Raw genomic sequence first — 57,671 nt, forward strand, 5'->3', positions numbered from 1 at the left:
CTACAGATTCTTCTATGCACCGTGCATCCTTTTCTAACTATGGAGATTATGTAGACGTCATGGCTCCAGGTGCAAGTATTGCCAGTACGTACCCAGGGAATCAATATGCTGCACTGTCGGGCACTTCAATGGCCAGTCCCCATGTATCAGCACTTGCTGCCCTGATTCGATCCGTTAACCCCGATCTGACCAACAAAGAGGTTATGGATTTAATGAGAAGCAGCGTAATTGACTTGGGCACACCAGGGCATGACAAATATTTCGGGTATGGTCAAATTGATGTGTATAAAGCGTTGAAAGCAGCACAACGTCCATATGTTCCTTTGCAATTCTATCCACAGCATTTAAGTGACAAGTTAAAATCTATTTTGAAGAAACTGGAAACGTAAGATTCCTTATTGGAAAAAAGCAGCCATGTTGCTCCATGGCTGCTTTTTTGGGCTTTATTAACGCTTGGAACTGCTGCGAACAGGACGCTTGCTATGACTGCGAGTATGACAGCAAGGTTCTCCAGGATCCTTTATACTCACCGGAAATACGTGATGTGGTACAGGTACAATGTGCGTCTGATTAACAATCTCAATTGGATGAACCACAGGCACGACTTGTGGGAAAAATTGATGATTTACAAATTGGATCGGCGGGCACACGATCGGGTCGTAAGGGCAATGACTCATAATGTGCAACTCCTTTCGGTGAATTAGTACAGCATATTAAGAAGGCATGTGCTGTGCTTGGATGTTTACCCCCTAATACAAATATCCCTTATAAAATAGGCTTCCGTTCAACAATGACCGAATGATCAAGCAGTTCGCCCAACAAACGGCACAGTTTGTGAAGACCTGTTATAAGTGTTTCCTTGTCCACATACGAAAAAGAAATACGGATATGATTACTGTCCATACCACCTGCATAGCACACTGCACCAGGTAAAAAGGAAACGCCTTCTCGATCAGCCAGCCGCTCCAATTCTGGAATATCAACATTAGGAGGAAGCTTAATCCACACATTTAAGCCGCCTTCGGGAGCATACCAGCTAACCTCTGGCGGAGCATAGCGCTGGAGCGTATACAATGCGACTGTCAACCGATCCCGCATTTGTTCCCGCAACCAGACAAGATGTCGATCAAGACGGTTCCTGATAAAGGGCAATAGCGCTTTTTGCGTTAATAGAGGGCTCCCCAAATCCGTAGTAGACTTGGCAGCCACCAAACGATCCATTACACTGCCAGTGGCCGCTACACAAGCTATACGGCAGCCGGGAGCAACGGTTTTGCTAAAGCTTTTGATATATATCACATGTCCGGATTGATCATGTGCCTTGATAGAGAGTGGCGGCTTTGTTTTATAGTAGAGGTCAGAAAATGGATCATCCTCAACAATGAGGCAATGATAACTTTGAGCTAGATCCAATAATTGTGTGCGTCTGGCCGTCGTTAAAGTTACTCCGGTAGGATTATGAAAGGTGGGTATCGTGTAGATCAGTTTTGGGGGATGAGTATCACAAAGACGCGTGAGGATATCGATCCGCATGCCCTGCTCATCCATCGGAATCATAATTACTTTGGCACCACGACTGGTAAATACATCAATGGCCCCCGTATATGTAGGAGCCTCCATGTAGACAACATCTCCAGAACCAACAAAAGTACGTGCCACCAGGTCAATGCCCTGTTGGGCACCACTGGTCACGAGCAGCTGTTCTGCAACAGTGCATAGGCCACGTTCGTTCAGGTGATCTACAAACACTTCCCTCAGCGCTAAATCACCTTCAAAAGTACCGTATGCTGCCATTGCATCAGGATTTCCAGAGGATAGACGTTGAGTATCAGCGATGATTTCGCGTGTAGGAAGAAGCTCCGGTTGAATTGCTGCTATATGAAAAGAATAGGGAACCTGTCTGCTATGGTTAAAGTTTCTCCATAACTGTGCGCGTGGCAAATAATCGATCAGCGACATTTGCCATGACAAATCCTGCGCTCCCTCACGTTGAACAGCTACCGAAGGCTCTGCTACATAGCAACCTTTTCCCTGTGTACAGGTAACCAGATTAATAGACTCCAGCTCAGCATATGCCTTGCTTACAGTTACGGGACTTACCGCAAGCAAACTGGACAAATGACGGACAGAGGGAAGCTTTGTGCCCTGAGGCAACAGTCCAGACTGGATGCGATCTGCTAATGTTTTGGCAATCTGTAAATATAATTTAACACTGCTATTGCGGCTGAGATCAATATGCATCGGAACCGTCCCCTCCAAAAATCAACTGTTACATTTAGACGTTTACTGTTATACTTCATTATCGATATAATACAACAAATTTCATAGTACAGTATAGAACACAGGAGATGATTGGATTGGAACACAAATTTTCGGGTATGGCTCGTACTCAGGGCTCGTCCATGGTAAGGGACATTTTAAAGCTGACACAGGGAACAGATGTGTTATCTCTGGCAGGCGGCCTTCCTGCCGATGCCTTTTTCCCCATCGAAGCTGTTGCTAAAGCCTATGAGCAGGTATTTCGCCTCGGCGGTACTACCGCTCTTCAATACGGCCTAACCGAGGGCTACATTCCTCTACGGGAACGTCTTGCAGCAATCATGTCATCCCAAGGCATCTCCGTCACCAGAGATAACATCATCATGACGACGGGCTCACAGCAGACCATTGATCTGGTTTCGCGTGTATTGCTCGATCCGCAGGATACTGTATTGGTGGAGTCCCCTACTTATTTGGCAGCTCTTCAGGTATTTAATTCCTATGGTGCCAACATTGTAAGTGTAGATACAGACTCTAACGGTATGCGATTAGAAGATCTTGAAGCCAAGATCAAAAAACATCAGCCTAAATTCGTGTATGTCATCCCAACCTTCTCCAACCCGGCAGGAAGTGTTTGGAGTATGGAACGAAGAACAGGCGTTGTTGAAATATGCCGTAAATACGGCACTTTGATTTTTGAAGATGATCCTTACGGACGTCTTAAATTTGACGAAAACCTTAACTTTCCATCCCTTTTCTCAATCGATCAACAGCTAGGTGGAGACGGTCATGTGATGTACACTTCTACATTCTCCAAAACCGTCGCTCCTGGTGTTCGATCTGGTTGGCTGGTAGCTAATCAAGCGATTGTCGTTAAAGTCGCCAATGCCAAACAATCTGCCGATCTGCACTCCAGCAGTATTGATCAACGTGCTTTGAATGAGTTATTGGACTTTTTTGACTTGGACGGACATATTCGTACTGTGTCTGCTGAGTACCATACTCGTATGCTACGTCTCACGTCGCTGATGAAAGAACGCCAATGGGAAGGAATCACCTGGAATGATGCACTTGGCGGTATGTTTATGTGGGTTACTTTACCCGAGGGATTCCGTTCTGATCGGTTGCTGCAACTCGCAATTCAGGAAGGAGTGGCATTTGTGCCTGGACAAGTCTTCTATGCTGACCTAAGTGGCAGCAACCATATGCGAATCAACTTCACGCATACGGATCCTTCCTTGCTTCCAAAAGCAGTTGACCGATTGGATCGGGCACTGAAGATGTACACAGAGGAAAGTGTTGTAAACAGCGTGCGATGATGGAGTTGGCAGGACACGTACGTGAGGCCGCTTCACGAATCATTTGATTTTACGATCGCTGTTCCCTCTGATTCGTTTGGAATTTGAATAGCATGTTGGAATCTGGGACAAAGATGTACGCCTCGCCTCTGTAGATTCAAATGCGTTTGCTACGCTGACTACGTGCCTCATTCTCGAACGGTTTTACGGTAGAGAAGTAAAAATTAGGATGAAAGCCCACAGTAATTATGCTGGGGGCTTCATTCTAAGAATGCACTATATCTGCGTAAGTACGGTATGTTAAAAAGGGTGTGCCATCATTCCCACAGGAATATGACACACCCTTTTTAATTCAATAAATACATTTGGATTAAAGGCTTTCATGCAAACAGGTCATTTACAAAAGTTAAATTCATACTTTTTAAGGTGTTGCAGTGGGGAAAGTTTTCCGTAAGCCGGGTTCTGTGCTATTCGTGGTACAGACGGGAACTACCCTCCCACTACAAGCGACAATCATCTATCTAGGCCGAACATTGCTATCCAGCTCCAGCGACCAACCTAGACACGCCTCGGGCTAAGGCTGCTTCGCGAAGAAGCTGTGTCCCATTAGGTCTTGCTCCAGATGGGGTTTACCAGGAACGAAGTCACCAGCGTTCCTCGGGGTCTCTTACACCTCGGTTCCATCCTTGCCTGTGCCGCAAGCGGCCATCGGCGGTCCATTTCTGTGGCACTATCCTTCAACTCGCGCTGACTGGACGTTATCCAGCATCCTGCCCTATGGAGCCCGGACTTTCCTCTCGCGGCTTACGCCACCAGCGATTGTCTGTCAAACTTTCCGAACAACATTACATAGTATACAGGGAACGCGCGCATGATACAACCCTGAAAATATTGTAAAACGTATAGATCTCTGTTTACTTGCCCAAATAAAACGGATGTACCTTTCTCTGCAATGAATCATCCGCCACATAATAAGCAGACCTTCCCACGTATAGCGGGATAGAAAGCTTACTAAAATCAGGAACGTCCTCATCTAGGAACAGTTCATCATCTCGGTAGGTCTGCTGTATTTCACCGACGATCCAATCATGATCTCCATAGGTATGAATATCCACGACTTTACACTCATAAGCAAGATAAGCCTCCAGCAATATAGGCACATTGACTGAAATTCCATCCTCATATGCAATGCCAAACTGCTGAAACTTATCTACATCTTTACCACTAAAGGTACCTACAGCCTGAATCCATTCCGATCTGTGCGCAGGCAGAAACTGAATACCAAAGCCTCCGCTTTTCTCGATCAGTCCGTGAGAATATGTTTCCTTCCTCAGTGAAATGCCATACATGCCCGGTGATGATCCGATATAGGTATGCCAGCCTGAGGCCATTACATTATTTTCCCCCTCATAGCGGGAAGTAACAACAGCGACCATGCCTGGATAGGCATGAATTGCAGAATCAGCTATCAGCGTCCGCATAGAACCTCTCCCTACGAAAAAAATAATAGAGCATCTTCATTTTCTCATAGATGTTGAGATTTTACAAAAATTGAAAAGGTTCGGTTTCTACCTGAGATACATGTACTTCCGTTGAATAACGACCTTCTACCAAGCGTTTGCGCATCCATTCTGCGGTTTTAGGCTTCATAATCTTTTCAGCATTATGTCCAGGGTCAATAATAGCAATCCCCGCCATCAGGGCATCGTGAGCCGTGTGATAGTCAATATCCCCTGTGACCAATACATCAGCGCCTTTGAAAAGCGACTTATTCACATAGCGGCTGCCTGAGCCCCCAAGCACGGCTGCCTTTTTGATCATACGGTCCAAGTCGCCCACCACACGTACATGCTCCACGTTGAGGCCATTTTTCACAACATCGACAAACTCCCGTAGCGTGCGAGTTTCCTTAAGCTTGCCCACCCGTCCCAAACCAAAGGAACGGCCCTGCAAATCCATGTGATACAGGTCATAAGCCACCTCTTCATAAGGATGAGCCTTCAGCATCGCTTGAATGACTTTGTTGCGTACAGCCTGCGGTACAATGGTTTCAATACGAACCTCTTCACTACGTTCCATTTTACCCTGCTCACCCAAAAACGGCTGTGTGCCTTCACCCGGCACAAAAGTTCCATAGCCGTCAATGTTAAAGCTGCAATGGCTGTAGTTGCCGATATGTCCAGCTCCCGCCCCCAGTATGGCATCCAGTACCCGTTGATGATGTGTTTTGGGTACGAAAACAACAAGCTTGAATAATTGCTCGGTGTGAACATCCTCAAGCGTACCTTCACTTTGAATACCCAGTGCTTCTGCCATCCAGTCATTCATGCCGTCCTCAGCTGTATCCAGATTCGTATGACTGATGTAGACAGCAATATCATTCTTGATCAGTTTTTCATACAATCTACCCGCAGGCTGATCTGTGTTCAAAGCTTTAAGTGGGCGGAATATAATCGCATGATGCGCAATAATGAGGTCAGCTTTTATGCGGAGTGCCTCTTCGACAACCTCATCATTAACATCTAGGGCTACTAATATGCTTTTGATTTCCTTTTGCAGACTACCCAGCTGAAGCCCGATTCTATCGTCCGGAACTGCCAAGTATTTCGGAGCCAGCTGCTCCATATAGCTAATTACTGTCTGTCCTTTGGCAAACATGCAAGTACCTCCTCTAGCTGTTCAATTTGCTTGCGCAATTGCTCCCGCTTATGCTGTGCGGATTCCTGATCTGATCGTGCCACTTGTGCCAGCACATCCTCAAGCTTGCGAATCTCCAATTTCCATTTATAAAAAAAGATTTCATTCGGTGCTTTGACCAATAGTGGTCCGAGTTGCATCAACAAATCCGGTGTCAGTACCAGCGAACTATCGGGAATTTTCCATGGTTGATACAGCGCATCCTGTTTCAGTGGGCTTACCGAATCAGGTACTGCCGTCAGAATCTCATATATTTTCCCGTCTTCTTCCATAATATGTTCACTTGTTAGTACCCATTGATGTTCGATGAGCCAACGGCGTAAGATATCCTCTCCTACGTTAGGCTGTAGAACAAGTTGTTTCACTGAAACAAGCTTGTCTTTCCCTTGCTCTAAAATGGTAGCGATCAAGGCACCACCCATCCCGGCTATCGTAATAACATCAACTTCATCGACCTTAATTACAGCCAAGCCATCTCCCTTTCTAACCGCAATGCGATCCGTGAGACCTGCTTCGGCCACCTGCTTTTGAGCCGCACGCAACGGTCCATCATTGACTTCACCCGCCACAGCTTGCGGTACTCTGCCACTACGCACTGCGGCCACGGGGAGTAGTCCATGATCCGAGCCAATATCCGCAAGTCTGCTCCCGGCAGGTATTTGTTCCATAATATATTGTAATCGTTGAGAAAGTTTCATAACGTCACCCACGTAATCCATTTTTTTCGAGTCCAAAATAAAATTCCAACAACAAATGCCAACTTCAGTATGCTGTAAAACACCACATCTCCCGCCGCTTGATGGCGCAGGATAAACGTGTCTGCTTCAGCCATGAATGCTAGTGTCATGCCTATAGCGAAATAAACCAAAGCGAGACGCGGAAAGCGGCGATGTACCCACCAGCTTAACCAGATCAACAATACTGCGTGCAAAATCCAAAATGCCTCAAGCATCACTAAAGTTGCTGTAGGCCAGAAGCGGCCTATAAGGATCGCGTACACTAAAAGTAGCCCAGCAATGCCACAGTAATGAAGTAAGCTGTTGCGCAAAGTTAATCCCACAAGACACCATACCACACCGCATAGGCCTACGAGCAAAAGAAACCAAACCTTAGCTTCACCTTGATGGAGCTGAATGATCCATACACCCGAACCCAACATAATCGCACTGCCTAAAGTGCTCAACATCGCGCTCATACTCTTTTCAGAAGACCGCCAAAATGCGGCCACTCCATAGCAAATCGTAGTAACTGCACTCGCCGAGAATATTTGCATTGCCAACGGAAAAGCGGTAAAATAAAAACCGATCAAACAAATGCAGGAAATAATGACAAAACCAAGAAGCCAGGCGATCCCATGCCCGTGTCTAAGATATGTAAGCAGCCCGGTGTTGTTACGGTTCTGGCTCTGCGTCGGATCTTCGTCCTCCCGATACAGGTTAGACAAAAAATCGCAATATTGCTCAGGGAGCAGCCGACTTCGCCGCCAATGCTCAATTTCATGTAACAGTATTGCCCGCTTTTTCTCCTGGTCCAAGCTTCTTCCCCTCCACCAAGACTGCCATGAGATAAAAAAAGACCTCCTGCGCGCTTCAAGCCGCAGAAGGTCCGCAATGTAACGCTTCTATTCGAGGAAATCCTTCAGTCGCTTACTGCGGCTTGGATGGCGCAACTTACGTAGCGCTTTGGCCTCAATCTGACGAATACGTTCACGTGTAACACCGAACACTTTACCCACTTCTTCAAGGGTTCTGGTTCTTCCGTCGTCCAAACCAAAGCGGAGACGCAAAACATTCTCTTCCCGTTCGGTTAACGTATCCAGTACATCCTCGAGCTGTTCCTTCAGAAGTTCATAGGCAGCCGCATCTGCAGGCGCCAACGCTTCTTGATCCTCAATGAAATCCCCCAGATGTGAGTCATCCTCTTCACCAATTGGTGTTTCCAATGAAACCGGTTCTTGGGCAATTTTCATAATTTCCCGTACTTTTTCCACGCTCAACTCCATTTCGGCAGCCACTTCCTCGGGCGTAGGTTCGCGCCCCAGCTCTTGCAACAGTTGACGCGATACGCGAATCAGCTTGTTGATCGTTTCCACCATATGCACCGGAATACGAATCGTTCTCGCCTGATCGGCTATCGCGCGCGTAATGGCCTGACGAATCCACCAGGTTGCATAGGTACTGAATTTAAAGCCTTTTTCGTAATCAAATTTTTCTACTGCCTTAATCAAACCCATATTACCTTCCTGAATCAGATCCAGGAAAAGCATTCCGCGACCAACATAACGTTTGGCAATACTTACAACCAGACGCAAGTTCGCTTCTGCCAACCGGCGCTTAGCTTCTTCATCGCCGTTATTGATCCGTTTGGCAAGCTCCACCTCATCATCAGCAGAAAGCAACGGTACACGACCGATTTCTTTCAAGTACATCCGGACTGGGTCATTAATTTTAATACCGGGAGGCAGGCTCAGATCGTCATCGAAATTAAAATCATCCCCATCATTGTTTTCCGGGTCGTCATTTTGACGCAATCTGGTAACTTCTTCGTCGTTGTCATTCACAACCTCAATCCCCAAGTCACCCAGCTGCTCATAAAACTCATCCATTTGCTCGGGGTCCTGATCAAACGGCGATAGTTTTTCCATGATATCTTTGTAGTTCAGAGAAGAACTTTTTTTACCCAACTCAATCAGTTGATCTTTAACCTGATCCAGTGTTAGTTCCGTCTCCAGTTCAGTATGCTGATCATTCGCCATCTTTCGACTCCCTCCTCCCTAGAAACATCCGACCTCTGTGTGTTCATTGTCTCTCTAGGGCTATAATCTCACTTGCAATTTGTGCTGCGCGCAGAAAGTCACCTAAGCGCTCAGCGGCTCTCATTTCTTCCCTCTTCAAATCCAGTTGCTCCTGCAATGGAAATTTTCGCACTTGATGAATATAATCATCCAAAATGTGCGGTGCCCATACGCCTGGAGCATCCATCATCATGATCGAACTTACGTTCTTCTCCAGTCGGTCGTCTTGCAAAGATGAAATAAAACGGCTTGTATCCGGTAACTTCCCTTGCGCGTAATAGGCATATAGATAAGCAGCAATTGCTGCATGATCCTCAATATTAAAGGCGTCGCCCAGATGCTTTTCTACATACTCTGCAGCTTCTAAATCCTGCATCATCCAGTGAAGCAGTCTGCGTTCAGCCACATGGTAAGCCGGCAACAGATTAGGTGTGGAGACCTGCCCTTTTTTATGCCTACCATTATTCCACCCATTTTCGTTATTATCCCCAAAGTTCTGTTTTTTTTGCAGGGATTGACGCAGTAAATTGCATTCTTGCTTCAAGGTTTCAAAATCCACCTTGACTTCGGCTGACACTTCGCGCAGATACACTTCCCGCTCGGTCGGGGATGACAGAGGTGCAATGACATTTAATGCTTCGCGGGAATACGCGATTCTTCCTTCTTCCTCTTGCAGTATATGGTTTTTTTTCAGATATATAAGCTTAAATTTCACCGTTGAAACGGCACTTTCGATAATTTGGCGCTGGAATCGTTCGCCGCCGTATTGCCGGATAAAATCATCCGGGTCCATACCGTCACTGACCAGCGCTACTTTCACGTGAAGCCCCGCATTTTCCAACAGCGGAAAATTTTTAAGCGCAGCAGCTTGTCCTGCCCGGTCACCATCATAACAAATAATGACCTCGTCGCACAGTCCTTTTAACATCGTAGCATGGTGCTCTGTTAGAGCAGTGCCCATGGCGGCCACCCCATTTTGTACGCCAGCTTCCCATGCCGAGATGACATCACCGTAGCCTTCAAAAAGAACACTTTGGCGAAGCTTGCGAATTGAGGTTTTAGCATGATGGAGATTGTACAGCGTTCGGCTCTTATTGAATAGCTTGGTCTCCGGTGAATTCAAATACTTCGGCTGTCCCTCACCAAGTATACGGCCTGCAAAGGCAATGACTTTTCCGTTGCGATTCCAAATGGGAAACATGATACGATCTCTGAATCGATCCACATATCCATCACCCTCATGCCGGGGAGAAATAAGCCCTCCCTTTTCCATCTCCACGGGATCAAAAGAACGCTTATCCAGAAACTGAACGATCGTATCCCATCGGTTGGGTGCATAGCCAATTTGAAATTGATCAATGATCTTGTCACTGAATCCTCGTGAGCGCAAGTATTCCATAGCTGGTTTGCCGTGCTCCGTATTTTTAAGCAAAAAATGGTACATCTTAGAAGTTAACTCATACGCTTGCAACAGCCTGTCCAACTCAGGATGCTGATGCGATGAATCACGTCCCTGCCATTCGCCGAGCGGGATATGACTTTCTTCTGCCATTGTCCTGACAGCTTCGGGAAAGGATAGTCCTTCGATTTCCATCATAAACTTGATGGCATTGCCTCCCGCGCCGCAGCCGTAGCAGTAAAAAATCTGACGATCCGGTGTCACGGTGAATGAAGGGGTTTTTTCGGAATGAAAAGGACAGAGGCCTTTCATATATTTCCCCTGCTTGGTCAAATGCACGTACTTGCTTACCGTATCTACAATATCATGATGTTGTAAAACTGACTCAATGATATCGTCCGGTATGTTACCTTGTCCGGCACTCATATTAACCACCTTCATCTCTTTAGCACGTAAATATAATTCGATACCGTTACTCATTCTCCTGCAAGCGAAGTAAAAGTTTTGTCAGTTTATGTTGAAAAACTTCACGATCCTCTAATGAAAACGGTTTAGGGCCTTTTCCATAACGTCCCTTTTTCCGTTCTTTGGCAGAAGTATGACGTCGGTCAAGCATGAAATCTATCGAATCGTTTCGATACATAGCTCCGCGAAAAGACATCACTTCACAACCTTTTGCCAAGGCAAGTGCAGCAAGACCATAATCATTGGTGGTTACAATATCTCCGCGGCGGATATGATTGGCAATATAGAGATCGGCACTTTGGTCGCTTCGGTCTACTTTAACGACGCTTACACCTTTGCTGCCCTGAATGAGATGATCATATGAAGATACCATAATAACCTCAATATGAAAACGGGAAGCTATCTCCGCAATTTCACTTTTAACAGGACAAGCGTCCCCGTCAACAACGATCCTCACACCCAGTAAAGTTCCGGTTCCCCCCATAAGCATCCCCCATCCGCATTCGAGTAAAATACGGAACGGCTGCAAGATTACTCTTACACCGTTCCGTATATTTATACCCATTTTTTCAAGTTGTTCATACTACCACAACTGACGTTTAAACTACAAGCTTGGAAAAATCGGCAAAACACTTCAGTTCTGAGTCAATAACAGCCAGCAATGCCAAACGATTATTACGAACAGCGTCATCCTCAGCCATAACCATAACGGAATCAAAGAACGCCGTTACCGCAGGGGTAATGGATGAAGCTAGCGCTAACGCCCGTGTCGCATCACCTTCCTGTAAAGCTACGCTGTAAGATTCATAAGCGCTATACCATGCTTCGTAAAGCGTTTTTTCGCCTTGTTCCGTAAACTCACCCGTATTAACTGATTTATGCACTGCTTTAGCAGCCAGATTACCTACACGATTAAAGGACTCAACTGTTGCTTTGAATACCTCACCTGTTTGTACGGCAGTCATTAACGCAGCTCCACGGTTAACAACGGAAGCAACGTCGTCATATCCAGCTGCAAGCACAGCATCCACAACGTCATAACGAAGTGTCTCAGACAATAGTTTCTTCACGCGTAATCCAAAAAACTCATGTAATTCTTTACGTATTTCATCCGCGGAACGTTTCATATTTCCAAGATTGCCGTGCACATCGAGCGCGATATTGAACACATCAGACAACGTAGCTGAAAGCTTACGATCCAACAAAATCTGCACAATACCTGCTGCCTGGCGACGAAGCGCGTAAGGGTCCTGTGAACCTGTTGGAATAATACCGATGGAGAAGCAGCCTGTAATAGTATCTATCTTGTCTGCGATACTTACAATCGCTCCAGCATTCGTTGAAGGAACCGTTTCTCCTGCATAACGCGGCTGGTAATGCTCAAACACCGCTCTTGCCACTTCTTCCTTCTCTCCAGCCTTACGAGCATAATCCTCACCCATCACACCTTGCAGTTCCGGGAACTCATATACCATTTGTGTTACCAGGTCAAATTTACAAATATCCGCTGCTCGACTAACCGATTCCTGTGTATCTGGAGAAACGCGAAGCTTCTCTGCCAGAGCATCAGCAATACGGCGGATCCGGCGCACTTTGTCTCCAACCGTTCCCAGCTCTTCGTGGAAGATGATACTTTCCAGTTTGGAGAGTGCATCCTTAATTTCCAGCTTCTGATCTTCTTCATAAAAGAATTTGGCATCAGACAGCCGCGCACGCAATACTTTTTCATTCCCTTTAGCAATGACTTCCAGCGATTGACTTCCTCCGTTACGTACCGTAACAAAATATGGCAGTAGCTCTCCTGTGCGATCCAGCACTGGAAAATAGCGTTGATGTTCACGCATGGAAGTAATGAGTACATCCTTCGGAATGTTCAGGAACGCAGGATCAAAACCTCCGAACAGTACTGTTGGGGTTTCCACCAAATACAGCACTTCTTCCAGCAAATCATCTTTTACCGCAATCGTCCAATCTTTTTCGGCAGCCAGCGCTTCAATCTGCTTCACGATAAGCGATTGACGTTCCTCAATGTCCACAATGACATGCTGCTTGCGAAGCACTTCAACATAGTCGGCTGGACTTTCTACTACGGCATCCTGTCCCAGGAAACGATGCCCTCTTGTCACATTTCCTGACTGCACGCCGGCAATCTCCAAATTAACAATATCGTTACCAAACAAGGCAATCAACCAGCGGATCGGACGAACAAATTTAAAGTCATAACTCGCCCAGCGCATAAATTTAGGGAATGTCATGGCATGTAAAATGTGCAATAAACCTTCGGACAGTACATCCGCCGTTGGAACACCTATGCTGCTCTTAGTTGCGTAAATATATTCCACGCCTCCAAGCTCCTTGAACGTGAACTGTTCAGGATCAACACCTTGGCTGCGAGCAAAGCCCAGTGCAGCCTTGCTCCAGTTACCAGCTTCGTCTAGTGCGATTTTGCGGGAAGGACCTTTAACCTCTTCGTTAATATCTTCTTGCTTCTCCGCTACTTCCTTCACAAGTACCGCCAAACGGCGAGGTGTAGCATAAGCCTCTACAGCACCATAAGCAATACGCGAGCTGTCAAGCCACGCCGTCATACGCTGCTTCAACTGCTGAATCGCATTCGGGATAAAACGTGCAGGGACTTCTTCCAATCCGATCTCAAACAATAAATCCTTAGACATTTGCCGCACCTCCTTTCTTCAACAGCGGGAAGCCCAGCTTCTCGCGCTCCTCCAGATAGGTCGCAGCCACCTGACGCGCCAAATTACGCACTCGTATAATAAACCCAGTCCGTTCCGTCACACTGATCGCTCCGCGAGCGTCCAGCAAGTTGAACGCATGAGAACATTTCAGCACATAATCATAGGCTGGAAATACAAGATGCTGCGCCATCGCTTTATTTGCCTCTTCTTCGTACATATTGAAAAGAGTAAAGAGCATTTTGACGTCAGATACTTCGAACGTATACTTGGAATGCTCAAATTCAGGCTGGTGGAAGACATCACCGTACGTGATTCCGTTGACCCACTCCAAATCGAACACATTCTCCTTGTCCTGGATGTAGGAAGCAAGACGCTCCATACCGTACGTGATTTCTACGGCAACCGGACTGGCATCAATACCGCCCACTTGCTGGAAATAGGTAAACTGGGTAATTTCCATACCGTCCAGCCATACTTCCCAACCTAAGCCCCACGCTCCCAACGTCGGTGCTTCCCAGTTGTCTTCAACGAAACGAATATCATGCTCCAGAGGGTTAATGCCTAAACGGCTCAAACTCTCCAAATACAATTCCTGAATGTTATCCGGCGAAGGCTTCAAAACTACTTGGAACTGATGATGCTGATACAGGCGATTTGGGTTCTCACCATAACGTCCGTCTGACGGACGACGAGAAGGCTCAACATAAGCTACATTCCACGGCTCAGGTCCGATCGAACGTAAATACGTCATCGGGTTCATCGTGCCTGCCCCTTTTTCCGTGTCATACGGCTGTACAATAATACAGTTGTGTTCAGCCCAAAATTGTTGCAGCGTTAAAATCATCTGCTGAAAATTCATTGGTACACGCTCCCTTTCCAATTCCCTCAAATGTTGGTGATTTCTTCTCATTTAAGCTCGTATGTACAGGGCTATTTTATCTCAAGAGCCTTGTTAGAGACAGCAAAAAGCCCCCGCCTCTACGCCTGTACAGACGTAGGGACGAGAGCTGACTCCCGCGGTTCCACCCTACTTGATTGCGATCCTATATCACCAATCAGATCGTAATCCTCTTTTCCGTGTCCAATCAGACGCTCCCGAGTGCCTTGTTCACGAAGAATTCCCGCTGGGCTTACACCGTCCCCAACTCGCTAATAACAGAGAATACATCCCGCTACTTTCTCGTTCAATGCATCTGCTCCCGAAGGAGATATATAGTAGGATATTACACGGTTTCAGCAATACAGTCAAGAGAATAGGGCGTTTCACATATCGTACTTGTCGAGCTGATCCAAAAAATTGCGGGATTTTAGCTTGACCTCCAACTGCATATCCATGAACTGACGCATGACATGTTTGATCTCCAGCTTAGTGGAGTCCTTCACGTCAATGTTGCCGAGCCGATTCAAATCCATTCTGGCGAACAAGCGCAGCAACTTCAGTGTACGTGGAGTCACGCTTAATGCAGCTGGATCAAAATGCTTGTAGCTCCGACACAAAACTCCGCCCAGCCTCGGACTGACGAACATATCCTCATCAGCACATTGTTGACCACTTGAAATACATGCATCAAGCTGAGGAGCATATCCGGCCGCCTGCAATATTTTAAATTCATAAATACTCATGACGATCAGCGGATCTTTGCCACTCTCCAGCGCCTCCAAACATGCTTTTAGCTGCTTAAACCAGAACGCACCTGTTTCCTCATCCTGTAACACCCGATCGAGTAATTCACAAGCATAAGAAGCGTAAGCAGCCTTAGTAATATCCTCGCGTAATGTATGGTGGGATTGGATGATTTCACCGGCATTCAACGTGCCTAAGCCTGTGTTTCGAAAAAAAACGAATTCACCGTACGTAAACGGCTGCGTTAAAGCAGCGTGACGGCTTTTGGACTTTTTTGCACCTCTGACCAGCACGCCTGCTTTACCTCCGCTTTCGGTGCAAAGCGTAATAATTTTGTTCCCCTCACCGTAATCCATGCTGCGGATGACGATTCCTTCCACCCTGTAAAGCATGCCTCTTCCCCCAAACATTCGCGAAGAAGCCAGTGGCTTGTACTATTCACGGGCTTCTTCATGCTCGTCCGACTCTCCTTCATCCGTATCTTGCTCCCTTGTCAAGGCGCTCTCCCGGTATAACAGATACGCACCGACATCTCCAGTCATCGCAAAATACTTCCACGAAAAATCTCGCAATCGTATTCATCCTCTCTTCGGAAATGACGTTTGCATCTCAAAATTAGGATGATGCGAAGAGAAGGGAAGTATGCGATGAAATAAATGGATTGCGTTAAAAAAGGCTGCTGTATGTAGAATGGAATACGCTTCGCAAATGATTTGATCTTACGATCGCTGTTACCCCCGAATTTATTTGAATGTAAAACATACAAAGGGTTAAATTCGGGGGTAAAGGCGAACGCTATCGCTTCTTCAGATTCAAATCCTTCGCTCCGCTACATCGTGCATACAAGGCCTTTTTTAAAGCACACCTATTTCATCGCTGGAAGAAAAGGATAAAAAGAGCAAGAAGTTAAGCGCCGCACATACGCGGCGCTTTAAATGATCAGGAGACTATTACTATCTCAGCCAAGAGATCGGGACGGCTTTTTTATGATGCTTACTACAACTATACATATTTATTTAATATCAATTTTTAACCTCAATAAACCCTTGAACTAAAGTGACGTAGAATCGAGTTCTGTTTTTAAGCGTCGCGATGAAAGCCAAGGTCACGAAGGACGCGTTCCTGGTTGCGCCAGTCTTTTTTGACCTTAACCCAAAGTTCCAGGAAAATCTTGGAGCCTAACAGGTTTTGGATATCCTGGCGTGCCTGTTTGCCCACTTCTTTGAGCATGGCTCCCTGTTTGCCGATAATAATCCCCTTCTGGGAGTCACGTTCTACAAAAATAACAGCCATAATATGCACTACACCATTATCCTGCACTTTCATATCTTCAATCATAACCGCAATAGAATGGGGTACTTCCTCACGTGTCATATGCAGAATTTTTTCACGCACCAGCTCGGCAATGACAAACTGTTCTGGATGATCGGTAATTTGATCATCCGGATAATATTGCGGACCTTCTGGTAAGTATTTTTGCACCTGCTCCAGCAGGGTGTTTACATTGTTGCCCATTTTGGCCGAGATGGGTACGATTTCTGCAAAGTCGTACAACTTGCGATACTGCTCAATCAGGGGTAACAATGCTTCTGGCTCAATACGATCAATTTTATTCAGCACCAAAATAACTGGCGTTTTTACTTGTTTAAGCTGTTCCGTAATAAAACGGTCGCCACCGCCTAGACCTTCAGCAGCGTCAATAAGAAAAAGTACCGCTTCTACTTCACCCAACGTATTAAAAGCAGTCTGATTCATGTAATCGCCTAATTTTGACTGACGCTTATGAATCCCGGGTGTATCCAAAAATACAATTTGCGTGTCCTCTGTAGTAAATACGCCGTGAATTTTGTTGCGTGTAGTTTGTGGCTTGTCTGACATAATGGCGATCTTCTGCCCAATGACGTGGTTCATCAGTGTTGATTTTCCGACATTAGGTCTGCCAACAATTGCGACAAAGCCTGATTTAAAGTGTTTCTTAGCCATTTCATTTCCTCCAGCGCGATTAAGCACCTATTTTATTTGGGTTTTTCCATTAAAACAGCGAACTAATTAACGTCAACATAGGCCTATAAAACACAAATATACCAATAATTACAGCAAAAACCGCTGCCAGGAGCACGGCTCCGGCGGCGGTGTCTTTAGCCGCTTTGGCCAGCGGATGAATATCAGGTGAGATGAGATCCACCGCTGCTTCAACAGCGGTGTTGAACAGTTCGGCTACAATGACTATAGCGATAGCCACGCAGACGAATAACCAGTCGAGCCGGGAGATGTGCAGAGTTAAGCCTGCTACAATGACAAGGAGCGCCACGGCCACATGTATCCGCATATTTACTTGCGTACGCAGAGCGTACATCACGCCTTCTGCCGCATAGCGAAAAGTCATTCTCCAAGGCTGACGTCTCATTACCTTGTCAACCCCGCTTGAGCCAGTACAGCTTCCTGTTTGCCCATCATTTCAGCTTCACTCACATCATCCTGATGATCATAGCCTAACAGATGAAGAAAGCCGTGAACAAACAAAAAACCGATTTCACGCTCAATCGAATGTCCGTATTCTTCACTCTGAGCTTGCGCTGTTTGTACAGAGATTATAATATCCCCCAAAACATCAGGTACATCATTCAATGAATTTTCATCATTCGGTTCGTAAATAATTTCAAGCTCTTCATCCAGTGTTTCCTTCATAGCAAAAGACAACACATCGGTGGGACGATCAATTCCCCGATAGTCCCTGTTCAACTCATGAATTTGCTCATCATTAACGAAGGTAAGGGCTACCTCACCGTCAGTGACTCCTTCCACTTTGCCTGCCTCCTCTAATAAGGTGTTCAGCAGCGTAATCAAGGATTCGTTAATTACCATATCGTTTTGTTCATTATTCCAAGCTAATTGAAGGCCCATGCCAACCGCTCCTTTTAATTCTAGTGCTCTAACCGTACTTCATGCACAAGTTATATTAAGCTTTTCCGTTTTCAGACTTGGGCCTTTCCTCCGGATACTCAATACGGGAATGAAAAATCCCCATTACTGTTTCCTTGAGGGTTTGAGCCACGATATCAAGCTCCCGCATGGTCAGCTCGCAGTCGTTGAATTGGTGATCATCAAGACGGCTCTTAATAATTTTCTCAATCATGGATTCCACTTGTTCCACTGTCGGCTTCCGTAAGGAACGAACTGCTGCCTCCACGCTATCAGCAATTCCCACCACAGCAGACTCTTTAGACTGAGCCTTCGGTCCCGGATAACGGAAATCATCCTCCGTGAAGTCAGGCTCCACCCCCCGCTCTTCAGCTTCGCGCAACGCCTTGTGATAAAAATAGTGTAAGAATGTCGTTCCGTGGTGCTGCTCGGCAATGTCGCGAATGGGCTTGGGTAGCTTGTAATCCAATTGCATTTCCACGCCGTCACGAGCATGGGCGATAATGATGGATTTGCTCAGCTTGGGCTCTATTCTATCATGTGGATTTTCCAACCCATTTTGATTTTCAATGAAGTACGAAGGCCTCTTGGTTTTACCAATATCATGATAATACGAACCAACCCGGCACAACAAGCCGTTTGCCCCTATAGCCTCCGCTGCGGCCTCTGACAGATTACCCACCATTACACTATGATGATACGTTCCCGGTGTCTCCGTAAGCAGCTTGCGGAGCAATGGATGATTGGGATTTGACAGCTCAACAAGCTTCAGTGCCGACAAGATACCAAAGGTAGACTCAAAAAATGGCATTAGCCCAATAACAAGTATTGCTGTTATCAGACCACCTGCAAAAGCAAAAGCTACCCCATAGAGCGTCGTCGTTTGAGTCCAATTCCCTTGGTCAATCAGTGCCAGAGAAAAAACAGACAGGGCACCGAACAGGCATACCATAATCGCCCCTTTGAACAGTGTTGAACGCTGGCTGGCTCGATGAGTAGAGAAAATCGCTGCCAGACAGACCACAATAGCAAAAAATCCAAAATTAAAGTCGAAAATTTGTCCCTGACGGACATTCAAAATAACACTTGCCAATATACTGAATATAACGGCACATACGAAAGCCAACGACATATCAAGCAACAGCGTTACGAGCATAGCTCCAAGCGCGATAGGCGCCAGATAGCCGAGATAGGAACGTTCATTGTTCTGCAGTATGGAAATTAACATCATTGCTCCAACTGTTATCACAAAGATTAATACTAGCATGAGCAACTGCGCATTATTATACTTGAAGTTTCGTGTTCGTGATTGAAATTGACGAATATACATAAACAGGCCCAATGCCAGCATCATAGACAACATCAGCAGTCCAAATTGTGGCCAATAATTGATTTTATCCTTGAGCAATTCATTTTCATCAAGCAGTGTATAGATTTCCTGGGTAATAATCTCACCCTTCTTGACGAGTACTTCACCCTGTTTAATGTAAACTGTCGGTGTATCTTCACGAGCCTGTACCTTTGCGTCCTTCGTAGCTGTATCATCATAAAACTTGTTGGCGGTAATCACAAGCCTTGCAAGTTCCTGAACAACCTCCCGTGAAGTACGCTTAGTAAGCGAGCTTGTACTAACCCGCTCAGCTACTTTCGCTCGGGCTGTCTGAGCATCCGTAATTTGATCATTCATCAACCCTGTCACAATCTCACGGGCAACAGGCCGCATTTCAGCAATATCCTCAGATGTAAGGCGCGGAATTTTAATGAATGTCTCCTCTGGAATTCGGTACGTTTGCTCTTTCGTTTTTTCCAGCACTTCATCCAGCAACTTATCTGGGTAGGCATCCGCATTACGGCTGTTATTCACAAAATTTTGTACAAATTCCCGTGCACGTTGCGGAATCTCATCCTTATAAATCGAAATCTTATCTGCTCTGGAGACCTGGTCATCCTGATTGAGCCGTTCAATTCGATCCAAAATACCAGTAATCAGGTTATCGTTGCGAACGGGCACAATGGTATACATGGGCTGCACACGTTCAGCTGATTCCTCTTGAGCCTTCAAAGTCGCCTTACTGTTAGGAAGCTGCATCGGGGCGACAATTTCCTTTTCACTCGGTTGATTTACCCGAATATCATAACGCTCGGGAAGCAGCTTGGACGCAAAGCCTACATAAAAAAGAACCACCAAAAATAAAAACAGAAGATAGCGTGTCACCACGCTATACTTCCATCCATTCATTCTATGCTGGAACGTTTTCCCTTTAGATAATTCCTTCGAGGTCATCTAAAACAATCCCTCTCCATCATCTTTTTCAAGGCAGCTACACTGCTCATTTTATACTTTTTCTGGTCGTACACGGCATACTCGTGATTGAATGACTATCCTTGATTTTCGGCAACTCGGTCATAAGCAACAATAATTTTCTGTACCAGGGAATGACGGACAACATCCTCTTCTGCAAACTGGACAAAGCCTATTTCCTCAATCCCTTGTAAAATCGCATTCGCTTCAATCAGACCGGATTTTTTGCCACGAGGCAAATCAATTTGCGTAACATCGCCGGTAATGACCATTTTGGAGCCAAAGCCAAGTCGAGTCAAAAACATTTTCATTTGCTCGGGTGTAGTGTTTTGCGCTTCGTCCAAAATAATAAAAGAGTCATCCAGCGTACGTCCCCGCATATAAGCCAAAGGTGCAATTTCTATTAATCCGCGCTCCAGTGCCTTTGCAGTCTGCTCTGGGCCCATCACATCGTATAGGGCATCATACAATGGGCGTAAATACGGATCAACCTTTTCCTGTAAATCCCCTGGTAAAAAACCTAAATTTTCACCTGCTTCCACCGCAGGACGAGTCAGTACAATGCGCTTGACTGAACCTTCCTTCAGGGCAGCTACGGCCAGCACTACAGCCAGATAGGTTTTACCAGTACCCGCCGGGCCAATTCCAAATACAATATCGCGTTTCTTAATCGTGGTTACATAGTGCTTTTGTCCAATCGTTTTGACGCGAATCGGTTTACCCCGGAACGTCGTCGTAATTTCACCCTTGAACAAATCGAGCAGCTGATCAGCGCGCAAATCTTTTGCCAGTTCAATCGCATAATGGACATCCCTTTCGGTCAGTATATACCCATTGCGAATTAACTGGAGTAATACGTCGAACAATTGTTCGAGCACTTCCACCTCGTGAGCATTACCAAAAACATTAACTTCTGCCTCACGAGATGCTATTTTTGCGGGAATAGCTGCTTCGATTAATTTCAAAAAGGAATCCTGCGGGCCAAATAACGCCTGTCCTTCTCCCGCATTGTTCAATGCAATTTGTATGCTGCGTTGTTGTTCTGCCAAATAGCCTCATTCTCCTTGGTTATGAACTAACGGAAGTTCTTCCGCAATATCCTGCTCCACTTCAAAAAGCACTTTCATATAAACTTTACCATTCTCTCTCTTCTCATGCAAAATTTTTTGGCTCATTATTTTCGTTCCTTTGCCGTATTTAGCTAAAATATCAGCTCGCGCGCCTTCTAAACCTGACATTTTCGCTTCTGCTTCCGTAAGCTTCTGCTCCTGTATCTTTGTCTCCCTCACACTTTCGGTCATCCAACCCACCGGAAGTTTGTAGGAACGCCATGTTAGCGGATCATGTTCAACTGTTGTTTTATGTGTAGAATAAGGTATTTTCCCATATCCCCACAATTGTATCGCACGGTTGCCTAGGACCAGATACAAGCGGTCATGACTGATACCTGTATACGTGCTGCTGCGTTGCACCGTGGGACTGCTAATTTCGTATTCATGCCATACAAGACCCTTAACCTCTCCTTTGGCTACGACCTGCTGTTGGTTCTCCTCATCTCCAAGCGTTCCAGAGATGAGGATGGCTCCTTTTTTGACACGCGTATTTTTATGCACGACAGGACGACCCTGCTCGGCAAAAATTTCAGTAACTACCGCATCTGCCTTACTAATGATATGACGAGGGCTGTAGAGCGGCGCAGGGGTAGGCTGTGAAGCTTCAACAACCTGAATCGTCACCAAAGTACCCTGCTTTTCCACACCGATCCAGGATGCCTCTGGAAGCTTCTGCATGAGCGCACGTGAAAGCTTGTCTTGACTGGATAGACGAAAGCTCCATTGAAATGGATACAGGCCCTCCTGTCGAGCGGCTTTGAGAACAGATTCCGTCGATAGCTTATCATTCCCCTTTACTTCAATGTCCCAGATAAGCGAAGACATCAGCAGAAGACCTATCCAGAACAAAGCCAATCCAGCCAGGAAAAATTTACGTTTGGCAAGTCGTACAGCAGTAAAGGGAAGCCCTTGCCGCTTCAGAACATGCATTTTACAGCCTGTCCTTCTCAAAAGCGGGCGTAGGAGGAAGACGTGCGGCAGCAGAAGGTTCATTTCTGCATGTCTAGTACCCATCGGCCGCACGTTCCACACAGGTATATGGTGATCGGTGAGTAAATTAATGAAAGCTTCCACACTTTCGCCCTTGATAGCAAGGGTAACCGTACCACGCAGCTTTGCTAAAGCAGGATGTTTCACGAGCCTTCCTCCGTTCCTTCCATTTGGATATCCGTTATATGTCCCTCCACACTTACCTGCTCTGGCAGAATAGACGTAATGACTAGATCATGGCCCGACACCCTCAGCCTGCCTTGCGCAAGTGCAAGTACGAGCTGATCCGGCGTGAAATCCACCACGCCCCGGTGATTCTCCACATAAAGCTGACGGCTGCCGATGAGGGTTAACCGCGGCAGGTCAAATAGAATGTCCTGCGGAAGCTCCAGCGTCTCGCTGGCCCACTTTCGCAGTTTGCGGCTCATCCTGCTCATACGGCGAAATCTCCCTTCCTGTCATCAAAATATTTGTTATCCAACGGCTTAGAGTTGTTTTGATGACAGCACGCTGCTATTTTTTCATCTTCTGTTATTGCCATCCGGTACCCATAGATGTTTCAAGGCAGCTACGCTGCTGGCTTTCCATCTTATATTCTTATGATCAGTGAACACCATTACACCAGTGCCACAGATATCTGTACTGTACATTTTATGATCCAGTCGCGGCATTTATGAGGCTAAACTTACAATTCGTAGTAGCTACTATATTGCAGAGGAAAAAGATGTGTCCTTTCAAAATTCACAACAAAAAAGACAACCTCATTTTCATATTGAAAACAAAGGTTGTCTTTTTTGAATTTCATTAAATGACACGGTTATTTTTCGCTATCTCGATTTAAAAGAGAGTTTTTTCTAGAGTATAAGAAGTAAACAGCCATACCAATGACAAGCCAAATAATAAAGCGAATAAATGTCTGGCCATTCAAATTAAGAATGAGCACCCCACATGAAACGATAGCCAGGATCGGGATATACGGAACTCCAGGACATCGGAAGGCCCTTGGCAAGTCAGGTTGTGTTTTTCTCATAACGATAACGGCGACCGAAATCAGAATAAATGCTGACAAGGTTCCAATGTTCACCAAACTTGCTAACTCATCCAGCGGAATCAGTCCACCCATTAATGCAGATAAAGTGCCGAAAAACAACGTGTTAATGTAGGGCGTTTTGTATTTGGAATGAACCTTGGATAATACTTTGGGGACTAAGCCGTCACGTGACATAGCAAACATAATACGAGTTTGACCATAGAGCATTACCAGCATGACCGTTGTCATCCCTAAGATGGCTCCTATATCTACAATACCTGCAACCCAGTTCTGGCCCGCAACCTGCAATACCAATGACACGGGGTGAGAGATACCTTCAAATTGCATAAACGGTACTATACCAGTCATAATCGCGCTAACAATGACATACAAAAACGTACAAATAATGAGTGAGAAAATAATGCCTCGCGGTAAATCAGTAGTGGGATTTTTAGTTTCTTCAGCCGCCGATGAAACAGCATCAAAACCAATAAAAGAAAAAAACACAAGAGCTGCGGCTCCAAACACCCCACTGAACCCAAACGGCATAAACGGTGTCCAGTTATCTGGCTTCACATATTTAAAAGCAACGATGATAAATAATAAAATAACAACAATTTTTATGATTACCATGATGTTGTTTATCCGTTTTGATTCTTTTATCCCTAAATAAAGCAAGAACGTGATACCCATCAAAATTAAAAAAGCTGGGAGATTAAAATAAGTAGTTTGGTCTTTCAAAGCCCCCGGTGCAGCAGTGAATTCAAGCGGAATGTGAAGGCCAATTCCGTTCAAAAATGATACAAAGTAACCCGACCAACCTGCGGAAACGGCGCTGGCTGCCAGCATGTATTCCAAAATTAAATCCCATCCAATAATAAAGGCCAATAGCTCCCCCATCGTAGCATATGTAAAAGTGTAAACAGAACCGGATACTGGAACGGTGGATGCAAACTCCGCATAAGCCAATGCTGCGAATAAACACGCGAGTCCCGCAATCACAAAAGAAAGAACTAAGCCTGGACCAGCCGTAACTGCTCCTGTACCTGTCAACACAAAAATTCCCGTTCCGATAATGGCTCCAATTCCAAGCATCGTTAAATCAAACGCACCCAGCTCCCTTTTGAGTGCTTTTTCCCCTCGCGTAGCGGCAATCAACTGATCAATGCTCTTCTTTCTAAACAAGCTATTTCCCATCGATCCCATCCTCCTAAAAATTAATTTTTCCATTTTTATAACCTTGTTGTATCACCTCGATATAAATAAAATTTTAGGTAAAATTGGATTGAATTTCATAAGTATCTATCATTGAGAACATTATATATAAAAAAGAAAAAATGAAAACTGCTTTCGGAAAGCTCCATTCATATTGTTACATCTGATCATTTTTCAGGAATATATTTTCATAAATGAGGCGCTAAATTAGACAAAATGCCACCATTTTAGATGACAACAAATGTGAGAAAGCTAGAGCACACAAGGGATTATCACATTCGTTGTCAGGTAATTAGAGCATTTGTCGTTAATTCACTTTTTATTCCGAGCATGGTTATGTATTCCTAAAGCATCACAAAAAAAGATCCGCCACAGCCAAAGCCGTGACGGATCCACTATCATTTTAACGTCTTCCTCCACCCATGTAGCGCTTGGAACGTGGAGGACCTAATATTTCTGCCCAAATCACACCTCTGCGCAGATCAGCCGTATCCACCGTATTACGGTCTTGCGAAGCTATCTCTGGCGCATCTGTAATTTCCCCTGACTCCCTCGCATTGGATATACGATCGAGACGGGCTAAAACCATTTTTCGTTCTTCTTCCATAGCACGGATCCGATCCTCTAGAGTCGAACCGTTATCTAATGAATCCCGGTTCATTCGTTCTTCCGTTTCCGGCCGATCGCCCATTTCTTCTATGCGACGAGCTTCCATAACCGTCCGTCGTTCATTAGGAAATTGACGTTGCAGCTCTCCAGCAATATCCTGCTGACGTTGCTCTTGCCCATGTTCCATTGTGAAGGGTCCGGATGACGTCGAGGGCCCACGAGAACCATGATCACCACCAAAGGTAGGCATACCTTTTCGCGGCGGTGATTTCCGCCCTGTACCTTGGATGCTTTTCCCCAAAAAAGACACCAAAGCAAAGCCAATCACGATCAGGATATACAAATGTTCAAAGATCCAGCTGATAAAGTTCATTACTCACCACCTAGCTGCCGTAATTCATCGGCTATGTCCCGTTATTAATCCCGGTTTTTGTTGTCATTCCCCGAGTTCTCATTCGGTTTGCCTAAGGAGCCACGCATTTGCGTATCCGCCTCAATATTTTTCAAATTCATATAGTCCATGACACCAAGCTTCCCGCCGCGTAGCGCTTCAGCCATTGCCAGCGGTACTTCGGATTCGGATTCCACCACGCGTGCTCTCATTTCTACAACACGTGCCTTCATTTCCTGCTCCTGCGCTACAGCCATCGCACGCCGCTCTTCCGCTTTTGCCTGCGCAATACGTTTGTCGGCTTCCGCCTGCTCTGTTTGCAGAAAAGCACCGATATTTTTACCTACATCAACGTCCGCAATATCAATGGACAGGATTTCAAATGCTGTCCCGGCATCCAAACCTTTGGACAATACGGTTCTTGAAATTGAATCCGGGTTCTCCAGCACGTCCTTATGCGAGTTACTGGAACCTACGGTCGTAACAATACCTTCACCGACCCGTGCAATAATCGTTTCTTCTCCAGCCCCCCCAACAAGTCGATCAATGTTGGCACGCACCGTAACACGAGCTTTAACCTTCACTTCAATACCATCCTTGGCGACCGCAGCAACAATAGGTGTCTCAATAACACGCGGATTAACGCTCATTTGGACCGCTTGCAGAACATCCCGTCCAGCAAGATCAATCGCTGCCGCACGTTCAAACTCAAGCGGAATGTTAGCACGCTGCGCAGCAATCAACGCATTGATCACTCGGTCTACATTCCCTCCTGCGAGAAAGTGGCTTTCCAGCTGGTTGATGTTCAAGCCCAGACCCGCCTTGGTTGCCTTAATGAGCGGATTGACAATTCGGCTTGGCGTGACGCGCCGTAAGCGCATAGCTACCAGCGTAATGATGCCAATGCGCACACCCGAAGCCAATGCTGAAATCCACAGCATCACCGGGAAGAAACTAAAAAATACGCTCAATACAATAATCACTACAACGGCAATCAGCAAAACGCTGACAATACCCGATTCGAACACTCGCATCATCCTCCATTAATCTAATTCTTTGTTATTTGCTTGTTTAGACGCTAGTGTCTGCCTTGACCACAATTCGCCCGCCTTCTACTTTGGATACTATAATCGGCATATCTGTAGCAATAAACTCGCCGTTCGTTACAACATCGACTCGCTCATCAGCGATCAGCACCGTTCCGGCTGGACGAAGTGGAGTCAGACTGACACCCCTTTGACCTAATAGCATTTCCCGGTTCACAACTGAAGAAAAACCTTGTTCAGCCGTTAAACTTTCTTTAAGTATAAAACGGTTCCATATCCCTCGGTCCTTGAATACAACCGCGATGATCGCTACCACGGCAACCGCAGCTGCAAAGGCAATGCCCAAAGATATAAACGCATGCTGCATGTTGTATGCTGCACGAACAACTCCGGCGACAAGGCTGACGGAACCCAGAATGCCCAAAATACCAAAACTCGGGATGAACATTTCAAGTATAAGCAGAGCCAGACCGATAATAAACAACAACCACGTCTCCGAACCTGCAAAACCAGCGATATAATTGCCGAAAAAATACAAACCAAATCCGAGTATGCCCAAAATTCCCGGTACACCAAAACCGGGTACGATCAACTCAATAACAATACCTGCGATACCGATAAATAAAAGCAACGTCTGTACAATTGGGTTGGTCAATATCTCGGCTGCTTTTTCAGCCCATGTTCGCTCCACATGGATGACATCATCCGTGCTGTAACCCATCCACTGAATAACCTCTTGTTCGGAAGACGCGATGTGATCCGCATAACCCAACTTCAGCGCTTCCTCACTGGTTAAAGAAATGATCTGACCATTTTCCTTGTTAAAGTTCATCTCAGGAATAGATATGGTCGTTTTAGAGTCAACCATACCTCTGGCAATATCCGGATTACGTCCGCCAGCTTCTGCGGCAGATGCCATGCTACTCTTCCACCAGGCTATCGTTTTTGGATCTGTGATAGCCTGCCCCCCGCCGTCTACTAACGCTGCTGCTCCGATAATACTCCCCGGTTTCATAACAATCTTGTTTGCGCTCAACGCAATATAGCTACCCGCTGAGGCCGCTTCGCCCCTTATATAGGCTACGGTCGGAATTGGACTGTCTTTAATCAGTTTGCCCAGCTTCTCCGCTGTATCTACCCGTCCACCGGGAGTGTTAATATCCAGTAAAATCAGACCTGCTTTGGAATCTGCTGCTTCTGCAAATCCACGTTCCATAAATTTGCCCAGACCATGCTCAATTTCCTGATCGACTGGTATAACAAACACAGCTCCGCCTTTAGTTTGGGCCGCCGCTGATTCGGAATGAACTAAGGGCAACAGCAAAACGGATACCATAATCCACAACGTTAAAAGGATCCATTTGCGACTGGAGTGGCGATGTTCTCTATGCATTTCTCTCCCCCTTTCGATCTCTCTATGTTACAGCATACCAAACTTTGTTAGACAAACTATACAGTTTTCAGGATTTAATGTGAAATTATTGGGTATATTGCTAATCCTGACGGCTGCCAAATACTTTACGCACCCAATGAACATCACGTTTCACATAATTAACAATAGCGCTTACATATAAGAATCTTCTCATCATTACATCCTATGGCAAGCATCGCATATATAGAAATAACACCCTCTGTAAACAGAGGGTGTTGTGTTTTCCTGTTTGTCGCAGGTTTATTGCAGAAATTGCTGAACCGCTTGGTTCACGAGCTTACCGTCAGCGCGGCCTTTTACCTTAGGCATCAAGGCCGTCATTACTTTCCCCATCTCGGCTTTCGAAGAAGCACCGGTTTCCTGGATGGTCTGCTGTACAATAACTTTAATTTCTTCCTCAGAAAGTTGTTCGGGAAGGTACTGAGCGATGATCTCTATTTCTGCTTTAGTGCTTGTCGCAAGTTCATCACGACCGGCTTTTTCAAATTCATGGAGGGCATCTTTTCGCTGTTTGATCTCACGACTCAGAATATCAAGCACTTCGTTGTCGTCCAAATCCCGTTTCAAATCTATTTCAAGATTTTTAATCGTAGAACGAACCATTCGAATGGTGGAGAGTTTGAACTTGTCCTTACTCTTCATTGCTTGCTTCATATCTTCGTTCAATCGTTCGCTCAAATTCATGATTGCTTAGATCCTCCTAGAACTTTCTCTTACGAGCAGCCTCGGACTTTTTCTTGCGCTTTACGCTTGGCTTTTCATAATGCTTGCGTTTCTTCACCTCAGCCAATACGCCATCCTTAGCAATGGAACGTTTAAAGCGACGAAGTGCAGCATCAATTGTCTCGTTTTTGCGAACTTTAGTTTCAGACACCAGTTTTCCCTCCCTCCGACCAGACCGTCCAAGAGCAATAACACGGTTCATCAAATTTTATTATAGGTGAAACGGAAACCAGGTGTCAACCTATAAGAAAAAATGAATACATAAAGGGCCATCTTTCTCCATTCACTTCCGTATTACTGAAAAGACAAGCTCTGTCATTTTTTAAGAATGTGAGTCCGAAATACCTGTCAAAGCACCCAATTTGGCGCCGCCCAGTAAGTGATAATGCAGATGCCCCACCGCTTGTCCACTATCCGGGCCACAGTTGTTAATCAACCGATAGCCAGACTCAGCGATTCCTAACTTTTTCGCAACCTCAACCGCAACACGATGAATCTCCGCGATAAGAGGAAGATCTTCCTCCGTCACAGCGTTCATCGAAGGAATATATTTTTTGGGAATAATGAGCACGTGTACTGGCGCCGCAGGCTGGATGTCATGAAATGCGAGCACATTGTCGGTTTCCAACACCTTTTTGCTGGGGATGGTTCCATCCACAATTTTCAAAAACAGATCGTCCATTCAAAACCCTCCTTTGGCAGTGAGCCGATCATAAGTAAATAGGCATAAACAGCCCTTGCTCTCGGCATTCAAAGTTATGTATTTCCCACACTGAATAGAAACATATACAGCCATGTTTGGTTATACTTATGTTTCTATATGTATCATAACGGAAAAAGGGTCTTAATACCAGTTTCCCTTACTAACTTCCTCTATAATAGCTTTCACCCCTGCATCAATTTGATCCAACTGCGCGCGCGAAATACTTATGCGCAAAAACTTCTCTTGTTCCCTATAGCCTGATAAATAAAAGCCTTTGCCAGCTACAACCTGGATGTTCCTGGCGGAAAGACACTGTACCAAGCGTTCCAAATTCACCGTCCGAGGCAGTTTAAACTGCATATAAACTCCTGAGGTTACAGCTGAAGTCTGAACGTATCCGGCCTGATTGTATCGTTCCACAGCCTTGTTAAGAGCACGAACGCGCTCCGAATACAGTTTGCATATCGTGTGCTTGTGGCGTTCATACATTCCATTTTTAATATAAATATCAAGCGCCGCCTGAGACAAAATAGATGTGTCGACATATCTTTTATAGGTATTAAACGTCTTCAATAGGGCTTCTGGCAATACCGCAACTCCTAATCGCAAGCCGGGGAAAATGATTTTCGAGAAGCTTTTCAAATAAATAACATGGTCCGTCTGGTCGTATGCATAAATGGGATCAAACAGATGATCGGCCCCCAAATCTGCCATATAGTCATCTTCTACGATGTACACATCATATTTGGCGGCTAAGGCAGCTATCGCTTTTCGCTCCTCTGTGTTGTAAGAGACTCCTAATGGATTATGATATCTTGACATGGTATAAAAAAACTTGATGCTCTCGTTCTTAAATTGATTCTCCAATTCGTGAAAATCCATACCTTCCGCTGTCCGGACGATGGTACTGACGGGTATGTTCTCTTCCTCCAGAAAACGCAAATATATATCGTAACTTGGCTGCTCGACCAAAACCTTTTCTTTGCCATTGGGAAACGGCATTTTAGCGAGTATCTCCAATGCCTGCTGAACACCCGAAGTAACGATAATCCGATCCATTTTTGCAAACACCTGAGTATCAGCTAAATGGGAAACCAACGTATGACGCAGTGTTTCCAGTCCTTGCGAATCGCCATAAGTGAACAGATGATATTTGTAGGTGTCAATAGCCTGATTCAAACAATGTTGGAAATCCAGATAAGGGAATACATTTAAATCCGGGGAGGCCGAAGCAAAATCAACGAAGTCTTGCATATGGCTATGGTGTAAATCGCCCGAATTTTCCACTACATAGTATCCACTTTGCGGTATGGAATAGATGGCGTGTTTCTTTTCAAGTTCAGCGTATGCCCGCAAAATCGTGCTTTTGCTGCACCTGTATAATTCTGAAGCCTCACGGACCGACGGTAGCTTGTAACCTGATTTATATTGTCCCTCGCGAATTTTAAGCTCTATATCCAATAAAATTGATACATATTTTTTCACAATATCCACCCACCTGCTCTTTACATACTCATTAAATGCTCATTTCATTACATGCTTATTCCGTCTTATGTTTCTTTCACGCTAGATGTTACCATGGTTTATGGATAAACAGGATACCTTATTTCATTGAACTGTACTGATACAGTTTCAATTATTGGATCATATTTGGGATGGTTTACGTGAAAAAGAGGCTGTTTCTTCATAAAGGAAGAAACAGCCTTGCATGGTGATGATGTATGGATGCGCCTTAAAGTCACTTGTACTGTACAAGAGCTGTAGGCGGGAGAGAGCAGAGAATTCACTATATCTGGCGACTAAGAAATTAGGATTAGTAATAAGGCAGCAAGCTGATCGCTGTCAAGGCTGCAAGTGGCAGAATCAAACGATTAAAGCGACGGCGTCCGTAGGGGAACCCATATGCATAAGCAGGTACTGGATACGGGTACGGATACGGATACGGAGGATAAGATGCATAGCCACCATAAGCACGGGAACCGCAGCCACAATTGTTAGGCGGATACGGGAGATTAACATTGACATTCTCCATCTCGTCTCCACCCATAGGAACGGCTAAGTATATCTTTTCATCATCCACATGCTCTACAATGCCATCATACATTGTCCCGTCCTTCACCCATACGCATACATAACGATGCATATGCTTTTGACATAGTGTTTTAGCATCCGTCTGTTCCGGTGCTGTAACTTTTTCGGTTGTCATGCTTTTTTCCATGGTTGTTTCCTCCTAGGCTCTGCATGTATACCGTATGTTATTCAAAAACGGGCCATTTGCTACATCAAATTGGGCGAATTCCGGCTTGCAAAAAAAAGAAGCACCCCGGGAGCTCTTGGCAGAGCCCCTCTGAACGGACGTATGATGGGAAGATTTCTTCCGCAGCATACGTCCGCCGGGGTGCTGTATGATTAACTTGTCGGCTTGGCTGTATTATAACAATAGTTTGAAACTGTATCTGTGACCTGTATCACATTACTTCAAAAAGTTTCCATAACCACACGTGATCCGCCTCCAGCCTGCTCTGCTGGAAGAACAACCAACTTGCGCGGAAGACGGGCCCGTAGTTCAGGCACATGACTAATCACACCAACAGACAATTGATCGTGGTGCAGCTTTTCCAGTGAGGTGATCACCATGTCAAGCAGCTCAGGGTCCAACGTTCCAAAGCCTTCATCCAGAAAGAAAAATTGCAGAGGGTACTGGCCCCGCAATTGAATTTGAGCCGACAGCGCAAGCGCAAGCGACAAGGAGGTCAGGAACGTTTCGCCACCGGACAAGGTCGATACCGGACGTTTGACCCCACCGTTGGCATCGTCACTAATGACAAAACCACCGCTGGAATCTACCTCTAGCGCGTATCGCTGCTTGGTCAGAAAACGCAGGCGGCGTGAAGCCGATTGACTGACCTGCATGAGCTGCTCCTCAGCAATATATTCAACAAAGGCATTGCCGCGAAAAACAGTCTGGAGCTTGGACATTTTTTCCGCTTCACTACGCAAATGTACACGATTGGACTCCAGCTCCATCCAGCGGACGTGCCGACGCTGCAAGTCCTCTAAATCACGCTCAGCCTTGGCGCGATTTTGAAGCGCCTCTTCATCGCGTGCACGGCAATCACGTAGCTGTGCAGTGGCCGCTTCCCACTGTTCCTCTGTTACCGTTGCTCCATTCAGCTGCTCTTCGACATGCTTTAAGCGGGAAGACATCTCCTTTTCCCGTTCTCGATGTAAACTCACTTCACGCTCATAGCGTGCGGCTTCTTCCGGTCCCAGGCAGCATTCCATAACCTCTGCTTCCGTAGCAAAAGAGGAGGCTTCCAGACGACTGCCCCAACGGGACTCTGCCATCTGACGTCTTTCTTCTGCCGAGTCGGAGGCCTGCCGGGCAATCAGTGAAGCATGAACGGCTTGCTGCTTGCGTTCTTCCGCTTCAGTACGTTGTCGTGCCGCGACTTCGGCTCCGTTTTTCAGCCCCAACAGTCGCGAGGTCGCTTCTTCCAGCAATGAAGCCGCTTGGCCATCTCCAACCCACTTTCGGAGCTGGGCCAGCTTTTCGCGAAGCGAATCATCTTTGCTTTGGAGCCCTGTACGACGGGCAATAATGATTTTGTCTTCCTCGATGATACTCTGCTGTATCTGTTGAACACGCGCCGCCTTTTCTTCGAGGAAGGTCACACTCGTCTCCAGCCGGGACCGCAGCTCTTCCGCGCGCCCATCGCGCTCCTGCATGGCGCGGTAACGCTCCGCGGCTTCGTCCGGAGCGACATCCGTTAGCTGCGCCGCCCATTCGGCGCGCAGCCCCTCGCTGCGCGTGGTGCATGCCTCGCGCTTGCTCTGTGCCTGCGTCAGCGCTACAGCTGCTGCCTCCTGCTCGGCGGCGGCACGGATACGCCGCTGCTGTCCAGAGGCGTCTGCTTCGCGCAGCGCCTGTGCCTCGGCAGGCAGCGCATGCGCACGTGCGGCTAGCTCGGCTGCAGCACGTTCCAGCGCCGCGCAGCGCTCCGCCCATGCTGCGGCACCACGCGGCTCTGCTGGCGCTGCCGCAGGCGTGAAAGGCTCGCCCGTGGCGGCAGCGCCACTGTTTGCGGTGGCGGGCTGCGCCAGAAAGCTGCGTTGCTCGTGCAACTGCTGGCGCAGTGTGAGGCGCAGCTCCTGCAAACCGAGACGCAGGCGTTGCAGCTCATCCGGCGCAGCGGCATCCGCGCTATGCGCCGCGGCAACGGCAGGCGCGGGGTGATGCAGCGAGCCGCACACTGCGCACGGCTCGCCTTCGCGCAACTCGGCAGCGAGATGCTGAGCGAGACGCCCCAGCTCCTCGGCACGGAGCTCGTGGCGCAGCTGCTCCTCCTCGGCAGCCAGTGACGACATATCGGCGGTGATTTCTGCCTCCAACGTCAGCAATGCCTCAATGCCATCAGCTGCCTGTGCAGCAAGGGCAGAACGCCGTGCCTCCGTCTCCTGTGTCTCCTGGTCCGTCAGCTTTAGACGTTCGTCAGCTTGCGCAAGCCGTTTCTCCTGAGCGGTGTACTCCAGTTCAGCTTCACGCAATTGCTCATTCGCGATTTCCAGCTGTTGCAATCGTTGCACAGCCTCTTGCAGCATACGCCGCTCATCTGCCCGCACTTCATTTTGCTTTAGCTCTTGTTGAAGCTCCTGCTGTCGCTTCAAGCCTCGCGTCTGTAGCTCTTGTTCCTTTGCGAGTCCTTCTGCATGTTCAGTAAGGATTTGTTCGCTATGCACAAGCTCGGCCGCCAGACGGTCCCGTTCGGTCCGCAACGCTTCCGTATCACGCTCCAGTTGAAGCGCCTGTTCTAGTTGGTCGATCCGAAGCAATAGCTTTGGTTCTTCGGCACTGAGTGCTTGCCGGGCCTGCTCATCTGCTTGCGCAGAGACAAGCGCAGCCTCCTGCGCGGTAGCGGCCAGGACTGCCACTTCTTCGGCAGTCTTATGCCGTTTTTCCGCTTCAGCAATGGCTTCCTTCCAATCCGTCAGTGCAGGCAGCAATGCCTCGGCTGAAGTTGCTTGTCGAAGCTTACGCTCCAGTAAAGCAATGCCCGGCTCCTGTGCTGCCAACTGCTCCAGCTCGTTCAATCTTTGGCTGAGCTCGATGACCAGCTCACGGGTTTTGTTTAGCGCCTCCGATTCACGTGAGACACGCTCTAGCTCGTGACGCGAAGCTTCTGCATTGGCAATCGCCTCTTTGAGACGCAACTCTACATGTTCAAGTGCTTCAGCACTCGCATCCCCCAGCCCTTGCTGCTCCGCCTCTAATGCTTTCAGTGCGATATCGTTATCTTTCACACGACGGCTTAGCTTCTGTGCAAGTTGATCTCCGTACTTCTCCAGATGGAACAAACGCTGTAGCATCTGTCTGCGTTCACTGCCCTTTAAGGACAAGAATTCCGCAAACTTTCCCTGCGGCAATACGACAGCTCGTGTAAAATCGTCCATTTTCAGGCCGATATACTCCTCCACACAGCGCGTCACATCCTGCACCTTATCGGCAAGCACTTCCTCGCCATCCTCTGTTAACGCAATAAAACGGCTAAGCGTATTATTAACCGATACGCCTCCAGCACGTTTGAAACGTCGTTCTACACGGTAACGACGAGGTCCTTGAGCTGACATTAATTCAAACGTAAATGCAACAGACAACGTATCCTCGGCATGATTCATAATGCCTTGTGTACCATTCACTGCCCGCTCCACTTTACCGTACATAGCCAACGTAATGGCATCCAGCAGCGTTGATTTTCCACTACCCGTTGGGCCAAAAATTCCGAACAACCCAGTTTCGGTCAAATCGTCAAAGCGAATTTCCTGCGACTCCCGGTAGCTTTGCAACCCCGCCAGTTTTAGAAGGATTGGTTTCATGCGTCCTCCTCCTCAGCGTGATCTCTTGCATCATCCTGTTCCACCAGCTCCAGAAACAACTGCACTAATCCGTCATCTGGCTGTGCTCCGCCTGTCTGCCGCTGATAGAATGCCCGGAACAGCTCATGCACTGGCAGTTCTGATCGTTGGTGCTCCAGCTGTGCGGCAGCCATTTCTGGATACATGGGGCGAATATGAATGATACCTTCACGGCTTTTGCGCAGCCGCTGAATATCGCCCATTGACATTGCTTCATCCAGCGTAATTTCCAGATCAATAAAGGCATCGGCATCTAGTCCTTCGTCCAGCCAGCGATATACTTCCTCCAGACCTCCCCGTGCGTGCCACCTCACTAATGGGCGTCCACTGGTAATATACAGTTCCTCGACCTGAGCAGGCTTGCCAGCAACCACGTCAATTAACGTAACCGATTTGGCTTGTCCGGCTTCGGAAAAGCTATAAGCCAGCGGCGAGCCACTGTAACGCATCAGCCCGTCTCCTTTTACATATTGGGGACGATGCAAATGTCCTAGAGCCGTATACTGTGCCCCAATGCTCAAAGCAGACGGATCTACGGTATACGCCCCCCCCGACCTGAATCGGGCGTTCCGAGTCCGACTCCAGCCCGCCGAGCACATAAATATGGCTCATTGACAAATTGACGGTGTCAGGCCGAAATGCTGTACCCAGCTGTGACATCAGCAAGCCCACACGGCGACTGTATGCCTCGCGCAAGACTGTTTCATCTCCGTCTTCAGACAATAGCTCGTTCAGACGAGACTCGGAGGGATATGGCAAGGCTGCAATGCATGCCATTTCACCCGTTCGTGGTGTACGAACGCGTACCGCTTCCCCATGGGGCAATCCCAGCAATGTAATTCCGCGCCCGCTCACCAGTGGTGTGACCGAGGATACCCTTTCCGGCTGATCATGATTGCCCGCAATGACGACTAGAGGTCTTCCTCCAGCCGTAAGACGGGCAGACGTTTCATAAAACAATTGCTCGGCTGCGGCCGAAGGATTGACTGAGTCGTATACGTCTCCAGCCATCATTATCAAATCGGCCTGCTGATCGTCAGCCATTTTCGCTAGTTCTTCCAAAAACGCCTCCTGCTCCTTCAAACGGCTGCGTCCTTCCAACGTGCGACCCAAATGCCAATCACCTGTATGCAAAATCCGCATGTTATTCCTCCTCTCCCTAGCTATATAACTACAGCTGTACACTCTCTCCAGCTTCTAAAAAATACAGCCACTTCTCAGCAACCTTTTTGCCTGTAATTTCTTCGATCACACGGGCATACAGCTCCAATTGAAAACGATATTGGTCTGTTAAATGGAACAGTGTACGATACTCAGATATCCGATCTGTTTTATAATCCACCAGCACGAGTCCTTCGGGAGTTTCAAATAGACAGTCAATAATGCCGTTCATCAGCACTTTATCTCCGTCCTGTCCACCTTCCGAATCTGTTTCTTGTCCTGGTGACATCGATGGTAAGCTGTGGTTCCAGTAATCGTTTGCCCGCATGGTATAAGTAAACGGAAGCTCTCTTTGAACATGCGATGCCCCCAACATTCTGCTACCCAGCTCACTAGTGAAAAAGCGTAATATTTTATTCGTATCTAGCGCCTTTGCATGGACATTCAGTAACATACGCTGATTGAGCAAACGAGCCTTTGTTTCCTCAATAACTTCGGCGCACATCCCCCCATCTAGTGGCAAATGCAGCATCAACGTATGATAGACCGTTCCTCGTTCCGTTGGAGTCAGTCGCTGATTCCCCATAAACTTAGGTCTGCGCAAGTGTAATTGACTGCCCCCAGTGTGAGAATCCTCCCGATCCTCCGGTAACTCTGCTAGTACGGAGGTAGATAGATTCAACCAGTCGTCCGATCCCATCTCCTGCATTTCTAGCCATCTTTTCATCTCAGTAACTGATGTATTGGCTGCCGTCTTGCCGGCCCGCTCATATGGATAGGTCCAGGAAAGAGCAGCTTCAATGTCCGTTTCACTCTCTTCGTTCAAGTCAATTAGCTCCGCATTTCTCAGTGCTTCTGTCTTCTTTTGGCGCTCTTCGCCCGACACCTCTTCCTCATGATCTGAGTTCACACGAGAGCCGGATAATGTTTCCGAGGCCACAATTTTAAATAACCAGTCTGTTCCCGACATATGTTCCAATTTGTGATAGTACCCATCTTGATCACCTGCCGCTTCCCTCAACAAAGTAGCAGAAGGATGCCGAATCAAAGCGGGACCTACCCAGTCCAGATAGCTGCGGCCTGCCGCCAGCATATAGTCTGGTAAGACCGTTTCCGTATGCTCTTTGGCACGTGCCCAACCCGCTGCGCGTGAAGCTAGATCCTTCACGGTTCCGGTCATAATCAGCTTTTCACGCGGCCGTGTAAGCGCCACGTATAACACCCGCATTTCCTCAGCCAATAGCTCCAGCTGTGAGCGTCGGCGGATCGCTAAATTGGGCAGCGTAGGGTAGCTGACACGATTTTGTTCCTCCACATATTTAGGACCAAACCCCAACTCCTTGTGCATAAGAAACGGCGCATTGAGATCCTGTTGATTGAACATTTTTGCCGTCCCGGCTATAAACACGATAGGGAATTCAAGTCCTTTACTTTTATGAATGGTCATAATGCGGACAGCTTGATCGGGTTCGGTCCCCCCGCTAATGGATCCTAAATCACCGCCTCGCTCCCGTAGACGGGAAATGAAGGTCAGAAATCGGAACAATCCTCGGTTGGACGTTGAAGTCTCATACTGTCTCGCTCGGTCATATAGCGCCCGCAAATTGCTTTGACGCTGTGAGCCGCCAGGCAGTCCACCGACCCAATCCAGATACCCTGTTTCCTCCAGCACATTCCAAATCAATGCACTTAAGCTACCTTGTCGGGCTTCCTGCCGCCAGGCTTCCAAATTATGCAAAAATGAACGTAGTCGGGCAGACAACGTATTCCCGTTATTTCTATTACCAAAGTCAGATGAAGATAAAGAGTCCTCAGGGAAAAGATCCAACTCCATGATGTCAGCAGTGGTCCCTTTTTCGCTCTCCTTCAGTGGGTCCGCCTCTGCCGCCGCCAGCAATGCGCCATAAAACAATCCATCCGGCTTTTCCAACCGAATTTGTGCCAGTTCATCTTCGGTCAAGCCGACAATCGGCGAACGAAGCACGGATGCAAGCGGGATGTCCTGCTGCGGATTATCAATAATGTGCAGCAGAGACAACATCACCTCAACTTCCGTTGCTTTAAAAAAGCCTGTCGTCTGCTCCCCGGAGGCCGGAATGCCCTCAAGCCGCAGTTCCTCTACAATTAGGGGGGCCCACACGCTTGCCGAACGAAGCAAAATGACGATATCGCCGTAGATTGCCGGGCGCATCGCTTTTAATCCTCTGTCGTAAATCAACAGTGGTTGTCCGGTATCTCCGGTCAGTTCTTTAATCCGTTGCGCAATCGCACGAGCCTCTAACTGTGCCGTTTCCAGTTCCACAAGCTCAGCCAGCTCACTTTCCTGAAAAACAGATTCGTCCTCCGTTTCGGACAGCTCCGAAGCCTCGGAAAGACCATGGCCACCCTTATCTACTAACAGCAGCTCAGGTGCGTATACAGATGCGGTGTCTTGATCCGACGGGTCGGGATAGGATGCGCCGTGTACCAGCCACGCTCGTTCATCGTACTCAATTTCCGCCACATCCACACTCATAATCTGGCGGAACACCAAATTGACCGCATCGACAACTTCCTCCCGACTGCGGAAATTACGCGCCAAATCAATTAAAAATCCATCTTCCTGCTCCTGCATGCCGTACCGTTGATACTTATTCAAAAACAGACCCGGCTCCGCCAGCCGAAACCGATAAATACTCTGTTTCACGTCGCCCACCATAAAACGGTTACCTGGTTCCTCCCGTGATACCAGCCTAACGATATCTTCCTGTACGGTATTCGTATCCTGATACTCATCTAACAGCACCTCGTCGAATTGCGCCTTGTATTCGAGCGCAGCGTCGGAAGGTAGTAGCTTGTACGGAGTAGAATCGGGATGTCGTAATATTTTCAGACAATAATGTTCCAAATCCCCGAAATCCACCAACCCTTTTGACTGCTTGTGCTGTTGAAAACGTTCCCCGAATACAATCACGGTTTCTACCAATTCGTCCATCAACGGAGCTGCGGCGTGTAGCTCCTCCCAATAGGCTTCTGCTCTCCTGCCAAACAGGGAAGCCTTCATATCTGTAATCATTTTTTTGGCTGCTTCGCGCAGCGTCTTAACCCGTTCCTGCAATGCAGGCTCAGTCTGATCTTTTTTGACCGGCTTGAGCTTACCGAAGGCAGCTGCCTGAAAATGATCATATAGAGATGCCCACGGCTGCGTCTCCAATTCCTGCATCAATCCCTTCACCATCGCCGTATCCTCTTGCAGCGTCAATGCATAAGGTGCAGGACCGCCGGGCTGCATAGCAGTTTCATGCGCCTGTTCCAGCAAGCTCGCTGCTCCGCGCAATGAAAGTGCAGCATCCGCCAAAATGCTGCGAACCCAAGGCGTCTCTCCGAGAGCCGCTACATCCTGCACACGAAATGCAGTTGCTGTCTCCCGCAGCCAATGCTCCGGCCAAGGATGACTTTGAGAAAAATCATACAGCCGCTGAACAAGCACATACATCGCATCATCGGTGCGTTCTCCACTAAACCAGTCGACTAGTCTGCGGAATGTACTGCCTTCATCATGAGCCTCATATTTCTCCTCAAACAGTTCTTCTAGAAGCTCCTGGCGCAGCAATTCTGTCTCATGCTCATTCATAATCCGAAAACCAGGATCAAGGGGAATGGCCTGATAATGCCTGCGGATGACCTCCATACAAAATGAGTGAAGCGTCGTAATCGAGGCCTGATTCAGCAACGATAGCTGACGGCGTACATGTTCACTTTCCGGTTCCTGCTCCAATACACGTTCCAACGCTTCGCGTATCCGTTGACGCATTTCGGCGGCGGCTGCCTTCGTAAAGGTCGCTACCAGTAACCGATCCACACTGAAGCCAAGCTGTGGATCGACAATTTTACGAATAATACGCTCTACAAGCACCGCTGTTTTACCAGACCCCGCCGCTGCCGCAACCAGCATGTTGTTACCAGATTCCGAAATGGCACGCCACTGGTCATCGCTCCACATACTGCCTTCCGGCTTCGGTAAACCCTTAATGTTTGACATGCCTATCATTGGTCCATTCCTCCTTTCCCTTCCTGTGTATGACCCAGCAGATTCCAAATCTGATCCTTACCGGGTTTACCCCATTGATTGTAGCCACTGCCCTCCAGACTGTCGTCAAATTGACAAACAGGCTTAAAAGAGCAGAAGGTACATGCCGTCTCTTGCTGGATACGATACGGTTCAATGGCCACATCGCCCTCTGTCATCCGTGTACCAATCGTCCGAATATTATTACGCACCGAAGCTAGCAGGCTGTCCCACTGTTCCGGCGAAGCAACCGAGGCACTGCTATAAAAACTACCGTCTGCTTTCACCGCAACAGGTAAAATAGAAGAATATCCCTTGTCCAATGATGTATCCATCTGCCCAACTACATCCCGATCCGCAAGCAATAATCCTTTCATCTTAAAACGTTTCAAAAGCTCCTGACGGGCCTGTTCTTCGCTAAGACCGTTAGGCGACTGTAACATCGGATTGTGGACGTGAAAATACAGCGTACCCGCCGGATAAGCAGTCTCGCCCAACCATTCCTCCGCCGCATTCAGCAGCACATCCAGGTACGTGAGCATTTGCAAGGACAAGCCATAGTACACTTCATGCAGCTTGAGATCCTTTTGGCTGGACTTGTAATCGATGACACGCAAAAGTAAACCTTTTTCTCCCTCTGCCACATCTACACGGTCGATCCGTCCGACAATTTCCATCACAACACCGTTATCTAACCGGAAGCTTAACGGAGGAAGCTGCTGACCCGGCCCAAAGTCCAACTCCAGCCCAATCGGCTCAAAACTACCTCTTCGCGCATGTTCACCTAAAATCAACGAAGCACGGCTCACGATATCTTTCAATTTGCGCAAAATGTACCCATACCGCTTGGAGCTCATTAGAATCTCGCCTTGCAGACGAGGAGCCAAACGCTCCACTGTACTTTCCGCCTCTTGGCGGCATTCCTCCGTGCTGAGACTGCCCCAGCTGACATTGCGATTACGCAGATTGATCGCCATCTCTCCAAGCGCTGCATGGAATAATTGTCCGATATCCGGGGCCTTCAGGCGATACATTTGACGTTCCTTCAAACGAAGACCATGAGAGGCAAAGTGCGAAAATGGACATGCCACAAAACGTTCCATACGAGATACGCTGGTACGCAGCTTGCTGCCGTACAGACGACGGCTCGTTTCCTTCTGCATTTCGGCATGATTCTCGTAAAAAAGTGAGGTCAACAGCTGACGCAGCTTGTCCTTCTCACGCCCTTGCTGGCTGGCATACCAGTTATATACCTCCCACCAAGGAGATAAAATGTCACCGCCACGTCGCCATTGTCGTAATTGCGCAATAAGCTGCGGCAAAGCCTCGGACGGATGAGAAGCATACTCCCATTGCGTCGTCCAAGCATCCCCAGGCAAAGGGTATCCAGCCAGTGGGCGTTCGTCCAGACTAGGAAACAATTGCCGCACATGTCGTACTAACTCAGACGGCAACAATGACTTGCCTTCTTCATCAGTCACGGCATAGCTCATCCACAGGCTTCTACCGGCTGAAGTAAGGGCCGTATAAGCGAGAAAACGTTCGTCCAGCAGACGTCTTGTCATATCCGGCGCCAGCTCTACGCCTCGTTCGTTTAATGCCGTACGCTCCTGCTCATTCAGCACACCGTCCTCATGAAAGACAGCCGGCATCACACCTTCGTTCATACCTAGCACAAAAGCATGTTGAATACCGGTCACACGTGTACGATCCGTGTTTCCGACTAGAACCTGATCCAGAGCTGGCGGAACAAGTCCCATACGGAATTCAGCCAATCCCGTTTCCAGCACACCCGCAAACAAAGAGGTATCCAGCCTCTCGTCACCCATCATTTCGACGATTTGATCCAGTAGTTCAAGCACTGCATCCCATACCTGACGATGCTCCTTGGCCTGCTCAGGATTTCCTGCTTCCTCTGCCTGATGAATGAAGGCGTCCAGCTTGTGGCCAATTTCTGCATCCTCCAGTAACAGATATACCGCTTCACACTTCTCAAGTGCAGTTCGTGCCTTGCCCACACGTTTCTCAAACGCACGTAAAGGCGTCACGATTACATCCCGACACAGCTCCATCAAATCCAACGTTTCATCCCGCCTACGGTTCCGTTCCTGCTCCTCCAGCTCCAGTGACAAGCTGGGCACAGCCTGCCACGGGCGACCGTCTGTCCAACGGCTACCTTGTATTCCGCAGGCCAGTACATAGTTTTCCAGACGATCCATCTCCTCGCGGCTCACCCGACCATCCAGCGGCAGGAGAAGATCTGTTTTGACCGCACGGAATACATCCTCATATCGCCAGCGTCGCTGCACGATATCCAGTGAAGCCCGAATCAATTCCACTAAGGGATGATGCAATACACTTCTCCGCTGATCCAGAAATACTGGAACCTCATATTGTTTGAATATCGGTTCCACCCATGACTCATAATCTTCAATATGACGCACAAACAAGGCCATCTCCCGATAACGCGCGCCCTCATCTCGGGCTAAACGACGCATTTCGCGTACAGCCCCTTCCAACTCAGCGCGGCGATTCGCTGCAGCATACAGTTTTATGCCTTCCGGCTGTTCTTCTGTCCACTGCTCTCGTAGCTGCTGCAGCCGCATCCGTTGTTCCTGATTCCGTAACCCTGTACGATATTCAAAGTTAGCCTCCAAATACGCCAACGCCGGACGCTCCTTAAATCTCGGCGGCGGATCAGGGCGAAGTAATTGTGTCTGCGTCTCTATCATCAGCTCGTCTGCCATTCCTTTGAGCTTTACATACGTAGCCGCCGAAGGATGAAACAAATCCAGCTCATGCGGAAGCTGTCCGCTCTCGTAGCTGCGGTTGCAAGTCAGCGCCACTGTCAACGAAGAGGCATGCAGCATAAGTTGCTCCACCACTTTATATTCATGTGGTGTAAACCTACGGTAGCCATCCATCCAAATGTCTGCTCCACGCACAAGGGAAGACTCTGCAATCTGTTCTGCCAGCATGCGCAGCGTATCTTCACCGTCAATATATTTAAGCGTCAGCTCTCGTTCAAAATCCTCGTAGATTAGACTGATATCTTTGAGCTTGCCGCGCAAAATCGGAGTTGACTCTCCAGCAGCGTTCATTCGCTCCAGTTGCTCGGGTACAGACCGAGTATCATTTCCATACTGCTTTAGCTCCGTGAACAATGTATTCAACCGATCCACAAAGCCGAGCTGGTCTCCCGAATCCTTAAACAAATTCAGTTCATCCTTGCGACGACGAATAATTTTATATAAAAGCATCTTCTTGCCTTCTTCCGTTACAGGCACCAGCGCTGAACCCCCAGTTTCCTGCATAACTAAATAGGCAAGACGGTGAAATCCCATCACTTGGGCGCGCACCGACCCCTGAATACCGTTTCCGGCTTCTGTAAGTAACGCATGCTCAGAAGCAAATGACGATTGCTCCGGTACAAGTAACAGCATAGGCTTACCTAGCGGCTCCTCGCGTAACATAGACGTCATTTCATTGCGGATTAACGTACTTTTACCACTCCCAGAGCGGCCAATCAACAAACGGACCGACATGATGCGGCCTCCTTTCCAACGAACAACATTCTATTAAACAGTATAGCATATCAGGCAAGAGAGAAAAGAACGTACGTTTGCCATGTTGTAGCAATTCTTTCTCCCTCTAAAAAATAAATCAGTCCCGCAGATTGGCTTGGTGCACGCCTTCTCTACAGGACTGATTTATACCTAAAACGAGTTTATTTTACCTATTTAATCACCAAAAGGGCGATTGACTTTGACTTTGTATGAAACTACAACTGTGTCCGGCTGCGCACCTCAAAGATGGCGAATTTCAAGTAATGGCCTTCCTCCACACCCAAAATTTGAGGATGGTCCTTACCAGCTGCTCTCCAGTCTACCAGACGAAGGATTTTGCCGGCATCTGCCGCTGCTTCCTTAATGGTGTCCAAAAACAACTCCGGCCGCATGTGGAACGAGCAACTCGCTGTCACCAGATAGCCGCCCTCATTAACGAGCTTCATCCCGTGCAGGTTGATATCTTTATATCCACGTGTAGCCCCTTTGACAGCGTTCTTCGTTTTGGCAAAGGCTGGCGGATCAAGAATGACCACGTCAAAGGTGCGTCCGCCACCCGCTGTCAGCGGCTTAGACGTATCTCCTTTGCCCCCGGCTCGTGCATTGCGTTCCTCTACACCTTTCACCTGATTGCGCAAATATTGAAAAGCATCGTCGACGACAAACTCGACGCGTTCCTCAAAACCGTTCAGCTTGACATTGTCCCGCGCACTTTCAATCGCATGCTCAGAAATATCAAGACAAGTTACTTTTTTAGCACCATATTTACAGGCATTGAGCGTAAAGCTTCCCGTATGTGAAAAACATTCCAATACGGTTGCGCCGTCCCAGAATGGGAATTCAACAACCTTACCACTTTTATTCACTGGCTTCATGACCGTTGTGGCAGCGTCCCCTGAGTCTGTAGCAACTTCTTGTAGCGTAATTCCACTACGTGCTCCCCAACCTGTCATCAACGGTGCTATGGCCGCACGATTTTCACGCTGGTCAAAGAAATAACCCGTCTTCTGGCCCTCTACGATATCAACCTTGATGTGCAGGCCATTTTCCGTCACCACTACATGACGCGGGCAATCACCGTACAAAGGACCCTTCGTTTGTTTCAATCCTTCCAGCTCTCGGATGGATACATCACTGCGCTCATATATACCAACAGGACCCACTACTTCAACGAGCGCATCCCTGATTTCTTCCCTGCGCCGATCCATGCCAAGCGTTAACAGCTGCACAACCAACACATCACCAAAACGGTCTACAATCAGTCCAGGCAAAAAATCAGCCTCGCCGTACACCAACCGATAAGCGTCTCCCCCGGTCACAAAACGTTCGCGGTGCTCCAGACATTTGCGAAAGCGTTGGGCAAAAAAGTTTTGATCCATCGCTTCCAGCGGCTCATAGGACATCACACGCACTGTAATTTGTGAAGCCGGATTATAGTAACCTGTCGCCAAATAACGCCCCTGATGGTTAACAATACTGACCAAATCGCCTGCCTCTGGGTCTCCTTCGATCTTGGCTATTTCGTTTTTAAACACCCAAGGGTGTGCGTGCTCCAGCCTTTTTTTACGGCTGCGTTCTAATATTACTGAAGGCAAAATCCTTCACTCCCATTCTTGGATTACTCAAAGTGTTAAAACGTTGTTCGATAGGGGCGCGGCTCTGCGGATCATTTGATCTTACGATCGCTGTTGCACGGGGATTCTTTGGATTTTATAAATGATTTTAATGGTAAGAATCCCCCTAGGTTTATACTTCCGAAGCAGCTTTCCTTTGGAAAGCTTTCAGGCGAACGCTCTCGCTTCTCCAGATTCAAATGATCCGCTTCGCTACTGCCCGCCTGTATATCGGCGTCACGCTTTTAAAGCTTGTGAAGATACTACAAAAATTATCGTTTTCCTAAAAAGAGCTTAGCCATGCTTGTCATGGCTGTCCTCGACAGATCATAGGCTGTTACATAAGTATTTTCACCTAGAAAAGGGGGCTATGCCCGTGCTTATACATGTTATACTCCCGCTGTGCGGCGGACTGTTTATTTTTTTGGGCGGGATGAAGCTGATGGAAGCAGCCCTCCGGCATTTGGCCGGCCCCTTCCTCACCCGTTGGCTGAACCGCGCCACCGTTTCCCCTTGGCGGGGTATGCTGTTCAGTTCAGGCATTACCGCCCTGTTGCAAAGCAGCACCGCTGTAACGGTGCTGACGATCGGACTGGTCAACGCCGGGCTATTGACCTATGGCCGTACGCTCGGCATCATTCTTGGCACCAATATCGGTACCTGTCTCACCACCGAGCTGATGGGGCTCCAGCTTGGCAAGCTGGCTGTTCCGCTGCTCTGCGGCTCACTGCTCTGCTGGAGCGCCGCCGTACTGTGGGGAGAATCCGTCTCCGTTCGCCAGTACGCGTCTGCCGGAATTTCACCCGGCTCCAATGGGCTTAGCCGTCCGCAGGCTGTACAATATATCAGCCTCGTATTTGCTGGATTTTCGCTGATTCTGGCGGGTATCCGCGTAATGCAAACGGTCGGCCCATGGATTGAGCAGGCCGGACTATTCCGCTGGTTTCTTGATCACGCTGCGGCCAACATGTGGTGGGCCTTCGCTGCGGGTGCCTGCCTGACCGCACTGGTTCACAGTAGCGCAGCCGTTATTGGCATGGCGATCAGCCTTGCCGCTGCGGGTGCCTTGCCAGCCGATGTGGGGATCGCCATCGTCATCGGCTCCAATGTAGGCACCTGCGTAACCGCCCTGATTGCCGCTGTTGGTGGCAGCGTGTCCGGCAAATTTGTAGCCTGGTCCCATGTGCTGCTGAACGTAGGCGGAGCCTTGCTCTTTATGCCGTTGATCCCTGGGCTAGAAATGGCCGCCGCCTGGATATCTACCGAGCCCGGAGCCAAGGTAGCCCATGCCCAAACCCTGTTTAACGTCATTAGCTCTCTGCTGGTCTTGCCTCTGTGCTACCTACCTGTATGGACGCGTTTAGAGGATCGTATATCTCCCCACAGAATCAAACGTTAATTCCTAGCATGGACAGCGCCTTGCTCAAAATGACATCATTATTGTCATATCCGCCCTGGCGCTGGAGAAGCCATGCTTCCTCAGGCTTATGCCATGCAACTCCCTTAATTTCTTCGATTTGTGCCTGTAAATCCCCATCTAGTGCCTCTACAAGATAATAGTGTACTTCTTTATCCACTTCCCCAAATTCCGGATGCTGATACGTATAAGCAATCATATCTACATGCTGGATAATCCGCCCGTTCAACCCTGTTTCCTCGCGAATTTCACGTAAAGCCGTCTGTTCGATTGTTTCTCCCAACTCCATTTTTCCTTTAGCCAAGGATACCTTGCCATATCGGTCAGTAATGAGCTGAATTTCAAGTTGCTCCCCCTGTTTGTGAAACACAACACCGCCTGCTGAAATTTCCTTTTTTGCTGCCATCCTGTAATCTCCCTTCCTTGCGCAACAAGGATTCCGTCCTCTCTGTAAGGAAAGGCGAAATCCTTGTTTGCCATCTCTATTGCCTTTTCAGGCTTTTTTTGTTCTTACAGAGCTGTTTGCAGCCCATTCTCCAGTACGCGAACCAATTGGCCTTCACTTTCATTAATGCCTGCCTTCGTTAGCTTCACGCGGCATACCTTGCCAACCAGATCCTCAGTACCTTCAAACGCCAGTTGAATATAATTGTCACTATATCCATGGAGTATGCCGCTATCTTCGGTCCCTTTCGGCGCAACTTCCGGAATGACCTCCAGCACCTGACCTACAAACCTCTCAGCATACGCCAGTTGCATTTGCTCTGACAGTTGTATCAGCTCATGCACTCGTGCATTTTTCACGTCTTCGTCCACCTGATCCTCCATACGCGCCGCAGGAGTTCCACTACGCTTGGAGTACGGAAACACATGCATTTCTGAAAAACCGATTTTTTTCATCAGCTCATAGCCATTGCGGAACATTTCATCCGTCTCCCCAGGGAAGCCGACAATTACGTCCGTTGTAATCGCAACATCGGGCATTGCTTTGCGAATCATAAGCATTTTGTTATAAAACTCTTCTGTGGTGTACTTACGACGCATCCGTTTCAATACAGTGTCGTCCCCCGCCTGAAGCGGTATATGAAAATGACGAACCAGCTTGGTGGAACGGTTCAGTACATCAAGCATTTTTTCATCAATCTGGCTGGCTTCAATCGAACTGATGCGGATACGCTCCAGCCCTTCCACTTTCTCCAGATCCCACAGCAGATCAGATAGGTCATAATTATCCATGTCGTCACCATAACCGCCAGTATGGATACCAGTGAGTACTATTTCCTTGTAGCCTGCGTGTACCAGTTGACGCGCCTGTGCAATAATGCTCGCAGCGTCACGACTGCGGGATAGCCCCCGCGACCATGGAATGATGCAGAAGGTACAGAAGTTGTTGCACCCATCCTGAATTTTCAAAAAGGCCCGAGTATGATTAGCAAAATCAGGCACATCCATTTCCTCAAATACACGCGTTTTCATAATATTGCGCACGGCGTTCACTGGTTGACGCGTCCCTTGAATTTCCTGCACGAACGGAATGATTTTGTCCCGATCTTGAGTCCCGATAACGAGATCAACGCCAGGAATATCCATAATTTCGGCAGGAGAAGTTTGGGCGTAGCAGCCCGTCACTGCCACAATGGCATCTGGATTCCGGCGAATCGCGCGGCGAATGATCTGACGACTCTTTTTATCACCGGTATTCGTAACGGTACATGTATTAATAAGATAGACATCCGCGGTCTGCTCATCAAAGTCCACCTGTTCATAACCTTCATTTTTAAACAGCTGCCAGATCGCTTCTGTATCATAAAAGTTTACCTTACAGCCCAATGTGTAAAATGCCACTGACGGCATATTAAACCCCTCCCATTTCTCCTGTCTCATATAAAATGCAAGCCAATGCAGCCATTCCTGCGGTCTCAGCACGCAAAATACGTCTTCCCAGTCCTGTAGACTGGGCCCCAGCCTGCTCGGCCTCCAGGCTTTCCGCTTCAGTAAAGCCGCCTTCCGGGCCTACCACCAGCAGAACACGCGGCATGTCCGTCGACGCCCATTGTCCTACCAATGGCTGGATTACATCCCGTAGCTGCTGACCCTGCTCTTTTTCATAACAATAACATATCAAATCATACCCAGCAAAAGAAGCCAGAAGTTCTTTCCACGTCATTGGCGCACTAATTTCTGGAATCCGGTTACGGTGGCTTTGTTCAGCCGCTTCCTTCACAATCTTGCGCCAACGCTCCAGTCGCTTGCCTTCTTTTTTGGCATCATACTGCACTACTGTACGCTCGGACAAAAACGGTACAAACCCGGTTGCTCCGATTTCTGTACATTTTTGCATCACCGTCTCCATCTTGTCTCCTTTAGGAAGACTCTGAGCGATGGTGACCTGCACATGCGGTTCAGAGGTCATCTTCAGCGGCTCAATAATCGTCGCCGTAACATGATCCTGCTCTATCGTATCCAATGCAGCCAGTGCTTCCCTAGATACCCCGTCACTGACTATAATTTTGTCACCACTACGGCCCCGCATGACTTTAGCGATATGCCGCGCGTCCTCACCCGCAACAATCACGTGATCTTCTAGAAATTGCTCTGCCGGAATAAAATAACGCTGCATTCTCTCTCACACCTATTCCTGGATTTTGCAAAAATCCTCATTCTAAAAATAACTGTTATCCACTAATGTTCCGTACAAAATCCGAATAAATCACCAAGCAACATCATATCATCTTTTGCGCCTGTATGACCAGTCTGTTCACTCTTCTATTCAAGGTATACCTACCATTCTCGTAAAAAAAGGAGCCCTTAGGCTCCGAACAATCCAGTGATATAAAAAGAGAACTGCAAAAACTGTATATAAATCATCTGGGCCAGCGTGTAAAGAGGTTCAATCGTTACAACTCGAACCTGTGGAATGACCAGGATAAGCAGAAAAATAAAGATCGACCACTGTTCAAACTGCTGGAGTTTGCGACGTACAGGAGTGGGGGCCACATCTTCCACAATCCGGTATCCATCCAGTGGAGGCAATGGGATCAAATTAAAGATAAACAAAAACAGATTTAAATTGATCAAAGCATTGATAAACAAATAGATTGCTTGAGCCACCCGTTGGTTCTCCATCCCCGGCAATACTTGAAAATGAAGGAGCACGGCATAGATTAAAGTAGTAACAAATGCAAGCAGCAGATTGCTGAGCGGACCCGCAGCCGATACAATAATGCCCATGAGGCGCGGACGACTAAAGTTATCACGATTAACCGGAACTGGCTTGGCCCAGCCAAAGCCTCCGATCAGCAGCAGTAGCGTACCCAGCAGGTCAATATGCACTGCCGGATTTAAAGTCACGCGCCCAAGTAGCTTGGCTGTAGGGTCACCAAATTTATTGGCATAAAATGCATGTGCAAACTCATGAACCGTGAACGATATGATCACGGCCAGCAAATAAAATGGAAGAACATTTAAATTTACACGAAAAATATTTTGTAAAAAATCCATACTTACCTCTTTCTCGCCACAAACGCCAGCCAATCTTCATCCCGGCTTATTTCGGCAATCTCAAAGCCAGCTGCCTTCAACGCAGTTTCGACAACTTCTTCTTTGTTCTTCCAAATCCCTGAAGCAATATAAATACCACCTGGTTCCAGGGCTTTATATACATCGTCAATGAACAGCAAAATAATCTCTGCCAATATATTAGCTACCACTAGCTTGACGGGTAACTGGATACCCAGCGTTGGATCGCTTGCATTAAGCACCGATAGCAAATCACTTTCTTTAATGGTAATGCGTTCCTCCAGCCCGTTCAGACGCGTATTTTCCCGCGCACTGGATACTGCCACCGGATCGAGATCCAAGGCAAGTACATGCTTCGCTCCCAGCTTTACAGCTCCAATGGCCAAAATACCGGAACCCGTGCCGACATCAATGACTTCTTCCCCGCCCTTAATTACAGATTCCAGCGTTCTCAGACAAAGGGATGTCGTAGGATGCGTTCCAGTCCCGAAGGCCATACCAGGGTCCAGCTCAATGATTTTTTCCTCTTCACTCGCAGGCTCATAGTCCTCCCAAGTGGGTTTAATCGTCAGACGGTCCGACACACGCAAAGGCTTGAAATATTGCTTCCAAGCATTTGCCCAGTCGTCCTCATCAACTGTTTTCAGTTCATACTGAACCTCACCAGGGTCAATATCGAAAGTTCTCAATTCTTCGACGCGCGGCTCAATTTGCGAACGAATACTATCCATGTCCACTTCTTCGGCAAAATAGCCTTTGATGATCGCTTGTCCTTCAGGTATGTCGTTCAAAGGTCGATCATACCACTGTCCATAGGACGTATCCCGCGGCTTGTTGAGCGAACCGGATTCTTCAATGGAAACCCCTCCTGCACCTGCTTCGTGCAGAAAATTCGAAATCATTTCGATGGCTTCTTCGGTTGTATGTATTGTAATTTCATTCCACAACATGGTTTTCATTTCCTCCTCATTTCACATGCATACATTACATTGTACTATATACATGCACAGGAGTTCAAAAAAGCTGGTAATCGTCCTTTTCCGATTTCTCCAGCCGGACTTGGAATTGCTACGACGTCTGTATTTATTGATCCTGCTATTTCTGGTGCTGTCAACAACCGTGTAGAGTTAAAAGCCTCGATTGGACTACGTTTCGTCGGTGTCGGCAACATTCGAGTACTTGTACGTATATGGAGAGCCGGCAAGGAAATTTATTACGGACTGGAATCCAATGTCTTCGATAACAATATTATTCTTAATGTCGAAACGGTAGACGTTGCGCCTCTGGGCGTGCAAAACTACCAACTAATTATTGAAAATCAAACGCCTGCGACTACTGCTTTCGTCGCCGGTCCTCTTGTTTTTAGTGCAACAGCATACAGCGGATAATGAATAGAAAAAGGAAAGAACACAAATAAGACGGGCTATCCCACAAATCATCCTATTGATGGAGATAACCCGTCTTATTAAATTCTACTCATTGTCGTTTATGATACGCTGCTGACGACGGTCAGCTCCTTCGCTACGCCGGATCGCTTCCAGATCCTCAGCATCTGCCTGATCTGCTGAGAACTCAACATCTTCATTTTTAGCAGATTGCATGCGTTTGATTTTCTCTGTTTTGGTTAGCACTTTATCAAACCGTTTGTTTTTAGACATCGGTCACTGCCCCTTCCAAACTTTTCACAGCATTCCACCCGCTTGTTCCACGATGGACATTGCCTGATGATGAATGGATTCATCCACCACAGCAGTCAACAAAATATCGCGGCCTGTCGGTCCGCCCTGTCCTCCATCACTCATGCCACTGGCGGACGGATCAGCCGCAGCCAGTATTGCTGGAGTTGCATCTGTAAAGTCCACGCCCTGTGTCAATGAGGACAAGCTGCTAATCTGTCCTGAAAATACAGGCAATCCGGCGTTGCCAGTAGACTGCCGCGGATACCGGCTAAATCGGTCTATCGACACATCGGCTGCCCGGAGAGCTTCCAGTTTTCTAGCAGCTCCCTGTGCTTCCTCAGGACTTTTGAAATACGCCAAAATATTTTTTTCGCCCATCTCAAAATCTCCCTGTGTAGTATTGAGCGCAACTGCTCTTCAAGAGCATAGAGCGTTACGCTTTGTTATATCCTGCTCATTGGCACGATTTTATATTCCGACGGATGCAGACGATATCAAGAACAGTAGGCCAAGACAGTGAACCAGAGTTTGTGAAGAGCATAACTTTTACGGGTGTAAAACAGCTGCTGGAGCTTCACCTGACTTAGCTACTCCTGTCTCCCAAGCAGCGCGAATAACTGCATCCCGTACCTTTTGAACCACCTTCGGATTAAAGACATTCGGTATGATATAAGTTTCACTTAGCTCCTCAGGACAGATCGCATCAGCGATGGCAAGTCCGGCAGCTAGTTTCATTTCCTCATTAATCGTCGTAGCATGACAATCTAGAGCACCCCGGAAAATTCCCGGGAAGCACAGCACATTGTTAATCTGATTTGGAAAATCGGAGCGGCCAGTAGCGAGCACACGTACATAAGGTGCAGCTACAGCCGGATCGATTTCCGGAATCGGATTCGCCATGGCGAACACAATAGGATCAGTTGCCATGCTCTGTATATCCTCTACAGTCAGTATGTTCGGGCCTGACACACCGATGAATACATCAGCTCCCACAATCACCTCGGATAAACTCCCACTTAAATTGTGCGGATTAGTCATGTTCGCATACTCTGTCCAATGCGGATTACTGTACTCCACATCACGGTGAATAGCTCCCTGTCGATCAACGCCAATCAGATTGCGCACACCTGCCTTAAGCAGCATACGGGAGCAGGCCATACCCGCTGCACCGATTCCTGCAAATACGACTTTGACATCCTCCATTTTTTTGCCACATACCTTTAATGCATTGACCAGACCCGCTAACACAACGACTGCCGTACCATGTTGATCATCATGAAATACTGGAATGTCCAGTTCCTGCTTCAACCGTCTCTCGATTTCAAAACAGCGTGGCGAAGATATATCCTCCAAATTAATGCCGCCAAAAGCAGGAGCAATCATTTTAACAATTTGAACAATTTCATCAGCGTCCTTCGTGTTGAGACAAATCGGAAAGGCGTCGACACCTGCAAATTGTTTGAACAACACCGCTTTACCCTCCATTACAGGCATAGCAGCCTCCGGCCCGATATCTCCTAATCCCAGTACTGCTGTTCCATCTGATACGACCGCTACAGTATTTTTTTTTGATCGTTAATTCGAACGCTTTGGCAGGGTCATTGGCAATTTCCATACAAATTTCAGCTACACCCGGCGTATACACTTTGGACAGCCCCTCCATCGTTTCAATTGGTTTCTTCGGTAAGGTCTCCATTTTGCCACCTGCGTGTAATTCTCTAATTTCATCTATTAAACTGCTCATATTTTTCTCCGTCCTTTCATGTCTCTTTTTGGATATGAATCTCAGTCCTGTGTATAAAACTCATCAGCTCCATAATTGGAGTAACAAAGTTGCTAAAATGACCGTGCCTGCCCCACCAATACGTGTTGCAATTTGCGCAAAAGGCATCAGTTCCATCCGATTGGACGCAGACAGAATGGCTACATCTCCCGTGCCCCCTAATCCACCGCGACAGCTAGTCACCAAAGCAGCTTCTACAGGATACATGTGAATCCATTTTCCTGTGAAGTATCCGGTAACAATCAATGCAACTACAACAGATGCGCAGGTGATGGCATAAGGAACCGTTAAGATCCCAACCACACTATCCAAAGGTACATACAAAATACCCAATCCCACCATCAAGGGCCATGTCAGACTTGCCGTTATACATTTGTATAAGTGAAAAGCTCCCTGCTCCAATGTGTTCGGCATAATCTGAATGCACTTAATTAACGCCGCCGCCAGAATCATGAGGATCGGACCTGGAATATGGAGATACGGCTCCAGCAACTTACCCACAATAAAGAAAGTGCAAGCTAACAGCAGACCTCCTCCCATCAATGGAAAAGAAATCGATTGTTCCAGACTTGCCGGGGCTAGCTTTTCTGCATGTTTTTCTAGTTTCAATAACCTCCCGTTACCTGAAGTTTTTGGATTTTTCTCCGCTAATCTCTTCAGAATACCCGCACCTATGATTGCAACAATGTTCCCGATAATTGCAGCGGGGATAAATTGAGACACGAATATTGCCGAATCCTTGCCCAGCACCAATCCATACGAAATGGACAACGGTAAAATGCCTTCCCCAATCCCACCGGAGATAATCGGAATGATGATGAAAAAAAATGTATGATAGGCGCTATAGCCAAAAGCCATACCCACTATCATCCCCACGGCAACTGCTGCAATAGATCCTATAATAATGGGGGCGAAAATCCTGACAATTCCGTTCATCAGCATTTTCCGATCCATACCAAGAATACTACCCGTTACTAGACATGCGATGTAGAAGTAAAGAAAATTCGAGGTTTTCATAAGCGTGTGTACAGCACCCATCGCAGATGGACTGAACATATTCCAAAATACCATTAACGATGGAACCATAAGAGATAAAATGGCCGGCCCGCCAATATGCTTAAGCAACGGAAGTTTGGCCCCTAGATCACTGAGCAGTATACCTAAAATCATGATGACGGCAAACCCGCCTAACAGATCGTTCGGAATTCTTTCAGTAATTGCAGCTGCATAAACAATCAGCGCGATCACGGCATAGAGCGGAAGAGGAATAACCCCCACCTTTACCCTGCCCAGCATTCTCATGCCATCTACAAAATTTTTGCTCCATCTTTGCCCCTTTTGAATGACAGGCTGGTTCGTAGCATTTTCCATAAATCTCCCTCCATAAAGTGAAGAATGATGATCATGTTTCCATTCTACACCTTGGAAAACGCTTTATTTGGTTTTAAAACTAATCATTCACTTTTGTAATTAAAGTAATCGGAAAGAAGACTTAAATAAAACTATTCATGATGTCTTCTGCCTGTGGCAATATTCGGTATTGGTAAACAGGGCGTCCTATGGTTCCGTATATGGTTTCCATGGAAAGAGCCTCAATCTCTGTCATAAAAGCCAGGTACTTGCGCATAGACACCCTGGATATCCCTGCACTCTCCGCAATATCCTCGGTGGAAAATAGTACCTTATTATTGTGCCGCTGGATACAATTCCATATCATAGCCAGCGTGGATTTAGTTATGCCTTTGGGCAATCGTGCCAAGTCTTTAGTCAAGCTTTTATGATAAATCAGTCGGTCCAACTCCTCCTGAGAAAGTAGACTGCGCTCACGCACGATGCTAATGTGCTCTCGGTACCCCGTGAGGGCCTCCAAAAAACGGTTAAAGTGGAACGGCTTAATTAAGTAATCCACCGCGCCGAAGTTCATTGCTTTTTTGACACTGTTCATGTCACTTGCAGCCGAGATGACAATGACATCTATATTTACACCTGTCTCCCGTATGAATGACAGTAAATCGAGGCCATTGTTTTCCTGCATATACACATCTAGCAATATCAGATCAATGGCTTGTTCAGCTATATATTTCTTAGCCTCTTCCACAGAAGAAGCCCAACCCCCACATCGGAAACCTTCTACCTGCTCCATATATTTGCGGTTAAATTCCGCAACCATCGGATCATCTTCTACAATCAGGACATTAATCATGTTCATCATTCCCCGCTATAATGTATGGAATCGTAATCTGAAAACAGCACCCTTGCTCGGCTGGGATTAACTTTATACTTCCCTGTAATCTTTTCACGCTTTGCGTCACTAGATAAAGACCCATCCCTCGTGACTCTCCCTTGGTCGAAAAACCTTTTTCAAATATAGCCTTCACAAGCCCTTCCGGTATACCTGGACCATTGTCGCACATGATACAGGTCAGATAACCGTTCTTCTGGCTTTCTTCATAATAAAGTGAAAGGGTAATTCGCTTGTGCTCGAAAGATTCCATCGCCTCCACCGCATTATCAAACAGATTGCCAAGAATAGTAATCAGTTCATGCGTCGTTTGAGTTTGACTGGATTCGGGCAAGTAACTACCTGGAGTCAGTTCAAAACTTACCGCTACCTCTCTGGCCCGGCTTAATTTTCCCAACACAAACCCTGCCATAACCGGGTCCCTAATCTGCCGGGTGATAGAGCCAATTTCCACTTGATGATGCTCGACGGCATCCATAATGTAATGCTCCAGTTTATCATACATTTGCAAGTGCACCATCCCCATAATGACATGCAGCTTGTTCATAAATTCATGAGCCTGCGCACGTAGTGCTTCCGTGTACAGGGACACTCCTGTCAAACGTTCTGCCAGCTGGTTCATTTCCGTTTTATCTCGAAAGGTTACAATTGCCCCCACAATTTCCCCTTTGACCCGTATCGGAACACTGGTAGTCAGCAAAGTTATTCCACCCAGCTCCATTTCCTCATCCATTTGTGGAGTACTCGCTTCCAGGACCTCTTGCAATCGAAAAGCGGATAGATAAACGGTAATTTCCTGTCCGGAGAATGAGAAATCTTCAATCCCCGCTTGTCTAAGTAGACGAATCGCTTCTGCATTCATCAGCATGACGCGACCGAATTCATCTACCGCAATAACTCCTTCCTTGATGGATTGCAACATAGCACTGCGTTCCTCCAGCAAGCGTGCGATTTCCGGCGGCTCCAGACCGACTAGCATATTTTTGATTTTACGAGCCAGCACTACCGCACCTCCAGTGCCGA

At 47.4% G+C, this 57,671-nt stretch carries 47 protein-coding genes, 1 other RNA gene and 2 pseudogenes (2 of these 50 cut by a window edge); 4 read left to right on the forward strand and 46 right to left on the reverse strand.

The genetic code is table 11. From position 1 onward, the window contains the following. Positions 1–389: the 3' end of a S8 family peptidase gene (locus tag ACWA2B_RS18125; RefSeq protein ID WP_341039648.1), read on the forward strand. Its footprint begins 1,492 nt before the window's first position; the window shows 389 of its 1,881 coding nt (coding positions 1,493–1,881); its start codon lies beyond the left edge, outside the window; it ends in the stop codon at positions 387–389. A 57-nt stretch (positions 390–446) separates the two neighbouring features. Here ACWA2B_RS18125 and ACWA2B_RS18130 read toward each other — a convergent pair whose 3' ends face one another. Together ACWA2B_RS18130 and pdxR are read right to left on the reverse strand one after the other, a co-directional pair. Further along, the gene (locus ACWA2B_RS18130) at positions 447–677 is read right to left on the reverse strand and encodes a hypothetical protein (protein ID WP_080658632.1); all 231 of its coding nucleotides are present in this window, start codon (positions 675–677) and stop codon (positions 447–449) included. Between the two features lie 88 nt (positions 678–765). Then, positions 766–2,241, reverse strand: coding sequence for a MocR-like pyridoxine biosynthesis transcription factor PdxR (gene pdxR, locus ACWA2B_RS18135; RefSeq protein WP_029517780.1), 1,476 nt, complete (start codon positions 2,239–2,241; stop codon positions 766–768). Positions 2,242–2,357: 116 nt separating this feature from the next. Here pdxR and ACWA2B_RS18140 point away from each other — a divergent pair, with 116 nt between their 5' ends. Then, positions 2,358–3,578 carry an aminotransferase-like domain-containing protein gene (locus tag ACWA2B_RS18140; RefSeq protein WP_029517781.1) on the forward strand — a complete coding sequence of 407 codons (1,221 nt, stop codon included), beginning with the start codon at positions 2,358–2,360 and terminating at the stop codon, positions 3,576–3,578. Positions 3,579–3,993: 415 nt separating this feature from the next. Here ACWA2B_RS18140 and rnpB read toward each other — a convergent pair. The 33 genes and pseudogenes from rnpB to ACWA2B_RS18305 all read right to left on the reverse strand — a co-directional run bounded on the left by rnpB (position 3,994) and on the right by ACWA2B_RS18305 (position 45,990). Then, positions 3,994–4,392: RNase P RNA component class A (rnpB, locus tag ACWA2B_RS18145), an RNA gene on the reverse strand. Between the two features lie 79 nt (positions 4,393–4,471). Next, complete coding sequence (locus tag ACWA2B_RS18150) at positions 4,472–5,038, reverse strand: flavin reductase family protein (RefSeq protein ID WP_029517782.1); 567 nt, start codon at positions 5,036–5,038, stop codon at positions 4,472–4,474. A gap of 61 nt (positions 5,039–5,099) precedes the next feature. Then, positions 5,100–6,215, reverse strand: a complete 1,116-nt coding sequence (locus ACWA2B_RS18155; RefSeq protein WP_449292480.1) for a Nif3-like dinuclear metal center hexameric protein — start codon at positions 6,213–6,215, stop codon at positions 5,100–5,102. Then, positions 6,191–6,952, reverse strand: coding sequence for a tRNA (adenine(22)-N(1))-methyltransferase (locus tag ACWA2B_RS18160; RefSeq protein ID WP_029517784.1), 762 nt, complete (start codon positions 6,950–6,952; stop codon positions 6,191–6,193). The genes ACWA2B_RS18155 and ACWA2B_RS18160 overlap by 25 nt, the downstream gene beginning before the upstream one ends. Further along, on the reverse strand, positions 6,949–7,788 hold the full coding sequence (locus ACWA2B_RS18165; RefSeq protein WP_449292481.1) for a hypothetical protein: 840 nt from the start codon (positions 7,786–7,788) through the stop codon (positions 6,949–6,951). The genes ACWA2B_RS18160 and ACWA2B_RS18165 overlap by 4 nt, the downstream gene beginning before the upstream one ends. 87 nt (positions 7,789–7,875) lie before the next feature. Then, on the reverse strand, positions 7,876–9,009 hold the full coding sequence (gene rpoD / locus ACWA2B_RS18170; RefSeq protein WP_007431230.1) for an RNA polymerase sigma factor RpoD: 1,134 nt from the start codon (positions 9,007–9,009) through the stop codon (positions 7,876–7,878). Between the two features lie 43 nt (positions 9,010–9,052). Beyond that, on the reverse strand, positions 9,053–10,927 hold the full coding sequence (dnaG, locus tag ACWA2B_RS18175; RefSeq protein WP_029517786.1) for a DNA primase: 1,875 nt from the start codon (positions 10,925–10,927) through the stop codon (positions 9,053–9,055). After that, positions 10,920–11,396, reverse strand: a complete 477-nt coding sequence (locus ACWA2B_RS18180; RefSeq protein WP_029517787.1) for a YaiI/YqxD family protein — start codon at positions 11,394–11,396, stop codon at positions 10,920–10,922. Before ACWA2B_RS18180 ends, dnaG begins: the two co-directional genes overlap by 8 nt. A 115-nt stretch (positions 11,397–11,511) precedes the next feature. Then, the gene (gene glyS / locus ACWA2B_RS18185; RefSeq protein WP_165149036.1) at positions 11,512–13,587 is read right to left on the reverse strand and encodes a glycine--tRNA ligase subunit beta; all 2,076 of its coding nucleotides are present in this window, start codon (positions 13,585–13,587) and stop codon (positions 11,512–11,514) included. Next, positions 13,580–14,467 (reverse strand): glycine--tRNA ligase subunit alpha, encoded by an 888-nt coding sequence (glyQ, locus tag ACWA2B_RS18190; RefSeq protein ID WP_023989480.1) that lies wholly within the window; start codon positions 14,465–14,467, stop codon positions 13,580–13,582. Before glyQ ends, glyS begins: the two co-directional genes overlap by 8 nt. Before the next feature lie 404 nt (positions 14,468–14,871). Continuing rightward, the gene (gene recO / locus ACWA2B_RS18195) at positions 14,872–15,624 is read right to left on the reverse strand and encodes a DNA repair protein RecO (protein WP_013311133.1); all 753 of its coding nucleotides are present in this window, start codon (positions 15,622–15,624) and stop codon (positions 14,872–14,874) included. 42 nt (positions 15,625–15,666) lie between these two features. Further along, positions 15,667–15,804, reverse strand: a complete 138-nt coding sequence (locus ACWA2B_RS18200) for a YqzL family protein (protein WP_449292482.1) — start codon at positions 15,802–15,804, stop codon at positions 15,667–15,669. 508 nt (positions 15,805–16,312) lie between these two features. Continuing rightward, complete coding sequence (era, locus tag ACWA2B_RS18205) at positions 16,313–17,215, reverse strand: GTPase Era (RefSeq protein ID WP_449292483.1); 903 nt, start codon at positions 17,213–17,215, stop codon at positions 16,313–16,315. 49 nt (positions 17,216–17,264) lie between these two features. Further along, positions 17,265–17,639 (reverse strand): diacylglycerol kinase family protein, encoded by a 375-nt coding sequence (locus ACWA2B_RS18210; protein WP_025722122.1) that lies wholly within the window; start codon positions 17,637–17,639, stop codon positions 17,265–17,267. After that, the gene (gene ybeY / locus ACWA2B_RS18215) at positions 17,639–18,136 is read right to left on the reverse strand and encodes an rRNA maturation RNase YbeY (protein ID WP_029517792.1); all 498 of its coding nucleotides are present in this window, start codon (positions 18,134–18,136) and stop codon (positions 17,639–17,641) included. The genes ACWA2B_RS18210 and ybeY overlap by 1 nt, the downstream gene beginning before the upstream one ends. A gap of 55 nt (positions 18,137–18,191) precedes the next feature. Continuing rightward, on the reverse strand, positions 18,192–20,438 hold the full coding sequence (locus ACWA2B_RS18220; protein ID WP_449292484.1) for an HD family phosphohydrolase: 2,247 nt from the start codon (positions 20,436–20,438) through the stop codon (positions 18,192–18,194). Between the two features lie 95 nt (positions 20,439–20,533). Further along, a complete protein-coding gene (locus ACWA2B_RS18225) occupies positions 20,534–21,505 on the reverse strand; it encodes a PhoH family protein (RefSeq protein ID WP_029517794.1) in 972 nt (323 codons plus the stop codon). A gap of 6 nt (positions 21,506–21,511) precedes the next feature. Next, positions 21,512–22,705 (reverse strand): sporulation protein YqfD, encoded by a 1,194-nt coding sequence (gene yqfD / locus ACWA2B_RS18230; RefSeq protein WP_449292485.1) that lies wholly within the window; start codon positions 22,703–22,705, stop codon positions 21,512–21,514. After that, positions 22,702–22,995 carry a sporulation protein YqfC gene (gene yqfC / locus ACWA2B_RS18235; protein WP_029517796.1) on the reverse strand — a complete coding sequence of 98 codons (294 nt, stop codon included), beginning with the start codon at positions 22,993–22,995 and terminating at the stop codon, positions 22,702–22,704. The genes yqfD and yqfC overlap by 4 nt, the downstream gene beginning before the upstream one ends. Positions 22,996–23,375: 380 nt before the next feature. Beyond that, a complete protein-coding gene (locus ACWA2B_RS18240; RefSeq protein WP_029517797.1) occupies positions 23,376–24,785 on the reverse strand; it encodes an amino acid permease in 1,410 nt (469 codons plus the stop codon). Between the two features lie 421 nt (positions 24,786–25,206). Continuing rightward, on the reverse strand, positions 25,207–25,785 hold the full coding sequence (locus ACWA2B_RS18245; protein WP_340932677.1) for a hypothetical protein: 579 nt from the start codon (positions 25,783–25,785) through the stop codon (positions 25,207–25,209). A 44-nt stretch (positions 25,786–25,829) separates the two neighbouring features. Beyond that, complete coding sequence (gene floA, locus ACWA2B_RS18250; RefSeq protein ID WP_029517799.1) at positions 25,830–26,831, reverse strand: flotillin-like protein FloA; 1,002 nt, start codon at positions 26,829–26,831, stop codon at positions 25,830–25,832. 43 nt (positions 26,832–26,874) lie between these two features. Continuing rightward, entirely contained in the window at positions 26,875–28,242 is a 1,368-nt protein-coding gene (locus ACWA2B_RS18255; protein ID WP_340885948.1) for an NfeD family protein, read from the reverse strand. 279 nt (positions 28,243–28,521) lie between these two features. Beyond that, positions 28,522–28,965 carry a GatB/YqeY domain-containing protein gene (locus ACWA2B_RS18260; RefSeq protein WP_013311146.1) on the reverse strand — a complete coding sequence of 148 codons (444 nt, stop codon included), beginning with the start codon at positions 28,963–28,965 and terminating at the stop codon, positions 28,522–28,524. 16 nt (positions 28,966–28,981) lie between these two features. Continuing rightward, a complete protein-coding gene (gene rpsU, locus ACWA2B_RS18265; protein WP_005547957.1) occupies positions 28,982–29,155 on the reverse strand; it encodes a 30S ribosomal protein S21 in 174 nt (57 codons plus the stop codon). 171 nt (positions 29,156–29,326) lie between these two features. Beyond that, a complete protein-coding gene (locus ACWA2B_RS18270; RefSeq protein WP_025722131.1) occupies positions 29,327–29,686 on the reverse strand; it encodes a histidine triad nucleotide-binding protein in 360 nt (119 codons plus the stop codon). A gap of 162 nt (positions 29,687–29,848) precedes the next feature. Then, a complete protein-coding gene (locus ACWA2B_RS18275) occupies positions 29,849–31,192 on the reverse strand; it encodes an aminotransferase-like domain-containing protein (protein ID WP_254325250.1) in 1,344 nt (447 codons plus the stop codon). A 328-nt stretch (positions 31,193–31,520) separates the two neighbouring features. Continuing rightward, positions 31,521–31,925 carry a hypothetical protein gene (locus ACWA2B_RS18280; protein ID WP_029517802.1) on the reverse strand — a complete coding sequence of 135 codons (405 nt, stop codon included), beginning with the start codon at positions 31,923–31,925 and terminating at the stop codon, positions 31,521–31,523. 260 nt (positions 31,926–32,185) lie between these two features. After that, positions 32,186–35,581: an AAA family ATPase gene (locus ACWA2B_RS18285; RefSeq protein ID WP_449292486.1), complete on the reverse strand. Its 3,396-nt coding sequence runs from the start codon at positions 35,579–35,581 to the stop codon at positions 32,186–32,188. Next, positions 35,578–36,763, reverse strand: a pseudogene (locus ACWA2B_RS18290) (exonuclease SbcCD subunit D). The gene ACWA2B_RS18285 and the pseudogene ACWA2B_RS18290 overlap by 4 nt, the downstream one beginning before the upstream one ends. Before the next feature lie 28 nt (positions 36,764–36,791). After that, entirely contained in the window at positions 36,792–40,811 is a 4,020-nt protein-coding gene (gene addA, locus ACWA2B_RS18295) for a helicase-exonuclease AddAB subunit AddA (RefSeq protein WP_449292487.1), read from the reverse strand. Beyond that, the gene (gene addB / locus ACWA2B_RS18300) at positions 40,808–44,374 is read right to left on the reverse strand and encodes a helicase-exonuclease AddAB subunit AddB (protein WP_449292488.1); all 3,567 of its coding nucleotides are present in this window, start codon (positions 44,372–44,374) and stop codon (positions 40,808–40,810) included. The genes addA and addB overlap by 4 nt, the downstream gene beginning before the upstream one ends. A gap of 236 nt (positions 44,375–44,610) precedes the next feature. Then, complete coding sequence (locus tag ACWA2B_RS18305) at positions 44,611–45,990, reverse strand: class I SAM-dependent rRNA methyltransferase (protein ID WP_341039660.1); 1,380 nt, start codon at positions 45,988–45,990, stop codon at positions 44,611–44,613. Between the two features lie 394 nt (positions 45,991–46,384). On the opposite strand from ACWA2B_RS18305, the gene ACWA2B_RS18310 reads away from it, so the two are divergent. Beyond that, a complete protein-coding gene (locus ACWA2B_RS18310; protein WP_069012562.1) occupies positions 46,385–47,407 on the forward strand; it encodes a Na/Pi cotransporter family protein in 1,023 nt (340 codons plus the stop codon). Here ACWA2B_RS18310 and ACWA2B_RS18315 read toward each other — a convergent pair. The 5 genes from ACWA2B_RS18315 to prmA form a co-directional block, all read right to left on the reverse strand. Beyond that, entirely contained in the window at positions 47,397–47,831 is a 435-nt protein-coding gene (locus tag ACWA2B_RS18315; protein WP_342434311.1) for an NUDIX hydrolase, read from the reverse strand. The two genes, ACWA2B_RS18310 and ACWA2B_RS18315, sit on opposite strands and share 11 nt — an antisense overlap. Before the next feature lie 104 nt (positions 47,832–47,935). Then, on the reverse strand, positions 47,936–49,279 hold the full coding sequence (gene mtaB, locus ACWA2B_RS18320; RefSeq protein ID WP_029515344.1) for a tRNA (N(6)-L-threonylcarbamoyladenosine(37)-C(2))-methylthiotransferase MtaB: 1,344 nt from the start codon (positions 49,277–49,279) through the stop codon (positions 47,936–47,938). Position 49,280: 1 nt separating this feature from the next. Beyond that, positions 49,281–50,045: a 16S rRNA (uracil(1498)-N(3))-methyltransferase gene (locus tag ACWA2B_RS18325; protein WP_029515345.1), complete on the reverse strand. Its 765-nt coding sequence runs from the start codon at positions 50,043–50,045 to the stop codon at positions 49,281–49,283. A gap of 188 nt (positions 50,046–50,233) precedes the next feature. Continuing rightward, positions 50,234–50,926, reverse strand: a complete 693-nt coding sequence (locus ACWA2B_RS18330; RefSeq protein ID WP_029515346.1) for a site-2 protease family protein — start codon at positions 50,924–50,926, stop codon at positions 50,234–50,236. A 2-nt stretch (positions 50,927–50,928) separates the two neighbouring features. Then, positions 50,929–51,894, reverse strand: a complete 966-nt coding sequence (gene prmA / locus ACWA2B_RS18335; RefSeq protein WP_029515347.1) for a 50S ribosomal protein L11 methyltransferase — start codon at positions 51,892–51,894, stop codon at positions 50,929–50,931. Between the two features lie 39 nt (positions 51,895–51,933). On the opposite strand from prmA, the gene ACWA2B_RS18340 reads away from it, so the two are divergent. Further along, entirely contained in the window at positions 51,934–52,332 is a 399-nt protein-coding gene (locus ACWA2B_RS18340) for a hypothetical protein (RefSeq protein ID WP_141695525.1), read from the forward strand. A gap of 84 nt (positions 52,333–52,416) precedes the next feature. On the opposite strand, the gene ACWA2B_RS18345 is transcribed toward ACWA2B_RS18340, so the two are convergent. The 6 genes and pseudogenes from ACWA2B_RS18345 to dcuS all read right to left on the reverse strand — a co-directional run. Then, complete coding sequence (locus ACWA2B_RS18345) at positions 52,417–52,602, reverse strand: YfhD family protein (protein WP_029515349.1); 186 nt, start codon at positions 52,600–52,602, stop codon at positions 52,417–52,419. A gap of 24 nt (positions 52,603–52,626) precedes the next feature. Next, on the reverse strand, positions 52,627–53,001 hold the full coding sequence (locus ACWA2B_RS18350) for a hypothetical protein (protein ID WP_069012560.1): 375 nt from the start codon (positions 52,999–53,001) through the stop codon (positions 52,627–52,629). A gap of 168 nt (positions 53,002–53,169) precedes the next feature. Then, positions 53,170–54,367, reverse strand: a pseudogene (locus ACWA2B_RS18355) (NAD(P)-dependent malic enzyme). A gap of 63 nt (positions 54,368–54,430) precedes the next feature. Then, positions 54,431–55,777 (reverse strand): 2-hydroxycarboxylate transporter family protein, encoded by a 1,347-nt coding sequence (locus tag ACWA2B_RS18360; RefSeq protein WP_069012558.1) that lies wholly within the window; start codon positions 55,775–55,777, stop codon positions 54,431–54,433. Positions 55,778–55,898: 121 nt separating this feature from the next. Further along, on the reverse strand, positions 55,899–56,609 hold the full coding sequence (gene dcuR, locus ACWA2B_RS18365; RefSeq protein WP_069012557.1) for a two-component system response regulator DcuR: 711 nt from the start codon (positions 56,607–56,609) through the stop codon (positions 55,899–55,901). Continuing rightward, positions 56,602–57,671, reverse strand: the 3' portion of a protein-coding gene (dcuS, locus tag ACWA2B_RS18370) for a DcuS/MalK family sensor histidine kinase (RefSeq protein WP_081317617.1). 586 nt of this gene lie beyond the right edge of the window; only the last 1,070 of its 1,656 coding nucleotides appear in the window; its start codon lies beyond the right edge, outside the window; it ends in the stop codon at positions 56,602–56,604. Before dcuS ends, dcuR begins: the two co-directional genes overlap by 8 nt.

This window comes from Paenibacillus sp. CMM36, assembly GCF_053570945.1.

Bases quoted from the DNA above. Each gene is read 5' to 3' on its own strand.
- ACWA2B_RS18130 (WP_080658632.1), bottom strand. From the start codon at position 677: ATGAGTCATTGCCCTTACGACCCGATCGTGTGCCCGCCGATCCAATTT.
- pdxR (WP_029517780.1), bottom strand. From the start codon at position 2,241: ATGCATATTGATCTCAGCCGCAATAGCAGTGTTAAATTATATTTACAG.
- ACWA2B_RS18150 (WP_029517782.1), bottom strand. From the start codon at position 5,038: ATGCGGACGCTGATAGCTGATTCTGCAATTCATGCCTATCCAGGCATG.
- ACWA2B_RS18155 (WP_449292480.1), bottom strand. From the start codon at position 6,215: ATGTTTGCCAAAGGACAGACAGTAATTAGCTATATGGAGCAGCTGGCT.
- ACWA2B_RS18160 (WP_029517784.1), bottom strand. From the start codon at position 6,952: ATGAAACTTTCTCAACGATTACAATATATTATGGAACAAATACCTGCC.
- rpoD (WP_007431230.1), bottom strand. From the start codon at position 9,009: ATGGCGAATGATCAGCATACTGAACTGGAGACGGAACTAACACTGGAT.
- dnaG (WP_029517786.1), bottom strand. From the start codon at position 10,927: ATGAGTAACGGTATCGAATTATATTTACGTGCTAAAGAGATGAAGGTG.
- ACWA2B_RS18180 (WP_029517787.1), bottom strand. From the start codon at position 11,396: ATGGGGGGAACCGGAACTTTACTGGGTGTGAGGATCGTTGTTGACGGG.
- glyS (WP_165149036.1), bottom strand. From the start codon at position 13,587: ATGTCTAAGGATTTATTGTTTGAGATCGGATTGGAAGAAGTCCCTGCA.
- glyQ (WP_023989480.1), bottom strand. From the start codon at position 14,467: ATGAATTTTCAGCAGATGATTTTAACGCTGCAACAATTTTGGGCTGAA.
- recO (WP_013311133.1), bottom strand. From the start codon at position 15,624: ATGCTTTACAGGGTGGAAGGAATCGTCATCCGCAGCATGGATTACGGT.
- era (WP_449292483.1), bottom strand. From the start codon at position 17,215: ATGGCTAAGAAACACTTTAAATCAGGCTTTGTCGCAATTGTTGGCAGA.
- ACWA2B_RS18210 (WP_025722122.1), bottom strand. From the start codon at position 17,639: ATGAGACGTCAGCCTTGGAGAATGACTTTTCGCTATGCGGCAGAAGGC.
- ybeY (WP_029517792.1), bottom strand. From the start codon at position 18,136: ATGGGCCTTCAATTAGCTTGGAATAATGAACAAAACGATATGGTAATT.
- ACWA2B_RS18220 (WP_449292484.1), bottom strand. From the start codon at position 20,438: ATGACCTCGAAGGAATTATCTAAAGGGAAAACGTTCCAGCATAGAATG.
- yqfC (WP_029517796.1), bottom strand. From the start codon at position 22,995: ATGAGCAGGATGAGCCGCAAACTGCGAAAGTGGGCCAGCGAGACGCTG.
- ACWA2B_RS18240 (WP_029517797.1), bottom strand. From the start codon at position 24,785: ATGGGAAATAGCTTGTTTAGAAAGAAGAGCATTGATCAGTTGATTGCC.
- ACWA2B_RS18245 (WP_340932677.1), bottom strand. From the start codon at position 25,785: ATGAACTTTATCAGCTGGATCTTTGAACATTTGTATATCCTGATCGTG.
- ACWA2B_RS18255 (WP_340885948.1), bottom strand. From the start codon at position 28,242: ATGCATAGAGAACATCGCCACTCCAGTCGCAAATGGATCCTTTTAACG.
- ACWA2B_RS18260 (WP_013311146.1), bottom strand. From the start codon at position 28,965: ATGAATTTGAGCGAACGATTGAACGAAGATATGAAGCAAGCAATGAAG.
- ACWA2B_RS18270 (WP_025722131.1), bottom strand. From the start codon at position 29,686: ATGGACGATCTGTTTTTGAAAATTGTGGATGGAACCATCCCCAGCAAA.
- ACWA2B_RS18280 (WP_029517802.1), bottom strand. From the start codon at position 31,925: ATGGAAAAAAGCATGACAACCGAAAAAGTTACAGCACCGGAACAGACG.
- ACWA2B_RS18285 (WP_449292486.1), bottom strand. From the start codon at position 35,581: ATGAAACCAATCCTTCTAAAACTGGCGGGGTTGCAAAGCTACCGGGAG.
- addA (WP_449292487.1), bottom strand. From the start codon at position 40,811: ATGATAGGCATGTCAAACATTAAGGGTTTACCGAAGCCGGAAGGCAGT.
- addB (WP_449292488.1), bottom strand. From the start codon at position 44,374: ATGTCGGTCCGTTTGTTGATTGGCCGCTCTGGGAGTGGTAAAAGTACG.
- ACWA2B_RS18315 (WP_342434311.1), bottom strand. From the start codon at position 47,831: ATGGCAGCAAAAAAGGAAATTTCAGCAGGCGGTGTTGTGTTTCACAAA.
- mtaB (WP_029515344.1), bottom strand. From the start codon at position 49,279: ATGCCGTCAGTGGCATTTTACACATTGGGCTGTAAGGTAAACTTTTAT.
- ACWA2B_RS18325 (WP_029515345.1), bottom strand. From the start codon at position 50,045: ATGCAGCGTTATTTTATTCCGGCAGAGCAATTTCTAGAAGATCACGTG.
- ACWA2B_RS18330 (WP_029515346.1), bottom strand. From the start codon at position 50,926: ATGGATTTTTTACAAAATATTTTTCGTGTAAATTTAAATGTTCTTCCA.
- prmA (WP_029515347.1), bottom strand. From the start codon at position 51,894: ATGTTGTGGAATGAAATTACAATACATACAACCGAAGAAGCCATCGAA.
- ACWA2B_RS18345 (WP_029515349.1), bottom strand. From the start codon at position 52,602: ATGTCTAAAAACAAACGGTTTGATAAAGTGCTAACCAAAACAGAGAAA.
- ACWA2B_RS18350 (WP_069012560.1), bottom strand. From the start codon at position 53,001: ATGGGCGAAAAAAATATTTTGGCGTATTTCAAAAGTCCTGAGGAAGCA.
- ACWA2B_RS18360 (WP_069012558.1), bottom strand. From the start codon at position 55,777: ATGGAAAATGCTACGAACCAGCCTGTCATTCAAAAGGGGCAAAGATGG.
- dcuR (WP_069012557.1), bottom strand. From the start codon at position 56,609: ATGATTAATGTCCTGATTGTAGAAGATGATCCGATGGTTGCGGAATTT.